Raw genomic sequence first — 56267 nt, 5'->3', positions numbered from 1 at the left:
ACTTCTTCAAGGGTTTCGATAATGCCGACCTGGAACGCCGCCTGGCGTGCGCAGGTGTTGCCCGAACTGGCGCAACGTGACTGGGATCTGATCGTCGTCGGTGGCGGCATCACCGGCGCCGGCATCCTGCGGGAAGCGTCGCGCCGTGGCTGGCGTTGCCTGCTGCTGGAGCAGCGCGACTTCGCCTGGGGCACCTCCAGTCGCTCGTCGAAGATGGTCCACGGCGGCTTGCGCTATATCGCCAAGGGCCAGATCGGCCTGACTCGCGATTCGGTGCACGAGCGCCAGCGTCTGCTCGACGAGGCGCCAGGCCTGGTCGACCCGCTGGGCTTTCTGTTTCCCCATTACCAGGGCGGGTTTCCCGGCCCGCGCGTGTTCGGCGGCCTGCTGGCGGTGTATGACGCCCTGGCCGGCAGGCGTAACCACCTGTATTACCCGCTGCAGCAGCTGCGCTACCTGATGCCGGGCATCCGCGAGGACGGCCTCAGCGGCGCCACGCGTTTCTTCGACGCGGTGACCGATGATGCGCGGCTGGTCATGCGCGTGCTGGGCGAGGCGCGCATCGATGGTGGTGAGGCGCTCAATGGCCTGCGCGTGGTCGAGTTGCTGCGTGAGGACGGCCGCGTAATTGGCTTGCAGGCCGAGGACAGCGAATCCGGCCAGCGTTTCAGCTTCCGTGCCCGTGCGGTGGCTCAAGCCACCGGGGCCTGGGCCGATGGCCTGCGGCGCAAGGACGGCCGCGAGCATATTCGTCCGCTGCGCGGCAGCCACCTGTTGCTGCCGCACTGGCGTCTGCCGGTGGCCCAGGCCCTGAGTTTCATGCACCCGCAGGACCGGCGGCCGGTGTTCGTCTTCCCCTGGGAGGGCGCTACGGTGATCGGCACCACCGATCTGGATCACGCCGACAGCCTGGATCACGACGCGCGTATCACGGCGCCCGAAGTGGATTACCTGCTGGCCGCCTGCGTCAGCCAGTTTCCCGCAGCCGGCGTTACGCGCAGTGATGTGCTGTCGACCTGGGCGGGCGTGCGACCGGTGGTCAGTACCGGCGATGACAGCAAGCAACCGTCCGACGAGAAGCGCGAGCACGCGCTGTGGATCGAGCCCGGCTGCGTGACCCTGGCCGGCGGCAAGCTGACCACCTTCCGCCTGCTGGCCCTGGAGGTGCTACGCGCCTGCGCCGGTTTCGTCGGCAAGGCGGTGGACGATCAGGGTCAGGCCGTGTTTCGCCGCAGTGATGCCGTGTTGCCACTGGACCTGGGGCCGGCCATGCGCCTGCGCCTGGCCGGTCGTCATGGCCAGGCCTTGCCGCGCCTGGCGGCGCTGATCGGCGAACTGGGCGGCACGCGCATCGGCGACAGCGACACGCTGTGGGCCGAGCTGGCCCTGGCCTGTGATGAGGAGCTGGTGCTGCAACTGGACGACCTGCTGCTGCGGCGCACGCGTATCGGCTTGCTGCTGCCCGAAGGCGCGGCGGCCGAGCTGCCGCGCATCCGTGCGCTGTGCCAGCCGCGCCTGGGCTGGAGCGATGCGCGCTGGGGTGAACAGCAACAGCGCTACCTGGCGTTGTGGGCCAACTGCTACAGCCTGCCGGCGCACAGCTAGATGACGGCCGTCTTACCCGGCGCCAGCTTGCTGGTTCTGATAACAACAAGAATTCTGGAGTGCTCGTCTTGAGCGAAGAAAGCTACCTGCTGGCCATCGACAACGGCACACAGAGCGTGCGCGCGCTGCTGTTCGACCTGCGCGGCAACCTGGTCGGCAAGGGCAAGGTCGAGTTGCAGCCGTATTTCTCCACGCAGCCCGGCTGGGCCGAGCAAGACCCCGAGTATTACTGGCGCAGCCTGGGCGAGGCGTGCGCCAAACTGTGGGCCAGCGTGGATATCGACCGCCGGCTGATCAAGGGGGTGTCGCTGACCACCCAGCGCGGCTCGCTGATCACCGTCGACGCCCAGGGCCAGCCGCTGCGTCCGGCGATCCTCTGGCTCGACCAGCGCCGTGCCGAGGTCAAGGGCAAGATCAAGGGGCCGTGGGGCTGGCTGTTCAAACTGATTGGCGAAGAGGCCACGGTGGACTATTTCCGCGCCCAGGCGGAGGTCAACTGGCTGGCCCAGCATGAGCCGGAGAACTGGGCGCGCACCGACAAACTGTTGATGCTCTCGGGTTTCCTCACTCATCGTCTGACCGGGCGCTTCGCCGACTCGGTGGGCTGCTGCGTCGCCTACCTGCCGTTCGACTACAAACGCCTGAAATGGGCGGCGCCCAGTGACTGGAAGTGGCAGGCCATGCCGGTGCGCCCGGAGCAGTTGCCGGAGCTGGTCAAGCCGGGCGAGCTTGTCGCCACCATCACCGCCGAAGCCAGCCGCCACACCGGGATTCCCGAGGGCTTGCCGTTGATCGCGGCAGCATCGGACAAGGCCTGCGAAGTGATCGGCTCCGGCGGTGTCGAGCCGCACACCGCCTGCCTGTCCTATGGCACCACCGCGACCATCAACACCACGCGGCGTACTTACCTGGAAACCATCCCGCTGATTCCGCCATATCCGGCGGCGATCCCCGATCACTACAACACCGAGGTGATGATTTTTCGGGGCTTCTGGATGGTCAGCTGGTTCAAGCAGGAGTTCGGCTATGCCGAGCGCCAGCGCGCCCTGGAGCTGGGAGTGGAGGCGGAAACCCTGTTCGACGAGCTGGTCAGCCAGGTGCCGGCAGGCTCCATGGGGCTGATGTTGCAGCCATTCTGGTCGCCGGGTATCCGCGAGCCGGGGCTGGAGGCCAAGGGCTCGATCATCGGCTTCGGCGACGTGCATACCCGGGCGCACCTGTATCGGGCGATCCTCGAAGGTCTGGCTTATGCCCTGCGCCAGGGTCGCGAGCGTATCGAGAAGCGCTCGGGAACCCCGATCACCCGCCTGCGCGTGTCCGGTGGCGGCTCGCAGAGCGATGCGGCGATGCAGCTGACCGCCGACATCTTCGGCCTGCCAGCCGAGCGCCCGCATGTCTACGAGGCCTCGGGCCTGGGTGCAGCCATCGATTGCGCGGTGGGCCTGGGCTTGCACCCGGACTTTCCCACGGCGATTGCCGCCATGACCCGTGTCGGCAAGGTGTTCCAGCCCGACCCGGCGGCGCAGCAGGTGTACGATCGGCTGTACCGCGAGGTCTACCTGCGCATGTACAAGCAGCTCAAGCCGTTGTACAGCAGCATCCGCGAGATCACCGGATATCCTGCCTAGCAGCGCGTACGGCACTCGATTTGCCCTGGCACTTTTGTCTCGCTTCACCAGTCTGCTGTACTCAGAACCTGTTTCGGATCTTTTGAGCTAGAGCCAGGCAAGGCGAAATTGGGTGAGGACGCGGAGTTTACGAAGTGTAAATGAGCAGTACTCGTTTCACTCGCCCTCCGGGTCGCGCTAAAGCGCGTTAGCCGCAAGCGGCTTGCCGAACCGATTTCAACGCAGCATGGCCGACGATCAAGAGACCCGAGACAGGTTCTCAGGCTGGAGCTAATCAAGGAGCGAATCATGTCCGCACGCAAGGCGCTGTTGATCCTGCATGGCAAGCAGGCCCTGAACGAAGAGGTGCGGGCGGCAGTACAGGCGCTGCGCGAAGAGGGATGGGAGCTGGCCGTGCGCCTGACCTGGGAGGCGGGTGATGCCCAGCGCCTGGTCACGGAAGCGCTGGATGCCGGCTACCCGACGGTGATTGCCGGTGGCGGCGATGGCACGGTGCGCGACATTGCCGAGGCCATGGCGCTGGCCAACAGCGATGCCAGCCTGGCGATCCTGCCGCTGGGCACCGCCAACGACTTTGCCCACGCGGCGGGCCTGTCCCTAGTACCTGGCGAAGCCCTGGCCCTGCTCGAGGTGCCGGCGCGGCCAATCGACCTGGGCGAGGTGGATGGCCAGTTGTTCCTCAATATGGCCACCGGCGGCTTTGGGTCGAAAGTGACTGCCAATACGTCGGAAGAGCTTAAGAAACTCCTCGGTGGCGCCGCCTATTTCCTGACTGGGCTGACACGCTTTCCCGAGGTGCACTCGGCCTTCGGTCGTTTTCACGGGCCGGGTTTCGACTGGGAAGGCGAGTTTCTCGCCCTGGGTATCGGCAATGGCCGACAGGCGGGCGGCGGCCATGTGTTGTGCCCGCAGGCGCTGGTCGACGATGGCTTGCTGGATATCTGCATCGTACCGGCGCCGCAGGACCTGGTCGGCACACTGGGCACGCTGTTGTCCGGCGGCATTCTCGGCCTCGAGTCGGTGGCGTTGAGCGCGCGCCTGCCCTGGGTCGAGATCGAGGCGTGCGAGGGGCTGGATATCAACCTCGATGGCGAACCCATGGAGGGCCAGCGCCTGCGTTTTGCCGCTCGTCCGGGCGTGTTGCGGGTGCATCTGCCGGCCGGTTCGCCATTGCTCGGCTGATTTCGCCCAGGCTGGCGTGGTGGTGGTACCTGCGGCATGATGGCTTCCGGCCATGCTCCTGCAGTTTCCGCGCAGCGGGCCGATACAGCGGCTATCGCTGGGCTAGACTCGACACAGATAACAGGAGCACATGATGGCCGGCATTCTCGATACAGTGGACCAACGCACCCAGCTGGTGGGTGAGAACCGCCTGGAAATCCTCATGTTTCGCCTGGCCGGGCGCCAGTTGTTCGCGATCAACGTGTTCAAGGTGCAGGAAGTCCTGCAGCTGCCCAAGCTGACCCTGATGCCGCACCGCCACCCCTACGTCTGTGGCGTGGTCAACCTGCGCGGCCAGACCCTGCCGGTGATCGACCTCTCCCAGGCCATCGGCATGCGCCCGATTACGCCCAGCCCCAGCAGTACCATCATCGTCACCGAGTACAACCGTTCGGTGCAGGCGTTCCTGGTCGGCGGCGTGGATCGCATCCTCAACCTCAACTGGGAGTCCATCCTGCCGCCACCGGGCGGGGCAGGTCGCCAGCATTACCTGACGGCGATCACCAAGGTGGAAGACCAGATCGTCGAGATCATCGACGTGGAGAAGGTGCTGTCGGAAATCGCCCCGATGAGCACCAAGATTTCCGACGAGAAACTGGCCGACCCGCTGTTGGCCAAGGCCGTGGGCCGCGAAGTGCTGCTGGTGGATGACTCCAAGGTGGCGCTCAACCAGCTGCGCGAGACCATGGCTCAGCTGGGTATTCGCACCCACAGTGTCAGCGACGGTCTCAAGGCGTTGCAGCAACTGAAGCAGTGGGCCGACACCGGCGAGGTGATGACCGACAAGCTGCTGATGATCTTCACCGATGCGGAAATGCCGGAAATGGATGGCTACCGCCTGACCACCGAGATCCGCAACGACCCACGCCTCAAGGACCTGTACGTGGTGCTGCACACTTCGCTGTCCGGCAGTTTCAACGAGGCGATGGTGAAGAAGGTCGGCTGCGACAACTTCCTCTCCAAGTTCCAGCCCGACAAGCTGGTCGACGTGATTCGCGAGCGCCTGCAGCTCGACGAGTAAGCTGATCCCGCCTGCATGTGGTCACCGCCGCGAGCGATGACCACCACCTCCCAGACTCAGGCGCCGACTGCCGCAGGCAGGATCCCGGCGCTCATGGTTCCCCAGCGCCGCCCGTCGACCATGATCGGCACGTACATCACGAAAATCACGGTAGTGGTGCCTGGCAGCACGAAGGTGCCCATGCTCAGGTAGGTGCACTTGCGCATGTTGTCGTGTTCGATCGCGCTGCCGAAGAAGCGCAGGTGGGTGCTCTTGGAGGCGTCCACGGCCGGATCACCGGTCGGCGCTTGTGAGGCGGCGCTGCGTGCCGCGGCCAGGTAGCCACGGTCATTGACCGGCACGATATACAGCACCCCGTCCTTGCCGCCCTGGTCCCACTGGTCCAGAAGGGGCTGGACGCGCTTGCGGTAGGCTTCGGCCCAGCTGACGTTGTGCTTGGGCGGATTGGTGTTGGCAATCGCCTTGTAGTTGTTGTCGAACAGGTCGACGCCGGAGCGCTTGAGCTCTTCCAGCTGGAGTTCGATTTCGTTGCGCCGTTGCATCAGCACGTCGGTGATTGCTTCGAGCTTGCCGTGGCCCAGGCGGAAACTGCTGAGCGTTTGCAGCATCAGGTTGCTGTTGTCACGCAGGCGGTCAGCCTGGGCGAAGGAGGTCTCCATGCGCTGGCTGATGGTCAGGCTGAGGTCGCGGATCTGGCTGCTGTGCTGATGGGTTTCGTTGTTGGTGGCGGTCAGCTCCTCCATCGCACTGCTGACCATCAGCAGGTCGTCGTTGGCTTGCTGGAAGTCTTCGACCATGTGGGTGAACTGGTCGGCCGCGGTGCTGACGGCCATGCCGGCTTTTTCCGTTTTCTCGAGCATGTCCAGGGTCTGCTGGTCGGCGCCGGCCATGGCCTTGGTCATTTGCTCCATCAGTTGGCCGATCTGCCCGGCGGCGCTACCGACCTTCACCGACAGGCTGCGCACTTCGTCGGCAACCACGGCAAAGCCGCGGCCGTGATCGCCGGCGCGGGCGGCCTCGATGGCGGCGTTGAGCGCGAGCATGTTGGTTTGCGCGGAGAAGTCCTGCACGGTGGTGAGGATTTCACGGACCTGGGCGGAGCTGCTGTCCAGGGCGCTGATGTTGTCCTTGAAGCTCTCCATGACCTGGCTGATGTGCTGCATCTGCTCGCGGGCATCGCCCAGCTGGCTTTTCGACTGGCGTGCCAGCTCCAGGTTGCGGCTGTTCATGCCGGTGATGCCGCTGGTGTGCGTGGAAATGTCGTGCAGGGCGCAGGTGGTCTGCTCGCTGGCCTGGAAGATCAGCTCGGACAGGCTCTGCTGCTGCTTGGCATCGCGAGCGGCGTGCTCCGATTGCAGGCGGCTGTTGGCCGAGGTCGCGGCGGTTTGCAGGCTGTTGTGCTGGAAGTCCAGAAGCATGCCGCGCAGGCGCGTGGTCAGGTTGGCAAAGCTTTGGCTGGCGGGGGAGGCCGAGCGCTGTAGTTCGCTGTCCGCCGTCAGGTCGATCAGCTTGCCGTTGGCCAGCTCCAGTTTCTCGACCAATGCGTCGGAGGTGCTGCGGGAGTTGCGCACCAGCCAGGACAGATAAAGCATCGGGGCAGACAGCACCAGTGCGACAATCCAGACTGCACCACTGGCCTGCATCAGCAGGGCGCCGATAAAGAACAGCTGGCAGAGCAGCAGAAGCCAGAAGGTAGCGGTGGGCGTAGGGAGTGGGGTGCTGTTTGTTTGCTGGAGATCAGCGGCAGATGGGCTGTTTTGCATGGTCTTTCTCGTCTTTATTATTATGTGGTGCGAGCTCCCTGGACAAAAAACATCCAGACTCGGCTCGCACTCGTTCCCGTAATCTGCCTCAAGGATGTTGCTCATGCAACTTGCCGCGCTTTATCGCTACCCGCTCAAGTCTGGCCAGGCCGAGCGCCTGGAGCGTGTGAATCTGGAGGCCTTGGGCCTGGCGGGCGATCGTCGCTGGATGCTGGTCGAAGAGGCCACCGGGCGCTTCCTCACCCAGCGTCTGCTGCCGCAAATGGGGCGGATTAGCGCGCTGTACAACGCCGCAGGCGGTCTGACCCTGAACGCACCGGGCTGCACCCGCCTGGACGTGGCGCTGCCCGAACCCGATGCCGAGCTGCGTGGCGTTACGGTGTGGCGCGACAGCCTGCGCGTGCCGGATGCCGGCGATGCGGCGGCCGAGTGGCTGAGCCGCTTTATTGGTCGTGCCTGCCGCCTGGTGCAGGTGCCGGAAAGCCGCGCCCGGCAGGTCGATACCGGCTATGCGCAGGTGGGCGACAAGGTCGCCTTCGCCGACGGTTTTCCGCTGCTGCTAATCGGCCAGGCTTCGCTCGATGACCTTTCGGCGCGTGTCGGACGACCGCTGGAGATGCTGCGCTTTCGGCCCAACCTGGTGGTACAGGGCAGCGCGCCCTATGCCGAGGACAGCTGGAAGCGCATCCGTATCGGTGGCGTGGAGTTCGACGTGGCCAAGGGCTGCAGCCGCTGCATCCTCACCACCCTCGACCCGCAGACCGGCGAGCGTAGCGCTGATCGTGAACCGCTGACGACCCTGAAGACCTACCGCGAGCGCGAGGGTGATGTGTACTTCGGGCAGAACCTGTTGCCGCGTGGCGTCGGCGAGCTGCGCCAGGGCATGGCGGTCGAGGTGCTGGAGTAGGCCGTTTGCCGTGATCGGCAGAGACTAAACGGGCGCCCTAGGGCGCCCGTTTGCGTTTTACTGATCGTCGAAGAAGCGCTCATGCCAGTCCACCAGCGGGGTGGGGGCGTTGAGTTTCTGGCCGTAGATCACTGAGTAAGACAGCACGTTCTGCACGTACTGGCGGGTTTCATCGAACGGGATGTTCTCCACCCACACGTCGAAGGCCAGGTGGTCGGCGCCTTTGAGCCACTGGCGCACGCGACCCGGGCCGGCGTTGTAGGCGGCTGAGGCGAGCACGCGGTTGCCGTTGAACTGGCCGTGCACCTGGCTGAGGTAGGCGGCGCCGAGCTGGATGTTCTTTTCCGGTACCAGCACTTGCTGTGGATTGGCCAGTTGGATGCCGAACTTGCGTGCGGTTTCCTTGGCGGTGGCTGGCATCAGCTGCATCAGGCCCATGGCGCCGACCGGCGAGCGGGCGTCGGCCATGAAGGCGCTTTCCTGGCGGGTAATGGCGAACACCCAGCTGGAGTGCAGGCCGCGGGCCTTGGCCTGGCTGGTCAGGTTATTGCGATAGGCCATCGGGAAGCGGATATCCAGGTCATCCCAATATTTGGCCTGGCTGATGGTGCGGATGGCCGGGAAGTACCACTGCTTATCGTAGGCGAGCTTGGCCTGGGCCACCAGCTCGTCGCGGCTGAACAGGCGGCTGACGTGGTACCACTCGCGGCGCCCATCGACGATCTGGCCGCGATCATGAAACTCCAAGGCGCGACGGATGCCGGCGGTGTTACTGACCTTCTGGATGACTTTCGGGTCGAGCGCCAGCGGCTTGTTGTTCAGGCTGTAGGGCGCTTCGATGCGGTCGGCCGCGAGGAAACCATAGAAATCGCGTTCCTTGGCCAGCGGCTGGTACAGCACCTGCGCTTGCGGATTCTGTGGCTGGGCCAGCTGCAGGCTGCGTGCCTGCCAGTAGCGCCAGCGGGTGGTGCTGGCCAGGTCGGCGGGCAGGCGACTGGTGAGCTGGTAGGCCTCGTCCCAGCGGCCGTGGCGCAGCAGCAGGCGGGCGCGCCATTCGGATACGGTGTTGTCGCGCAGCTCCGGGTCGTACTGGGTCATGATCTGCAGGGCGCGGATGTCGAACTTGCGCGCCAGGGTCAGGCCGATTTCACGGGCGATGGCGACTTTTTCTTCCTTGGAGAAGGCCATCTTGCTGGCATAGGTGTCGAGCAGCTTGATCGCCTTTTCCGGGTCCTGGCGGGCCAGGCGGCGCAGGCCCAGGCTGACGACGTCGGACATGGCCTGGTCGGCCGGCGTGAAGCGGCCAGTCTGGCTCAGCAGTTGCGGGTTCTGCGCCACGTCGAGCAGCAGTTTGCCCTGGGTGGCGAGGCTTGGCAGGGTCTTCACCAAGTGGCTGGCCAGGCCATAGTTGCGGGCCTCGGCGGCCAGCTTGGCGCGTTGCCAGCGGCGCTCTTCGGTCAGTTGACCGTTGGCGTGCCACAGGTCGAACAGCGCGTCGCAGGCATTCGGCTGCGACTTGCCGACCAGCCAGAGCTTCTCGGCGGTGGCGTTGCCTTCGGCCTGCATGCCGTGCTTGAGCTGGTACTGGCCGAACAGGCAGTCCAGCTCGGTGAAATTGAGCTTGGGGTCGTAGTGATTGGCGAAGGTCTGCCATTCGCCGCGCTCGGACAGCCAGCGCAGCCAGCGTAGTTTCATCCAGCCGGCTTGCGGCAGGTCGCCGTGCTCGGTGAGGAAAGCTTCGATTTCCTCGTTGCTCGCCCATTTCAAGCGTGCGGTCAGCTCGTCGTACGCCAGGTACGGCTCCAGCGGGTAGTCGCGAAGGGCCTTGGCATACAACTGGTACGGCCCTTTGTCGCCCTTGGCCAGGGCGCGCTTGGCTTCGTCGTACATCTGTCGCTGCTGGGCCAGGCTGGCGGCCTGGACGCTGGGAAAGGTGGCGGTACAGAGAAGCAGGCAGGAAAACAGGCTGAGCAGAGAACGGCGCATGACACTTCCGGGCAGAAATCGTGATGGGTGGCGGCAGAGCCGGCACCGAGTAGGCCTAGCTTAGCCTTTTGCCGTGCGCAGGCGAAAGCATGGGCATGACCGCGCGCCGTAAGCGTGAGCGGTGATGCATAAATGCCAGCATGATCGCCTGGCAAGTCGGTTAGAATGCCTCCCCGGTTTTTTGTAAGTAGCCTTTTATTATGACTCTGCTCAAGTTCACCGATGTTTCCCTGGCGTACGGCGCCATGCCGCTGCTGGACAAGGTGTCCTGGCAGATTGCCCGCGGTGAGCGGGTCTGCATCATCGGCCGCAACGGCACTGGCAAGTCGAGCATGCTCAAGCTGGTCAAGGATGATCAGAAGCCCGACGACGGCAGCATCTGGCGCGCGCCGGGGCTGAAAATCGGCGAGCTGCCCCAGGAACTGCCGGTGGCCGACGAGCGGACAGTGTTCGACGTGGTTGCCCTGGGCCTCGATGGCGTCGGTGAGCTGCTCGCGCAATACCACCACCTGGCGCAGAACTGCGTCACCGAAGAAGACCTCGACAAGCTCATGCACGTCCAGCAGGCGCTGGAAGCCCGCGATGGCTGGCGCCTGCAGCAATTGGTCGAAAGCACCCTGAGCCGCCTGCAGTTGCCGGCGGACAAGACCCTCGCCGAGCTCTCTGGTGGCTGGCGCCGCCGCGTGCTGCTGGCCCAGGCGCTGGTCAGCGAGCCGGATCTGCTGCTGCTCGACGAGCCGACCAACCACCTGGATATCGGTGCCATCTCCTGGTTGGAAGAGGCGATCAAGGACTTCCAGGGCGCCGTGCTGTTCATCACTCACGACCGCTCCTTTCTGCAGAGCCTGGCCACGCGCATTCTTGAGCTGGACCGTGGTGGGTTGATCGACTGGAATGGCGACTACGCCAGCTTTCTGGTGCATAAGGAGCAGCAGTTGGCTGCGGAAGAAACCGCCAATGCGCTGTTCGACAAGAAGTTGGCCCAGGAAGAAGTGTGGATTCGTCAGGGCATCAAGGCCCGTCGTACCCGCAACGAAGGCCGCGTGCGCGCCCTCAAGGCCCTGCGTGTCGAACGCAGCGAGCGCCGTGAGCGCACGGGCAAGGCGTCGATTCAGCTGGACGTTGCGGACAAGTCCGGCAAGCAGGTCATGCTGCTGGAGGGCGTCAGCTTCGCCCATCCGGGTGGGCCGCTGCTGATCAAGGACTTTTCCATGGTGTTGCAGCGGGGCGATCGTATCGGCCTGCTCGGCGCCAACGGTACCGGCAAGACCACCCTGCTGAAGCTGATGCTCGATGGCCTGCAGCCAACCTCCGGCAAGGTAGAGCAGGGCACCAAGATCGAGGTGGCCTATTTCGACCAGCTGCGCCATCAGCTCGAGCTGGAAAAGACCGTAATCGACAACATCTCCGAAGGTCGCGACTTTATCGAGATCGACGGCCAGAACCGCCATGTGCTGAGCTACCTGGGCGACTTCCTGTTCAGCCCTCAGCGTGCCCGTACCCCGGTCAAGGCGCTGTCCGGTGGTGAGCGCGCGCGTCTGCTGCTGGCCAAGCTGTTCAGCAAACCTGCCAACCTGCTGGTACTCGACGAACCGACCAACGACCTCGACGTGGAAACCCTGGAGTTGCTCGAGGAAGTGCTGGCGAATTTTTCCGGCACCGTGCTGATGGTCAGTCACGACCGGGCCTTCCTCGATAACGTCGTGACCAGCACCCTGGTCTTCGAAGGCGAAGGGCGCGTGCGCGAGTACGTCGGTGGCTATCAGGACTGGCTGCGCCAAGGCGGTTCGCCGCGTCTGCTGGGCGTGGGCGAGAGCAAGTCAGGCAAGGCCGAATTGAGCGCAGTGGCACCCGCTGCGGTCGTTGAACCTGTGGTTGAAGCGGCACCTGCCGCCAAGAAGAAGCTCAGCTACAAGCTGCAGCGTGAACTGGAAGCCATTCCCGGGCAGATCGAAGCTCTGGAAACCCAAATGGCCGAACTGCAGACGCAGATCGCCGATCCGGCGTTCTATCAGCAGCCGGCGGCTACTACCGCCAAGGCGTTGGAACGCCTGCAAAACCTACAAGAAGAACTGGACCACCTCCTTGAGCGTTGGGCCGAACTGGATGCCTGAAAAGCCTGTCGGAGACATGCATGGCAATTGAGTACCGCATCACCCTGGATGACAACCATCAGTTCAGCTACAGGATCGAGCTGGACCGTCAGTATGACCCCCAGGGTGCCGAGGCCGCGCCAAAGTGGACGCGCCTGGAAAACAATCAATGCAGCAACTGCCCGCTGAAGAAGGAAGAGTTCAAGTGCTGCCCTGCGGCCGTGGACTTGCATCGGGTGATCGAAGACTTCCACGGCTTGCCGGCCGTGAAGAAGGCGCATGTCTGGGTGCGCACGCCGGAGCGTGAATACACCAAACATGTCGGCCTGGAAGAAGGTTTGCGCTCGCTGCTCGGGGTGATCATGGCTACCAGCGCCTGTCCGGTGCTGGGCAAGCTCAAGCCGATGGCGCACAACCACCTGCCGTTCGCCAGTAGCCAGGAGTTCATCCTGCGCGCCATCTCGCTGTACCTGGCGCGGCAATACTTCAACTTCCGTGAAGGGCGGCGTGCGGATTGGGAGTTGAAGGGGCTGGTCAAGCAGTTCCAGCAGTTGCAGTTGGTCAATCAGGCGTTCTGGCAGCGCATTCACGATACCTGTGAAGGCGACTCCAACCTCAAGGCCTTCCTGACCTTCTTCTCCATGTCATCGAGCATGACCGTGTCGCTGGAGACGCAACTGCAGAAGATTCGCCCGCTGGTGATGAGCGCGGGCGAACCAGGGGAGTAGGGCGCAAGCCTTGGCCGGCATAGAGCCTGTTTACGGTCTTCTGAATTAGAGCCAGACAAGACAAAAACGGCCGAGGAAGCGCAGTTTACGAGTTGTAAATGAGCATTCCGAGGCCGTTTTTAACGCGGTCTGGCCGCGAGTCAGGAGGCCGTAACAGGCTCTTAGGACTTCTTCAGGCGCACGGCGAGCACATCGCAGGGCGCACCGTGCAGGACGTCGTTGGCGGTGGAGCCAAGCAGCAGGGCGAGGCCATGACGACCGTGGCTGCCGACCACGATCAGGTCGCAGCCTTGCTCTTCGGCTAGGCGATGGATCTCCTGGCGGGGCTGACCGTAGGCCAGGTGGCGCATGTCGCTGCCCAGTTGCGGGTACTGCCCGGCAAAGCTCTGCAGGCGCTCGCGGGCCTGGTCGAACTGCTGCTGTTGCAGGGTCGACAAGTCCATCGGTACATCACCGCCAAAGGCCATGGCCATCGGTTCGATGATATGCACCAGGGAGGCCTTGGCGGCGCTGCTGGTGGCGATGGCCAGGGCGCGTTGCACCACCGGATGGCATTCATCTGTCAGGTCGACGGCGATCAGAATGTGCTGATAGGGCATGTGGGTATCCTCCTTGGTCGGGCAGATCTTTGATTTTTAGTATGGCTACCTTGCCATATAGCACAGGCTTTTCCTGCGGGGTGATACAGGTATGACCGGCTGGATCGTGGTTTTGCTCATTGTTGCGATGCTCAGCCCGCTGGTCTGGCTGCGTCCTTCGCGTCGCCAGAGCGGGCAGATGGCTCAGCGCCTGGCCGCGCGCCGTCTGGGTCTGGCCATGCAGTTGACTCAGCCGGAGTGGCCGCACTGGCTGGCCTGCGACCCGCCAGGCAGCTGCGCTCAATATCACCGTGGCCGCCGTGCCGGGCGTGATGACAGCTGGGCCTACTGGCAGAGCGCGCCGGGAGAATGGCTCAACCAGTGGCGTGAGCCCTGTACCGATGCGGCGCTGCTCGAGCGTTTGGCCACCTTGCCGGCGGATGTGTACAAGGTCGAGGCCAGCCGGCAGATGGTGGCGTTGTACTGGGGCGAGCGCGGCGGCGAGGTCGAGTTGCAACGGGTCGCTGATCTGTTGGCGGCGGTGGCCTGAACCGCCGATTTCTACTGAAATCTCAGCAGAATTCAGCGTCTGAATAATACAAAGCCAGTCGGCCGATGCCGGGTGGGCGTATGCGGCTACCGGTGATTCCTGGCTTTGCGGGTTGTTGCAAGGAGAATCGGTCAATACCTCTTGGCTGGGTGTTACGGACGGGCAATTGACAATTGGGTGCTTTTCACAGAATGTGTGCGCACCCAAATCAAACGGGCGTATGAATTGAGCGTTTGCCACCAGCGGCAACGCCTATACAGCCCGATTATCGCGTCGGTGGGTGTGCCAGGCCGATTGCGGCTATGCTCGACGGCTGCGCCGCGGGCGAGCCTGCAGGTTGGCTCCGATGTGTACTGTTCAGCTTCCATACCGTGGAGATCAGTTGATGATTTACGAAGGTAAAGCCATCACGGTTAAGGCTCTTGAGGGCGGCATCGTCGAATTGAATTTCGACCTCAAGGGTGAGTCCGTTAACAAGTTCAACCGTCTCACTCTGAGCGAACTGCGCCAGTCCGTGGACGCCATTAAGGCCGACGGTTCGATCAAGGGCGTAATCGTTACCAGCGGCAAAGACGTATTCATCGTCGGCGCTGACATCACCGAGTTCGTCGAAAACTTCAAGTTGCCCGACGAAGAGCTGGTAGCCGGCAACCTCGAAGCCAACAAGATCTTCAGCGACTTCGAAGACCTCTCCGTACCGACCGTGGTCGCCATCAACGGCATCGCCCTGGGTGGCGGTTTCGAGATGTGCCTGGCGGGTGACTACCGCGTCATGAGCGAGACCGCCAAGGTCGGCCTGCCGGAAGTCAAGCTGGGCATCTACCCAGGTTTCGGCGGCACCGTGCGCCTGCCGCGCGTGATCGGCACCGACAACGCCATCGAGTGGATCGCTTCCAGCAAGGAAGCCAAAGCTTCCGACGCGCTGAAAGTGGGCGCCGTCGATGCCGTGGTCAAGGCTGACAAGCTCAAGGAAGCCGCTCTGGACCTGATCAAGCGCGCCATCTCCGGCGAGCTGGACTACAAGGCCAAGCGTCAGCCGAAGCTGGAAAAGATCAAGCTCAACGCCATTGAACAAATGATGGCCTTCGAAACCGCCAAAGGTTTCGTCGCTGGTCAAGCCGGCCCGAACTACCCGGCTCCGGTCGAAGCCATCAAGACCATCCAGAAAGCCGCCAACTTCGGTCGCGACAAAGCGCTGGAAGTGGAAGCTGCTGGTTTCGTCAAGCTGGCCAAGACCTCCGTTGCGGAAAGCCTGATCGGCCTGTTCCTCAACGACCAGGAACTGAAAAAGAAAGCCAAACACCACGACGAAATCGCTCGTGACGTGAAACTGGCTGCCGTGCTGGGTGCTGGCATCATGGGTGGCGGTATCGCCTACCAGTCCGCTTCCAAAGGCACGCCGATCCTGATGAAGGATATCCGTGAAGACGGTATCCAGATGGGTCTGAACGAAGCTTCCAAGCTGCTCGGCAAGCGCGTCGAGAAAGGCCGCATGACTCCGGCCAAGATGGCTGAAGCCCTCAACGCCATTCGCCCGACCATGTCCTACGGCGACTTCGGTAACGTCGACATCGTCGTCGAAGCCGTTGTCGAGAACCCGAAGGTTAAAGCCATCGTTCTGGCTGAAGTGGAAGGCGTGGTTCGTGAAGACGCCATCCTGGCTTCCAACACCTCGACCATCTCCATCAACTTGCTGGCCAAGGCCCTCAAGCGTCCGGAGAACTTCGTCGGCATGCACTTCTTCAACCCGGTGCACATGATGCCGCTGGTCGAAGTCATCCGTGGCGAGAAGTCCAGCGAAGTAGCCGTGGCGACCACCGTTGCCTACGCCAAGAAGATGGGCAAGAGCCCGATCGTGGTCAACGATTGCCCGGGCTTCCTGGTCAACCGCGTACTGTTCCCGTACTTCGGTGGCTTCTCCAAGCTGCTGGGCTTCGGTGTTGACTTCGTGCGCATCGACAAGGTCATGGAGAAGTTTGGCTGGCCCATGGGCCCGGCTTACCTGTCCGACGTCGTTGGTATCGACACTGGCCACCACGGCCGTGACGTGATGGCTGAAGGCTTCCCGGACCGTATGGCCGTGGAAGGCAAGACTGCCGTCGACGTGATGTACGACGCCAATCGTCTGGGTCAGAAGAACGGCAAGGGCTTCTACTCCTACGAAATGGACAAGCGCGGCAAGCCGAAAAAGGTTTCCGACCCAGTTGCCTACGAGCTGCTGAAGGAAGTCGTTGTCGAGCAGCGCGAGCTGACTGACGAAGACATCATCAATTTCATGATGATCCCGCTGTGCCTGGAAACCGTTCGTTGCCTGGAAGACGGCATTGTTGAGACCGCTGCCGAGGCCGATATGGGCCTGATCTACGGCATCGGCTTCCCGCCCTTCCGCGGTGGTGCGCTGCGTTACATCGACTCCGTCGGTGTAGCCGAATTCGTAGCCCTGGCTGACAAATATGCCGACCTGGGCGCGCTGTACCACCCGACCGCCAAACTTCGCGAAATGGCCAAAAACGGCCAGAAGTTTTTCGGTTAATCGCGCAACGATCAGAGCGAGAGTAGAGATATGAGCCTGAATCCGAGAGACGCAGTCATTGTCGACTTCGGCCGTACCCCGATGGGTCGTTCCAAAGGTGGCATGCACCGCAACACCCGTGCCGAGACCATGTCGGCACACCTGATCAGCGGCGTCCTGGCGCGTAACAGCAAGCTGGACCCGGCTGAAGTAGAAGACGTGATCTGGGGCTGCGTAAACCAGACCCTGGAGCAGGGCTGGAACATCGCGCGCATGGCGTCGCTGATGACCCAGATCCCGCACACCAGCGCTGCACAAACCGTCAGCCGCCTGTGTGGTTCTTCCATGAGCGCCCTGCACACTGCTGTGCAGGCGATCCAGACTGGCAACGGCGACGTGTTCGTGGTTGGCGGCGTGGAGCACATGGGCCACGTCAGCATGATGCACGGCGTTGATCCGAACCCGCACCTGTCCCTGTACGCCGCCAAGGCATCGGGCATGATGGGTCTGACTGCTGAAATGCTCGGCAAGATGCATGGCATCAGCCGTGAACAGCAGGACGCATTCGGTGAGCGTTCGCACCGTCTGGCCCACAAGGCCACCGTCGAAGGCAAGTTCAAGGATGAAATCATCCCGATGCAAGGCTACGACGAGAACGGCTTCCTGAAGGTGTTCGACTTCGACGAAACCATTCGTCCGGAAACCACCCTGGAAAGCCTGGCTGCCCTGAAGCCGGCGTTCAACCCGAAAGGCGGCACCGTGACTGCAGGTACTTCCTCGCAGATCACCGATGGCGCTTCCTGCATGATCGTGATGTCCGCCCAGCGTGCCCAAGACCTCGGCATCCAGCCGCTGGCCGTGGTTCGTGCCATGGCTGTACACGGTGTCGATCCGGCGATCATGGGCTATGGCCCGGTGCCGTCCACTCAGAAAGCACTGAAACGTGCCGGTCTGACCATGGACGACATCGACTTCGTTGAGCTCAACGAAGCCTTCGCTGCCCAGGCCCTGCCAGTGCTGAAAGACCTGAAACTCCTCGACAAGATGGAGCAGAAGGTTAACCTGCACGGTGGCGCCATTGCTCTGGGTCACCCGTTCGGCTGCTCCGGTGCGCGTATCTCCGGCACCCTGTTGAACGTGATGAAGCAGAATGGCGGCACCCTCGGTGTGTCGACCATGTGCATTGGCCTCGGCCAGGGCATCACCACCGTCTTCGAACGCATCTAAGCGTTCAGAGAGGGAAGAACCGGGGCCTAGTGCCCCGGTTTTTGTTTTTCTGCTCCCCAAGGATTCAGGAGTCGAACCATGCAATTGCAGCCCGGTCTTTATCGGCACTACAAAGGCCCGCACTACCGCGTGTTTGGCACGGCCAGGCACTCGGAAACCGAGGAGTGGCTGGTGGTCTATCAGGCGCTGTATGGTGAGTTCGGTCTGTGGGTGCGCCCGTTGGAGATGTTCTGTGGAACCGTCGAGGTGGACGGCGAGACACTCCCGCGCTTTGCTTTGATTGAGGCGCAACCGGCACTGTTTACGCAGGGCGAGCAAGACGGTCACGCTTGACCGCGCCTCGACGCCCACTATATATAGCGGTGCCTTTATAGGCTCCTGCCGCTTATTCATTCTTTTTCGTATTCAGGAATTTTCCAGTCCATGGGCAAATCGCTGGTCATCGTGGAATCCCCGGCCAAGGCCAAGACCATCAACAAGTACCTGGGTAACCAGTACGTGGTGAAGTCGAGCATCGGCCATATTCGTGACCTGCCCACCAGCGGTTCCGCCAGTGCCTCCAAGGAGCCGGTCAAGCGCGGTAAGGCCGCTGCGGCCGAAGCGCCGGCCCTGTCGCCGAAGGAAAAAGCCAAGCGCCAGCTGTTCAGCCGCATGGGCGTCGACCCGGAGCATGGCTGGAAAGCCAAGTACGAGATCCTTCCAGGCAAGGAGAAGGTGATCGAGGAGCTGCGCCGCCTGGCCAAGGATGCCGACACCATCTATCTCGCAACCGACTTGGATCGCGAGGGGGAAGCCATTGCCTGGCACCTGCGCGAAGCCATCGGTGGGGATGACAGCCGCTACAAGCGCGTGGTGTTCAACGAAATCACCAAGAAGGCCATCCAGGAGGCTTTCTCCAAGCCTGGCGACCTCGACATCAACCGGGTCAATGCCCAGCAGGCGCGTCGTTTCCTCGATCGCGTGGTGGGCTACATGGTCTCGCCTCTGCTGTGGGCGAAGATTGCCCGTGGCCTGTCCGCCGGCCGCGTACAGTCGGTGGCGGTGAAGCTGGTGGTGGAACGCGAGAAGGAAATCCGCGCCTTCGTCCCGGAAGAGTACTGGGAAGTGCACGCGGATCTCGGCACCGCCAAAAATGCCAATGTGCGTTTCGAAGTGGTTCGCGAGAAGGGCGAGGCCTTCAAGCCGGTCAACGAGTCCCAGGCCATGGCTGCGCTGGAGAAGCTCAAGGCTTCCAGCTACAGCATCGCCAAGCGTGAAGATCGTCCGACCAGCAGCAAGCCATCGGCGCCCTATATCACCTCGACCTTGCAGCAGGCGGCGAGCAATCGTCTCGGCTTCGGCGTGAAGAAGACCATGATGATGGCCCAGCGTCTCTACGAGGCGGGCTACATCACCTACATGCGTACCGACTCGACCAACCTCTCGGCTGATGCCGTGGAGATGGTGCGTGGCTTCATCGAAAGCGAATACGGCAAGAAGTACCTGCCGGCCAAGGCCAACGTCTATTCGAGCAAGGAAGGCGCCCAGGAGGCGCACGAAGCGATCCGTCCGTCCGACGTCAACCTTCGCCCGACGCAGATCTCCGGTATGGAGCGTGACGCTGAGCGCCTCTATGAGCTGATCTGGCGCCAGTTCGTTGCCTGCCAGATGCCGCCCGCCGAATACCTGTCGACCAGCGTCACAGTGGCTGCCGGGGCCTTCGAGCTGCGTGCCAAGGGCCGTATCCTCAAGTTCGACGGTTACACCAAGGCGCAACCGCAACAGAGCAAGCCCGGCGAAGACGACGTGCTGCCGGACATGAGCGAAGGCGAAGCACTCAAGCTGATCAAGCTCGACCCGAGCCAGCATTTCACCAAGCCGCCGGCGCGCTTCTCCGAAGCCAGCCTGGTCAAGGAGCTGGAAAAACGCGGTATCGGTCGACCGTCCACTTACGCGGCGATCATCTCGACCATCCAGGAACGTGGCTATGTGGCGGTGCAGAATCGCCGCTTCTATGCCGAGAAGATGGGCGACATTGTCACCGAGCGCCTCAACGAGAGCTTCGCCAACCTGATGGACTACGGCTTTACCGCCGGCATGGAAGAGCATCTGGATGACGTGGCCCAGGGCGAGCGCGACTGGAAGCACGTTCTCGACGAGTTCTACGGCGACTTCAAGAAGAAGCTTGAAGTGGCGGGTGAAGCCGACAGTGGCATGCGTGCCAACCAGCCGACACCTACCGATATCGCCTGCCGTGACTGCGGCCGGCCGATGATGATCCGTACCGCATCCACCGGTGTGTTCCTCGGTTGCTCGGGTTACGCCCTGCCACCGAAAGAGCGCTGCAAAGCCACCATCAACCTGATTCCGGGCGACGAGATTGCCGCGGACGACGAAGGTGAGTCGGAGTCCCGCGTGCTGCTGAACAAGCATCGCTGCCCGATCTGCGCCACGGCGATGGATGCCTACCTGCTGGACGAAACCCGCAAGCTGCATATCTGCGGCAACAATCCGGATTGCGCCGGTTACGAGATCGAGCAGGGCCAGTACCGCATCAAGGGCTACGAAGGTCCGAGCTTGGAATGCGACAAGTGCGGCAGCGAGATGCAGCTGAAGACTGGTCGTTTCGGCAAGTTCTTCGGTTGCACCAACAGCACCTGCAAGAACACCCGCAAGCTGCTGCGCAGCGGCGAGGCGGCGCCACCGAAGATGGATGCGGTGCCGATGCCGGAACTTAAGTGCGAGAAGGTCAACGACACCTACGTGCTGCGTGACGGCGCGTCGGGGCTGTTCCTGGCTGCGAGTCAGTTCCCGAAGAACCGCGAGACCCGTGCTCCGTTGGTGTTGGAGCTGATTCCGCACAAGGACGAAATCGATCCGAAGTACCACTTCCTGCTGGATGCTCCGAAAAAGGATCCGGAAGGCCGCCCGGCGGTTATTCGCTACAGTCGCAAGACCAAGGAGCAGTATGTGCAGAGCGAGGTGGACGGTAAGCCCACCGGCTGGCGCGCCTTCTTCTCCGGCGGCAAGTGGAAAGTGGAAAGCAAAGGCTGATCGGCCAATGCGACCGGTTTCCTGAGCAGAGAAACCGGTCGTTGTTACTGGCTTGAAGTCTGGAGGGCATGGCCATGGCGCATGAGTTGTACACCCGCACCAATCAGAAGATATTTTTCACCGGCCTGGCGCTGGAAAGCCTGCGCAAGGCTGAGTCCGGCCAGGCGATGAACGCCCAGGCGCTGGTACAGGCCGAGCGTGAGGCGGCGTTGTTCCATCTGTACGGTGCCTTGCTCGGGGCGTGCCACGAGATTGCCGGTTACTACCATCTGGCTGAGGCCAGTGCGCCGCGAGTTGAGTTGCTGCTCAATCAGGCCGTTTTGCAGGCGGCGCCGAGTCCCGAGTTGGCTGAGCTGGTAGAGCTGGCGCAGCAACCGGAAACCTGGCTGGCCCAGTTGCTGCAGGCGCATGCGGATTTGTTCCGCCCGCCGCAGGCACCGAAGGTGGCCAAGGTCGATCCGACTTTGCCGCTGATCCAGGCGGTTCGCGTCGATGAAGAAGTGTCAGCGCTGACTGCTGATGAACTGGAAAGCTGGCGGCAGTTGCTCAAGCAACTGGTGCTGCGTTTTCGCGAGTCCCTTAGCGAATGCTGACAGGATGGATGGGCTAGGGCTGAACTATTGCGGGCTGGTACACTAGCCGGCCTGATTGGAGAACCTGTTATGCCTACATCCTTCCTGGAAATCATCGAGCTGCCGGACGGTCGTATCGCTCTGCGCCGCGGCGAAGACGAGGAAGTGCTGGTCACCCTGGACTTCTCCGAAGATGCCAAGGCATTCATGCAGGGTTATCACGTTGAAGTGGCGAAGGCCATGCTCAATGTCGGTGTGCAGATGGCCGGACGCTTGGCCGAGGGCGAGCTGGAGCCAGATGACCAGCCCCGCGTGTTGCACTAACTCGTAGGCTTATCCCGTCGAGCCTGTTTCCTGCAGGCTCTTGTGGACCGATCCGGTTAACGCCAGCGCGTTCTGCGCCCATCAATCCAGACGAATATTCAGGCTTTGTGCGGACCCCAGGCGGGCGGCTGCGCTGAGGCTGTGGCGTTGCATTGCTTGCAGATTGATCCAGCTAACCACGGTGTGGCTACGACCCAGGCGCAGGGCTTCGCTGGCCAGGTCGAGAGCGCTCTGGCCGCTGCGGGGCTGCAGTACCAGCAGGCGATCCAGATTCAGGCCGGCGTTACGCAGCCAGGCGGTGGTCAGGCTGGCTGGCGGTGCAATCAAGGTCAGCCAGCGCGCGTCCTGGTTCTGGCTGAGTTCACGCAGCACCGGGCCCAGCAGGTTACGGCAATGCCCCAGCGAGCCGGTCAGACTCAGTTCGCTGAAAGGCTCCGTCTCTTCTACCCAGGGTAGTTCGACGACGTCGTTCAACAGTGGGGCCATGTTCTGGCCCAGGAAAGCTTCAAACAGCGGAAGTTGCGAGCGATTCAGCGACTGCGGGAACTGCATGAAGCTCTCCTTGTTTAGCGGCGGATCACGCCGACACTCAAACCTTCGATAATCAGGTCCTGTTCTTCCAGATTGATTTCGATCGGGGCGAACTCGGGGTTTTCTGCGATCAGTTGCACGGTGTTGCCTGTGCGCTGGAAGCGTTTCACGGTGACTTCATCGTCGATGCGGGCGACCACGATCTGGCCGTTACGCGCTTCGCGAGTGGTGTGCACGGCGAGCAGGTCGCCGTCGAAGATGCCGATGTCCTTCATGCTCATGCCGCGTACACGCAGCAGGTAATCAGCCCGCGGGTGGAAGAACTCCGGGTTGATCTTGCAGGACTCTTCCACGTGCTGCTGGGCCAGGATCGGTGCGCCAGCCGCGACGCGGCCGATGATTGGCAGGCCTTCTTCCTCGGTGGCCGGTTCGAAGCCAGGAATGCGGATGCCGCGAGAGGCACCGGGGGTCATCTCGATGGCGCCTTTGCGCGCCAGTGCCTTGAGGTGTTCCTCGGCGGCGTTGGGCGACTTGAAACCCAGCTCCTGGGCAATCTCGGCCCGGGTGGGCGGGTAGCCGTTGTCTTCCAAGCACCGTTTGATGAAGGAAAGGATTTCAGCTTGGCGTGGCGTCAGTTTGAGCATGGTCGCTGTCTGTCTGTTTATACAGTTGCTGTGATTATATACAGTGATTGGATGCTGGCAACTGTTGTTTTCAGGCAAAGGCGAAACGGCCATTTGCGCTGCTGGCGGGTTTCTGCGGAACTCTGTTTATCTGCTCTATGGTTAAATGCGTGACCAGTCAGCCATGAATCGGCTTGCCAGGGTTGACAGGGCATCAGCCTGAAACGTATGTTTCAAACAAGTGTTTGTCAGGTGGAGATGTCATGGCTCAGTCGGAAACTGTTGAGCGCATTCTTGATGCGGCAGAGCAGTTATTTGCGGAGAAGGGTTTCGCGGAAACCTCTTTGCGCCTGATTACCAGCAAGGCTGGGGTCAATCTGGCTGCAGTCAACTATCACTTCGGCTCGAAGAAGGCGTTGATCCAGGCGGTCTTCTCGCGCTTCCTCGGGCCGTTCTGCCAGAGCCTGGAGCGCGAACTCGATCGCCGCCAGGCCAAGCCGGAAGGCAAGACCAGCCTTGAAGAGCTGCTGATCATGCTGGTCGAGCAAGCCCTGGCGGTGAAGCCGCGCAGTGGCAATGATCTGTCGATCTTCATGCGCCTGCTCGGGCTGGCTTTCAGTCAGAGCCAGGGTCACCTGCGTCGTTATCTGGAAGACATGTACGGCAAGGTGTTCCGTCGCTACCTGGTGCTGCTGCACGAGGCCGCGCCGCGCATTCCTCCGCTGGAACTGTTCTGGCGCGTGCACTTCATGCTCGGTGCCGCCTCGTTCAGCATGTCCGGGATCAAGGCGTTGCGTGCTATTGCCGAGAACGACTTCGGCGTCGATACCTCGATCGAGCAGGTGATGCGCCTGATGGTGCCGTTCCTGGCTGCCGGCATGCGTTCTGAAACCGCCGTGATCGATGAGGCACTGGCAAGCGCCCAGTTGAAGCCTCGTGCAAAGGTCGCGGCAGCGGCGAAAGCCTGAGCCGCTGTGCCCGAGCGGGCTGATCGGCTAAGCTAGCCGCCCATGTGCCCGCTCGATTTCCTGCATATCTCCATCGCTGATCAGTGCCTGTACGGTTTTGCCGACGGGCAGCTGTGTGTGCGCCTGCCGGTTTCCACGGCCCTCAATGGCGCGGGCGAACGCAGTGGCTCGAATTGCACGCCGCGTGGACGGCATCTGGTGCGTGCGCGGATCGGTGATGGCCTGCCGCAAGGTGCGGTACTGCGAGGGCGGCGCTGGACCGGTGAGGTCTGGTCGGCGGAGCTGCACAGCCAGTTCCCGGGTCGGGACTGGATCCTGACCCGCATCCTCTGGCTCAGTGGCTGCGAGCCAGGTATCAATCGACTGGGTGCCGTCGATACCTTCCGCCGCTACATCTACCTGCACGGCACGCCTGATACTGAACCTCTCGGCGTGCCGCTGTCCCATGGCTGCGTGCGCCTGCGCAATTGCGACCTGCTGGATCTCTTCCCTCGTGTGCCACTGCACTGCGCAGTGCTGATCGATGAGGCGCCGTGCCCCGAGTGGGCGGCTGCCACTCTCGCTTAAGGAATGTTTGTGACGACTCCCCTGTATGGCTCCCTGATGCTGGACGTGCATGGCACCTGGCTGACCGCCGAAGACCGGCAGATCCTGCGCCAGCCGCAAGTGGGCGGGCTGATTCTGTTTGCCCGCAATATCGAAGACCCGCGCCAGGTACGCGAGCTCTGCGCCTCCATTCGTGCGGTGCGTCCGGACCTGCTGCTGGCGGTCGACCAGGAAGGCGGGCGGGTGCAGCGCCTGCGCCAGGGTTTCCTGCGCCTGCCGGCGATGCATGCCCTGGCTGACAACGACAACGCCGAGTACCTGGCCGAGCAGTGCGGCTGGTTGATGGCCACTGAAGTACTGGCGGTCGGTCTGGACCTCAGTTTCGCCCCGGTGCTGGATCTCGACTACCAGCGCAGTGCGGTGGTCGGCAGCCGCAGTTTTGCTGGCAACCCGGAGCTGGCGACAACCCTGGCCGGTGCCTTTATCCGTGGCATGGCTGCTGCGGGCATGGCCGCCACCGGTAAGCACTTCCCCGGTCATGGCTGGGCCGAGGCGGACTCCCACGTGGCGATCCCGGTGGACGAGCGCAGCCTGGAGCAGATTCGCGGCAATGACCTGATTCCGTTCCAGCGCCTGAGCACGCAACTGGCGGCGGTGATGCCGGCCCACGTTATCTACCCGCAAGTCGACAACCAGCCGGCTGGCTTCTCGCGGCGCTGGTTGCAGGACATCCTGCGCGGCGAGCTGGGCTTCGAGGGCGTGATCTTCAGTGACGACCTGTCCATGGCCGGCGCCCACGTGGTTGGCGATGCTGCCAGTCGCATCGAGGCGGCGCTGTCGGCTGGTTGTGACATGGGCCTGGTGTGCAACGACCGTGGCGCGGCCGAGCTGGCCCTGAGCGCCGCGCAGCGCCTCAAGGTGCAGCCGCCCAAGGGCCTGGCGCGCATGCGCGGGCAGGGTTTCGCCAGTACCGATTACCGCCAGCAGCCGCGCTGGCTGACCGCGGTGGCCGCCTTGCGCACCGCGCAACTGATCGATTGATGGCCTGAGGGATAAGCGCATGACTGTCTACGCGATCATTGGTGGCACCGGGCTGACCCAGCTGGATGGCCTGACCCTGAAACAGATGCAGCACCTGGATACGCCCTACGGCGCGCCCTCCGCGCCGGTGCTGCGTGGCGAATATGCCGGCCATGAGGTGCTCTTCCTTGCGCGTCACGGCCACCCGCACCGGATTGCGCCGCATCAGGTGAACTACCGCGCCAACCTCTGGGCGCTCAAGCAGGCAGGTGCCGAGGCGATCATCGCGGTCAACGCGGTCGGTGGCATCCATGCGGCAATGGGTAGCGGCCACCTCTGTGTAGCGCACCAGATCATTGACTACACGTGGGGGCGCGAACACACCTTCTTCGAGGGTGAGCTCGACCATGTCACCCACATCGATTTCAGCTACCCCTATGACGAGGCGCTGCGCGGCAAGCTGATCGAGGCGCTGCAGGCGCTGGGGCACCCGCACAGCAGTCATGGCGTGTATGGCGCCACCCAGGGCCCGCGCCTGGAAACGGTGGCGGAAATCGCCAGAATGGAGCGCGACGGTTGCGACATCGTCGGCATGACCGGCATGCCGGAAGCGGCCCTGGCGCGCGAGCTGGATCTGCCGTATGCCTGCCTGGCGCTCGTGGTCAATCCGGCGGCGGGCAAGTCCAGCGGCATCATCACCATGGCAGAGATCGAGCAGGCTCTGGCCGATGGAATCGGCAAGGTGCGTGATGTGCTGAGTCGGGTGTTGGCCGTCTGATTGGCCCGGTAACGAAAAAGCCCCGCAGTGCGGGGCTTTTTGTTGGCGGCAATTATTGCGGGGTGATTTTCACCAGCATGCCCAGGCTGCCGTGGTCGAGGTAGGTCAGTTCGCCGGCTTTCAGGCGAGTGCCCTGTTTCAAGCGCTCGCTGCCGGTAACCAGGCCGTCGTTGTCGAACTGGTTGATCCAGACATCGGCATCCAGATCGATGACCCGCTCTTCACGCAGGCTGAGGGTGCCTTCCACCGGGTAGTGGCCGAACTTCTGCTCGCCGAGGGTGATGGTCACCTTGCTTGGCGCGGCACTCAGGTTCTGCGCCCAGGCCTGGTGCAGCAGCACCTGGTAGCCATTGCCCGGGTTGAGCTTGGCGGCTTCGTTGTCCAGTGCCGTACCGCGTTCACTGCCGGCGGGCAGAGCCTGGCTACCGGCGGCCCAGTCATCCGGGGCAGGTTGGCTGGCGGCAATCTGCTCGCCGGCCTGGCGGAAGACGATTACTTCGACCTGAAACAGGCCATCGGCGAAGGCCGACGGTGCCAGCAGGGTCAGCAGCAGGGCGAGAGGGAGCGCACGCATGGGTCAGTCCTTTAAGCAGATTGCGGTGTGAGTCGCTCGAGCAGGGCTTCGAGCGTATTGAAACGTTCTTCCGGGCGCTCCATTGGCACCTGGAATTTGAACAGGGTGGCGCCTTCGAACTTGTAGCGCGTGGGCTGGCTCTGGATCAACTTGATCAGCACCATCGGGTCGACGCAGGTGTCGGCGGCAAACTCGATGCGCCCCCCTTGCGGGCCGGCGTCGATCTTCTTGATCCCGAGCTTTTCCGCCTGCAGCTTGAGCAGGGTCAGGCGCACCAGGTGCTTGCTCGGCTCCGGCAGCAGGCCAAAGCGGTCGATCATCTCCACCTGCAGCTCCTTCAGGCCATCCTCGTCGGCGGCGTTGGCGATGCGCTTATAGAGAATCAGCCGCGCATGCACGTCGGGCAGGTAGTCCTCGGGGATCAGCGCCGGTACACGCAGGTTGATCTCCGGGCCGCCGCCCAGCGGTTGGTCGAGGTTGGGTTGCTCGCCCTTGCGGATGGCCTTCACCGCGCGTTCGAGCATTTCCATATAGAGGGTGAAGCCGACCGCCTGGATCTGCCCGCTCTGGCCGTCGCCGAGCAGCTCGCCGGCGCCGCGGATTTCCAGGTCGTGGGTGGCCAGGACGAAGCCGGCGCCGAGGTCCTGGGCGTTGGAAATGGCTTCCAGGCGCTTCTGTGCGTCGTCGGTCATCTGCTTGCGCGGTGGCGTCAGCAGGTAGGCGTAGGCCTGGTGGTGGCTACGGCCGACGCGCCCGCGCAGCTGGTGTAATTGCGCCAGGCCGAACTTGTCGGCGCGCTCGATGATGATGGTGTTGGCGCTCGGCACGTCGATGCCGGTCTCGATGATGGTCGAGGCGATCAGTACGTTGAAGCGCTTGTGGTAGAAGTCGCTCATCACCTGTTCCAGCTCGCGCTCGCGCATCTGCCCGTGGCCGATGCCGATGCGCGCTTCCGGGACCAGTTCGGCCAGGTCGGTGGCGCACTTCTCGATGGTCTTCACGTCGTTGTGCAGGTAGTACACCTGGCCGCCGCGCAGCAGCTCGCGCAGCAGGGCTTCCTTGATCGTTGGGTTGTTCTGCTCCATGACGAAGGTGCGCACCGACAGGCGGCGCGCCGGCGGCGTGGCGATGATCGACAGGTCGCGCATGCCGGCCACGGCCATGTTCAGGGTGCGCGGGATCGGCGTGGCGGTCAGGGTGAGGATGTCGACCTCGCTGCGCAGGGCCTTGAGCTGCTCCTTCTGGCGCACACCGAAACGGTGTTCCTCGTCGATGATGCACAGGCCCAGGTCCTTGAAACGCACATCGTCCTGCAGCAGCTTGTGGGTGCCGATGACGATGTCGATCTTGCCCTCGGCCAGCTTGGCCACGGCTTCGTCCACTTCCTTGTTCGACTTGAAGCGGCTCATCACCTCGACCGTTACCGGCCAGTCGGCGAAGCGGTCACGGAAGCTGTTGTAGTGCTGCTGGGCGAGCAGGGTGGTCGGCACCAGTACCGCGACCTGGCGGCCGCTGTGCACGGCAATGAAGGCCGCGCGCATGGCCACTTCGGTCTTGCCGAAGCCAACGTCGCCGCACACCAGGCGATCCATCGGCTTGGGCGCGAGCATGTCGGCCAGCACCGCGTCGATGGCTGTCTGCTGGTCCGGGGTTTCCTCGAAGGGGAAGCCGGCGCTGAAGGTGGCGTAGTCGGCCAGTGGGTCCTTGAACGCATAGCCTTCGCGGGCAGCGCGGCGGGCGTAGATGTCGAGCAGCTCGGCGGCGACATCGCGCACCTGCTCGGCTGCCTTGCGCTTGGCTTTCTGCCAGGTTTCCGAACCGAGGCGGTGCAGCGGGGCGAGGGCGTCGTCGCTGCCGGTGTAGCGGGCAATCAGGTGCAGGCTGGCGACCGGCACGTAGAGCTTGGCTTCCTCGGCGTACATCAGGGTGAGGAACTCGGCGGCCTGGCCGTCGAACTCCATGGTCACCAGGCCCAGGTAGCGGCCGACACCGTGGTCGATGTGCACCACCGGCGAGCCTTCGCGCAGTTCGGTGAGGTTCTTGATCACATTGTCGCCGCCGTCGCGCGATTTCTCGCGGCGCCGGCGTTGCATCACGCGTTGGCCGAACAGCGGGCTTTCGGCGACCAGGGCGATCTCGTCGAGCAGCAGGCCTTCATCCAGCGGCGCGATGCAGATGCCCAGGCGCGACTTGCTGCTGGTGAACTCCGACCAACCGCTGACTTCCAGCGGTTTCAGCTTGAGGCGGGCGAGCAGTTCCAGCAGCACTTCGCGGCGCCCGGCCGACTCGGCGCAGAACAGCACGCGGCCCGGGTATTCCTCGATAAAGCGGCGCAGCGCCGCCAGCGGCTCGCTGGCCTTGGCCTGGATAGCCAGGTCGGGCAGGGCGCGGGCGTCGAAGCGTTCGCGGCCGACGCCGGTTTCAATATCAGCCTGGTCGGCGACCACGCGGGGCCAGTTCTTCAGGCGGGCGAAGCAATCCTCCACCGGCAGGAACAGGTCGGCCGGCGGCAGCAGTGGGCGTTCCGGGTCGACCTTGCGTTCTTCGTAGCGGCCCCGGGCATCCGTCCAGAACTGCTCGGCGGCTTTTTCGATGCCCGGCAGGGAAAACACCTGGGTGTCGGCCGGCAGGTAATCGAACAGGGTGGCGGTTTCTTCGAAGAACAGCGGCAGGTAGTACTCGATACCGGCTGGGGTAATGCCGGTGGAGAGGTCCTGGTAGATCGGGCAGCGGCGGAAATCCACGTCGAAACGCTCGCGGAAGCGGCCGCGGAAGTCGGTGACGGATTTCTTGTCCAGCGGGAACTCGCGCGCCGGCAGCAGGCGGATCGATTCGACCTTATCCACCGAACGCTGGGTTTCCGGGTCGAAGGTGCGCAGCGTCTCGATCTCGTCATCGAACAGGTCGATACGGAACGGCGTCTCGCTGCCCATCGGGAACAGGTCGATCAGTGCGCCACGCACGGCGAACTCACCGTGTTCATACACCGTGTCCACGCAGCGGTAGCCGGCGGCTTCCAGGCGTGCGCGCATCTCCTCGACATTCAGCTTCTGGCCGATATCCAGCACCAGGCCGCTGCCGAGCAGGAAGCGCGTTGGTGCGATACGGTGCAAGGCCGTGCTGATCGGCACCACCAGCACGCCGTGCTTGAGCTGCGGCAGGCGATAGAGGGCGGCGATGCGCTGGGAAATGATGTCCTGATGTGGCGAAAACAGGTCGTAGGGCAGGGTTTCCCAGTCCGGGAAGTGCAAAACGGGCAGGTCCGGAGCAAAAAACGCCAGCTCTTCCTGCAGGCGCTCGGCGTTCTGGCTGTCGGCGGTCAGCAGCAGGGTAAAGCGCTTGGCGGCGCTGGCGGCTTCGGCAATCGCCAGGCTCAGCGCGGCGCCGGGCAGGTTGCCCCAGTGCTGCTTGCCGGCGGCAGCGGGTAGTTTCGGTAGGTGCAGTACGGACACAGGCAACGCAACCCCAGATTGGCGAGCGGGCGATTGTAGCCAGCGGAGATAGCGGCTGTCAGTTGCGACAGGCGCGCATTGCTCAGGCGCTCGCACGCCGTCATAATGTAGCCCCTTTTTTCAGCCCCTACATGTGGAAGGTATTGCCCGTGACTCAGAAGCCCGACCAGTGTCTCGGTGAGTGGATCGATCGTGAAGCCCTCGCAGAAGCGATGATTCCGATGATCGGCCAGCTCTACCGCAACAACAGCGTGGTGACCTCGATCTACGGCCGTGGTCTGATCAACCGCTCGGTGATCGATATTCTGAAAGCCCACCGTTTCGCCCGTCACCGTCTGGCTGACGATGGCGAGTTGTCGGTGCACGACACCTTCCCGATCCTTAAAGCGATGAGCGAGCTCAAACTGGGCGCCGCCTCCGTGGATCTGGGCAAGATGGCCAGCAAGTTCAAGGCCGAAGGTGCTGGCCGCTCTGTCGAGCAGTTCGTCAAGGAAGAGCTGGCTGAGGTAGTCGGCAAGCAGAACGGTGCTGCCCGTGAAGGCACCGACGTGGTGCTGTACGGCTTCGGTCGTATCGGCCGCCTGCTGGCACGCATCCTGATCGAGAAAACCGGTGGTGGCGATGGCCTGCGTCTGCGCGCCATCGTTGTGCGCAAGGGCGCCAGCAATGACCTGGTCAAGCGCGCCAGCCTGCTGCGCCGCGACTCGGTACACGGCAAGTTCGATGGCACCATCACCATCGACGAAGAAAACAACACCCTGACGGCCAACGGCAACCTGATCCAGGTGATCTACGCCAAGGACCCGAAAGAAGTCGACTACACCCAATACGGCATCAAGAACGCCCTGCTGGTGGACAACACCGGCGTATGGCGTGACGCCGAGGGCCTGGGCCAGCACCTGGCCTGCCCGGGTGTCGCTCGCGTGGTGCTGACCGCACCGGGCAAAGGCGCACTGAAGAACATCGTGCATGGCATCAACCATGGCGAAATCACTGCCGACGACAAGATCATCTCCGCTGCTTCCTGCACCACCAACGCCATCGTGCCGGTGCTGAAAGCGGTGAATGATCAGTACGGCATCGTCAATGGCCACGTCGAAACCGTTCACTCGTACACCAACGACCAGAACCTGATCGACAACTTCCACAAGGGCAGCCGTCGTGGCCGCAGCGCCGCGCTGAACATGGTCATCACCGAAACCGGTGCTGCCACTGCCGCCGCCAAGGCCCTGCCGATCCTGAAAGGCAAGCTGACCGGCAATGCCATTCGCGTGCCGACGCCGAACGTGTCGATGGCCATCCTCAACCTCAACCTTGAGAAGGCCACCACCCGCGAAGAGATCAACGAGTACCTGCGCCAGATGGCCATGCACTCGGACCTGCAGAAGCAGATCGACTTCGTCCAGTCGCAGGAAGTGGTTTCGACTGACTTCGTCGGTTCGCGCCACGCCGGTGTGGTCGACGCCGAAGCCACCATCGCCAACGACAACCGTGTCGTGCTCTACGTCTGGTACGACAACGAGTTCGGCTACAGCTGCCAGGTGGTGCGTGTGATGGAAGACATGGCCGGGGTCAACCCGCCAGCCTTCCCGCAGTAAGCGCAAGGCGGTATGCAAAGAAACGGGAGCTTCGGCTCCCGTTTTGCATTTCAACGCTTAGCGTCTCAGTGATCGGCCAATAACTGTTTGCGCAGTTTGTCCGACAGGCCTTCGGGGGCCAGCCAGATGCCCAGGTAGGCGCGGGCCAGTTCGGTGTCGCCGCTGCGGAACACTTCGCTGCCGTTGCGTTCCAGGGTCAGTCCTTGCTGTAGCGAATAGTTCAAGGCGTAGCGGTCGCCGGGGCGGATGTCGCGGAACGTGGCGTGCAGGGCATCCAGCTCGGGTTTCAGCTTTGCCAGTTGGGCGGCATCGTGCTGTCGCTCAAGGGTTACCCAGGCGGCTTTGACCACATCTTTTTTGGCGATATCGCGGTAGTAATACAGCTCCAGTCGCTGCGTGGCGGGTCGGCCGACGGCCTGGCTGGGATTGATGTCGGCTGCGGTGTAGAAGGCGGCTGCGTACACGTCGGCCCACAGGTAGGTCAGCAGAGCCTGATTCTTGCGTTCCAGGGTGGTATCTGCCAGCTCGTAGGTGCGGCTGAAGGCCGCCTGGTCGAGGAGGGGGTCGTTGGTATTGGCCATCAGGTTGCTGGTGCTGGCGAGCAACAGGATAAGCGCATGCAGGTAGCGCATGAGGCATGCTCCGCAGTGTTTAGGTGCTTGTCGCCGTGCTTGAGTTGGGCGTCAAGTCCAGTGCTGTTGCCTGGTGTTACGACTTGTCGGTCGGAAACAGCACTGATGGGTGGGACTTACTGGCTTATCTCCTTATAATTTCAACGCTTTTCACTTCGGGATGGCCGCGCGAGTATCGCCGGCCTGGGCGCAAGCGCTCTGTTCATACTCATCCCGGTTGTGTTCCAACTCTGCCGAAGCACTGTTTTCAGTGTTTGGATCACTTAATGATCAAAATAAAGTCTGGGCTGGATCTGCCGATCAGCGGCGCTCCCGAACAACGTATCGAGGCGACGCGGGCGGTGCGTAGCGTGGCCGTATTGGGCTGCGATTATCACGGCATGAAGCCGACCATGGCCGTACAGGTCGGTGACCAGGTCAAGCTTGGTCAGGTGCTGTTTTCCGACAAGAAGAACCCGGGCGTGCATTTCACCGCGCCGGGCGCTGGCGTGGTCAGCGCGATCCACCGTGGCGAGCAGCGCGTGCTGCAATCGGTGGTGATCGACCTGGATGGCGACGAGGCTGTCGAGTTCGCCCGCTACGAAGCCGGCCAGCTGGCCAGCCTGGAGCCGCAGGCGGTGCGTGACAACCTGCAGCAGTCCGGCCTGTGGGCTGCGCTGCGCAGTCGCCCGTTCAGCAAGGTGCCGGCCATCGATGCGGTGCCCAGCTCGATTTTCGTGACGGCTATCGATACCCAGCCTCTGGCTGCCGACCCTGCGCTGATCATTGCCGAACAGGCTGGCGCTTTCGAAAATGGCCTGAGCGTGCTGGCGCGCCTGGCCAAGGTGTTTCTGTGCAAAGCCGAAGGCGTGCAGTTGCCGGGTGAAAACCTGCCGGGTGTGCAGGCCGAAGCTTTCGCTGGCCCGCATCCGGCCGGCTTGCCGGGCACCCATATACATTTCCTCGATCCGGTCAGCGTCAGCAAGAGCGTGTGGCAGATCGGCTATCAGGACGTGATCGCCATCGGCCAGCTGTTCACCAGCGGCCGCTTGCATGTCGAGCGCGTGGTGGCCTTGGCCGGCCCGGTGGTGGATAAACCGCGTCTGCTGCGCACCCGTCTCGGCGTCAGTCTGGATGAGCTGAGCGCGGGCGAGCTGCAGCCAGGTAACAACCGGGTGATTTCCGGTTCGGTGCTGGGTGGCCGCACCTCGCGTGGCGCCTTCGCCTTTCTCGGTCGCTACCACGTGCAGGTGTCCTGCCTGCACGAAGGCAACGAGCGCGAACTGCTGCACTACCTGCGCGCCGGGGTGAACAAGCACTCGGTGCTGAATATCTTCGTGTCCAAACTGTTGGCGGCCAAGCGTTTCGCCTTCGACACCAGCACCAACGGCAGCCCGCGCGCCATGGTACCGGTGGGCAACTACGAGGCGGTGATGCCGCTGGATATCCTGCCGACCCAGCTGCTGCGTTACCTGATTGTTGGCGACACCGAGATGGCGCAGAAGCTCGGCTGTCTGGAGCTGGATGAGGAAGACCTGGCGCTGTGCAGCTACGTCTGCGCCGGTAAATACGAATACGGTCCGATCCTGCGGGACAACCTGACCCGCATTGAGCAGGAGGGCTGATCAATGTCCTTGCGTAAATTCCTCGACAAGATCGAGCACAACTTCGAACAGGGTGGCCGCTTCGAGAAGTGGTATGCACTGTATGAAGCCGTCGACACCTTCTTCTACCGCCCGGGCAGCGTGACCAAGACCACCGCCCACGTGCGTGACGGCATCGACCTCAAGCGCATGATGATGACGGTGTGGTTTTGCACCCTGCCGGCGATGTTCTTCGGCATGTGGAACATCGGTTTTCAGGCCAACAGCCTCATGGCCGCCAACCCCGAACTGCTGGCCGCCCAGGATGGCTGGCGTTTCGGCCTGATCGGCCTGCTCGCCGGCTTTGATCCAAACAGCCTGTGGGATTGCTTTATCCAAGGCGCGGCGTATTTCCTGCCGGTGTACTTGGTCACCTTTATCGTCGGCGGTTTCTGGGAGGTGCTGTTCGCCTCTATCCGCCGGCATGAGGTTAACGAAGGTTTCTTCGTCACTTCCGTACTGTTCGCCCTGACCCTGCCGCCGGATATCCCGCTGTGGCAGGTGGCGCTTGGTATCAGCTTCGGCGTGGTGATCGGCAAGGAAGTGTTCGGCGGCACCGGCAAGAACTTCCTTAACCCGGCCCTGGTTGGCCGCGCCTTCCTGTTCTTCGCCTACCCGGCGGACATCTCCGGTGATGCGGTGTGGACTGCTGTGGACGGCTATGCCGGTGCCACTGCGCTTTCCGTAGCTGCGTCTGGCGGCATCGAGCAGGTGACGGCCAATGGCCTGAGCTGGTGGGGCGCATTCGTCGGCCTGGAGCATGGCTCCATGGGCGAGACCAGCGTGCTGGCGATCTTTATCGGCGGTGCCTTCCTGCTGCTGAGCAAGATTGCCTCCTGGCGCATCGTCAGTGGCGTGATGCTGGGCATGATCGCCATGAGCTACTTGTTCAACCTCATCGGCTCAGACAGCAATCCGATGTTCTCGATGCCCTGGCACTGGCACCTGGTGGTCGGCGGTTTCGCCTTTGGCATGATCTTTATGGCCACCGACCCGGTGTCGGCGTCCATGACCAACACTGGCAAGTGGCTGTTCGGCGCGCTGATCGGGGTGATGGTGGTGCTGATCCGTGTGGTCAACCCGGCCTTCCCGGAAGGCATGATGCTGGCGATTCTGTTCGCCAACCTCTGCGCACCGCTGATCGACCACTTCGTCGTGCAGGCCAATATCAAGCGGAGGCTCGCCCGTGGCTAAGCAAGAATCGACCGTCCGCACCCTGACTGTGGCGGTACTGGTGTGCCTGGTCTGCTCGGTTTTCGTCGCCGGCGCAGCGGTGGCGCTGAAACCGACCCAGGTGGAAAACCGCCAGCTGGACAAGCAACGCAGCATCCTGGCGATTGCTGGTTTGGGCGAGGAGGGCATGTCGGCCGCCGCGATCAAGGCGCTGTATGCCGAGCGCATCAAGGCCCGCGTGGTTGACCTGCAGACCGGCGCATTCAGCGATGCCGAGGACGCCGCCAGCTTCGACCCACTCAAGGCAGCCAAGGATCCAGCGCTGTCCGATGCCCTCGCCGGGCCGCAGGACATCGCCTCGATCAAGCGCCGCGAGCGGCTTTCCACCGTGTATATGGTGGAAACCGACGGCCAGCTCGACACCCTGATTTTGCCGGTGCGCGGTTACGGCCTGTGGTCGACCCTGCACGGCTTTATCGCCATCAAGGGCGACCTCAATACCGTGGTTGGCTTCGGTTTCTACCAGCACGGTGAGACCCCGGGTCTGGGCGGCGAGGTGGACAATCCGAAGTGGAAGGCGCTGTGGGCCGGCAAGACCCTTTTCGATGAGCAGGGGCTACTGGCCGTGGAAATCATCAAGGGCAGTGTCGATCCGCAGTCGGCCAAGGCCACGCACCAGGTCGATGGCCTGGCCGGTGCCACGCTGACCAGCAAGGGCGTGAACAACCTGCTGCATTTCTGGCTGGGTGAGAGCGGCTTCGGCCCGTTGCTGGCCAACCTTAAGAAAGGGGAGGCATAAGCATGTCGCAACCCACCATCAAGAGCGTGTTGCTCGACCCGATCGTGCACAACAACCCCATCGGCCTGCAGATCCTCGGTATCTGTTCGGCCCTGGCGGTGACCTCCAACCTCAAGACCGCGCTGGTAATGTCGATCGCCCTGACCCTGGTGACCGGCTTCTCCAACCTGTTTATCTCGATGATTCGCAGCCAGATCCCCAGCTCGATCCGCATGATCGTGCAGATGGTGATCATTGCGTCCTTGGTGATCGTGGTCGATCAGGTGCTCAAGGCGTTCGCCTTCAGCCTGGCCAAGCAGCTGTCGGTGTTTGTCGGCCTGATCATCACCAACTGCATCGTCATGGGCCGCGCCGAAGCCTTCGCCATGGCCAATCCGCCGGTGCTGTCGTTCTTTGATGGCATCGGTAACGGCCTGGGCTACAGCGCCATGTTGATCGTCCTCGGCGTGTTCCGCGAGCTGTTCGGGGCCGGCAAGCTGCTTGGCTACAGCATCCTGCCGACAGTCAGCGATGGTGGCTGGTACCAGCCAAACGGCCTGCTGCTGTTGCCACCTTCGGCGTTCTTCCTGATTGGTTTGATCATCTGGGCGCTGCGCAGCTGGAAACCGGCGCAGAAGGAAGCCCCGGCTTTCCGCATGGCCCCGCAAGTCTCGGATAAGGAGGCCTACTGATGGAGCACTACCTCAGCCTGTTCGTGAAGGCGGTGTTTATCGAGAACATGGCCTTGGCCTTCTTCCTCGGCATGTGCACCTTTATCGCCATTTCCAAGAAGGTGGAAACCGCCATTGGCCTCGGCATCGCCGTGGTCGTGGTGCAAGCCATCACCGTGCCGGCCAACAACCTGCTGTACACCTACCTGCTCAAGGAAGGCGCGCTGGCCTGGGCTGGCCTGCCGGACGTTGACCTGTCGTTTCTCGGCTTGCTCAGCTACATCGGGGTGATTGCCGCCATCGTGCAGATCCTCGAGATGCTCCTGGATAAGTACGTGCCGTCGCTCTACAACGCCCTCGGCGTGTTCCTGCCGTTGATCACGGTGAACTGCGCGATCATGGCTGGCTCGCTGTTTATGGTGGAGCGCGACTACAACCTGGCCGAGAGCGTGACCTACGGTATCGGCTCCGGTTTCTCCTGGGCCCTGGCCATCGCGCTGCTGGCTGGCATCCGCGAAAAGCTCAAGTACAGCGATGTGCCAGAGGGCCTGCAGGGCCTGGGCATCACCTTTATCACCATCGGTCTGATGTCGTTGGGCTTTATGTCCTTCGGCGGCATTCAACTCTAAGGAGCGCCTGATGGGTTTCGAGATTTCCCTAGCCATCGGCATGTTCACCGCCATCGTCCTGGCGTTGGTGGTGATCATCCTGGCTGCGCGCGCCAAGCTGGTTTCCAGCGGCGACGTGAATATCGTCATCAACGGTGAGCGCACCCTCACCGTGCCGGCCGGCGGCAAGCTGCTGCAGACTCTGGCGGCGAACAACGTGTTCCTCTCTTCGGCTTGCGGCGGCGGCGGTACTTGCGCCCAGTGCAAGTGCGTGGTCGAGTCCGGCGGTGGCGAGATGCTGCCCACCGAGGAATCGCATTTCACCAAGCGCGAGGCCAAGGCTGGCTGGCGCCTGTCGTGCCAGACCCCGGTCAAGCAGGACATGCACATCGAAGTGTCGGAAGAAGTGTTCGGCGTGAAGAAGTGGGAATGCACGGTGGAGTCCAACCCCAACGTCGCCACCTTTATCAAGGAGCTGACGCTGAGATTGCCGGAAGGCGAGAGCGTCGACTTTCGCGCCGGTGGCTACGTGCAGCTGGAATGTCCGCCGCACGAGGTGGCCTACAAGGACTTCGACATCCAGCCCGAGTACCGGGGCGACTGGGACAAGTTCAACCAGTGGAAGTACCTGTCCAAGGTCGACGAGCCGGTGATCCGAGCCTACTCCATGGCCAACTACCCGGACGAGAAGGGCATCGTCAAATTCAACATCCGCATCGCCTCGCCGCCACCGGGCAAGGATCACCTGCCGCCAGGCCAGATGTCCTCCTGGGTATTCGGCCTCAAGCCGGGCGACAAGGTCACGGTATACGGCCCGTTCGGCGAGTTCTTCGCCAAGGACAGCGATGCCGAGATGATCTTTATCGGCGGCGGTGCCGGTATGGCGCCGATGCGCTCGCACATCTTCGACCAGCTCAAGCGCCTCGGCTCCAAGCGCAAGATCAGCTTCTGGTACGGGGCGCGCTCGCTGCGCGAGGCCTTCTATGTCGAGGAATACGACCAGCTGGCGGCAGAGAACCCGAACTTCGAGTGGCACCTGGCGCTGTCCGATCCGCAGCCGGAAGACAACTGGACCGGCCTCAAGGGCTTTATCCACAACGTGCTGTTCGAGCAGTACCTCAAGGACCATCCGGCACCGGAAGACTGCGAGTTCTACATGTGCGGCCCGCCCATGATGAACGCCGCGGTGATCAAGATGCTGCTGGACCTGGGTGTGGAGCGCGAGAACATCCTGCTGGACGATTTCGGTGGTTAAAACTGCGTTGTTTGCTCTGCTTGCTGGCGTGTTGCTGGCCGGCTGTGGCGAGCAGATCGAGGAATTCGGCGGTCCGACCATGGGCAGCCACTACTCGCTGAAATATGTAGCGGGCGAGGAGACGCCGCAGCCGCAGGCACTCAAGGCCGAGGTAGAGGCACTGCTGGCCGAGGTGGATCGGCAGATGTCCACCTGGCGTGCGGATTCCGACCTGTCCGTGTTCAACCGTCTTCCAGCAGGCAGTTGCCGTGATATGCCGCCGGCAGTACTGGAACTGGTGCGTTTTGGTGAGCAGTTGTCGCGCGATAGCGATGGCGCCTTCGACCTGACCATCCAGCCGCTGCTGGATCTCTGGGGCTTCGGTTCGCAGTCACGCGGGACGCAGGTGCCGAGTGCCGCGCAGATTGCTGCGGCGCGGGCCAATGTCGGTCATCGCTACCTGCACATCGACGGCACTCAACTGTGCAAGCGAGCCGCTATCGAGCTCGATCTGGACAGTATCGCCGCTGGTTATACGGTGGATCGTATCGCTGCCCGCTTGCGCGAATTGGGTGTGCATAGTTACTTGCTGGACGTCACCGGTGAGCTCAAGGCGGCTGGGCGTAAGCCCGATGGCTTGCCCTGGCGTATCGCCATCGAGGCTCCGCGCGATGACCAGCAGGTGGCGCAGAAGACCCTGGCGCTGGATGGCCAGGGGGTTTCCACATCCGGTGACTACCGCAACTATTTCGAGCAGGACGGCAAACGCTATTCGCATACCCTCGACCCACAGATCGGTGCGCCGATCAGTCATCGTCTGGCGTCGGTGACCGTTGTCGACGCTTCAACCCTGCGCGCCGATGGTCTGTCGACTTTACTCATGGTGCTAGGGCCGCAGCGGGGTTTCGCCTACGCTGAGCAAGCCGGTTTGGCGGCGTTCTTCGTCAGTCGTACCGACAGTGGTTTCACCACCCGCGCCACCGCGGCATTCGAGCGTCAGTTCGGCGCAGGAGCAAAGCAATGACCTGGCTACTGGTATTCATCGTCATGTTGCTGGTGGTGCTGGGCATGGCGGTCGGTGTGATCATGGGGCGCAAACCCATCGCCGGTTCCTGCGGTGGCATCGCCAACCTCGGTATCGAGAAAGAATGCTCAATTTGCGGCGGTAGCCGCGAGAAGTGCGAAGAAGTGAATCGTGAGCAGGCGGGCGATGTAGTGAATTCAAAGCTCGCCTACGACGCGACCAAGCGCTAATGTGCGCCGCGAAATGGCCTGATTAAGCTGGGCCGATGATTTGAGTGCTGTGGCCATGGGGTGCCGCAGCCTTGTCCAGCGTCCCGTAGAGGGCGTCTGGTGCGTGATGAGGAGTAAGCATGGCGGTCTACAACTACGACGTGGTGGTGCTGGGTTCCGGCCCTGCGGGTGAAGGCGCGGCGATGAACGCCGCCAAGGCGGGGCGCAAGGTGGCGGTGGTCGACAACCGCCCACAGGTTGGCGGCAACTGCACCCACCTCGGCACCATTCCTTCCAAAGCCCTGCGCCACTCGGTGCGGCAGATCATGCAGTACAACACCAATCCGCTGTTCCGCCAGATCGGCGAGCCGCGCTGGTTCTCCTTCCCCGACGTGCTGAAAAGCGCCGAGCGGGTGATCGACAAGCAGGTTGCCTCGCGCACCAGCTACTACGCCCGCAACCGCATCGATGTGTTCTTCGGCACCGCCAGTTTCGCCGACGAGCAGACCGTGGAAGTGGTGTGCCCGAGTGGTGTGGTGGAAAAGCTGGTGGCCAAGCAGGTCATCATCGCCACTGGTTCGCGCCCGTATCGTCCGGCCGATATCGACTTCCATCACCCGCGTGTCTACGACAGCGACACCATCCTCAGCCTGACTCACACACCGCGCCGCCTGATCATTTACGGCGCCGGGGTGATCGGTTCCGAGTACGCCTCGATCTTCAGTGGCCTGGGTGTGCTGGTCGACCTGATCGACAACCGCGATCAACTGCTCAGTTTCCTCGACGACGAAATCTCCGATGCGCTGAGCTACCACCTGCGCAACAACAATGTGCTGATCCGTCACAACGAGGACTACGAGCGCATCGAGGGCGTGGAGAGCGGGGTGATCCTGCACCTCAAGTCCGGCAAGAAGATCAAGGCCGACGCCTTGCTCTGGTGCAATGGCCGGACCGGCAACACCGACAAGCTGGGCCTGGAAAACATTGGCATCAAGGTCAACAGCCGTGGGCAGATCGAGGTCGACCAGCACTACCGCACCTCGGTGTCGAACATCTACGCCGCCGGTGACGTTATCGGCTGGCCGAGCCTGGCCAGCGCTGCCTATGACCAGGGCCGCTCGGCCGCTGGCAGCGTGGTGGAGAACGACAGCTGGCGCTTCGTCAATGACGTGCCGACCGGCATCTACACCATTCCGGAGATCAGCTCGATCGGCAAGAACGAGAAGGAGCTGACCCAGGCCAAGATCCCTTATGAGGTGGGCAAGGCCTTCTTCAAGAGCATGGCGCGGGCGCAGATTTCCTTCGAGCCGGTGGGCATGCTGAAGATCCTGTTCCACCGCGATACCCTGGAAATCCTCGGCGTGCACTGCTTCGGCTACCAGGCCTCGGAGATCGTCCACATCGGCCAGGCGATCATGAACCAGAAGGGCGAGGCGAACAGCATCAAGTACTTCGTCAACACCACCTTCAACTACCCGACCATGGCCGAAGCCTATCGGGTGGCGGCGTTCGACGGTCTCAACCGGCTTTTTTGACCGGCTCCGACCGGTGGCCTGAGCCGGTCGGGGTAGATCCCTTCAGCGATTCCCGCGAGTGGCGCTGGCCTAACCGGGAGAGCTTCTGACCAGGCGATACAACAAAAAAACCGGCCCATGAGGCCGGTTTTTGCTTTCTCCCCTCTCCCTCCGGGAGAGGGGCCGGGGGTGAGGGATGCTGCCGGCCGCTCGAAGTACGTCGCCTGCCCCTCACCCTAGCCCTCTCCCGGAGGGAGAGGGGATTGGAGGCTAGCGCTTGAGCGTATCCACGGCCAGGCCGGGGAAGTCGGTGATGATGCTGTCCACGCCGAAGTCGGCGAGGCGGCGCATCAGGGCGGGCTCGTTGACCGTCCACACCGTCACATGCAGGCCAGCCTTCTGTGCCTTGGCCAGGCGCTCTGGGGTGCACAGCGTCCAGTTCAGCGCGAGCATGCTGCAGCCGTAATGCGCGGCCACTTTCAGCGGGTCGAGCCAGTTGTACTCGGCGACCAGGCCGCGCGACATCTCTGGCGCCAGGCGCTTGAGGGCGCGCAGGACTTCGCGCGAACTGCTGGTGACGGTGATGCGGTCCTTGTTGCCGAAGCGTTCGGCGAGCGCCTGGATGGCCAGTACGGTGCGTGCGGCGCGCACCCGCGAGGCGCTTTTGACTTCCAGTTGCCAGTGTTCGAAATCGCACTGCTCGAACAGTTGCTCGAGGGTTGGGATCGGGCAGGACGTTTTCCAGCCCGGGCCGCCGTGGCGTGCGTCGTAGCCAACCAGCTCCGCCGCGCTGTGCTCGACCACCTTGCCGCGGCGGCCGGTGGTGCGTTTCAGGGAGGGGTCGTGGATCACCATCAACTGGCCGTCACGGGATAGGTGCAAGTCCAGCTCGCAATGCCGGACGCCGTGTTCGAGACATTGCTTGAAGCTGGTGAGGGTATTTTCCGGTGCTTCGCCCTTGGCGCCGCGGTGGCCGTAGATAAGGGTCACTGTTGTTCCTTCAGGTAGCGGGGCTGATGGTGCAGAACGCTGTCGACCACGTGGTCGTATTCGAAGTACACGCTGAAATCGCGATAGTCCCAGCGGGTGATGGGTGGCTGGCCGACGGCGGCGTGCTCTTCGTCAGCCAGGCCGTAGCGCTCCAGCACGGCATGTTTCGATTCGCCGCGCGTGGGCAGCACGATGTCGCTCGGGCCTTGCGCGCCAATCGGGATTTCGATGGTTTCGGCGTGGACTACCAACGGCAGGCTCAGGGCCAGAAGCAGCAGGACGTGTTTCATCGCTGCTGCTCCCGGGCCAGGCGGCGCTCCAGGGCCTGCTTCTGCAGGATATGGCGGGCGAGCAACTGGCGCTGGGCGTCAGTGAGGGCTTCGAACTCGGTGCCGATCTCGAACTGGCCATCGTCACGCGCCTGGCAATGCATCACCTGTGCGCGCAGCAGCAAGCCAAGTGCCTGCGGCATCAGCACCATTTTCAACGCCAGGTGGCTGCCGGGTGCGACGGCTTTGGAGTGGTTGAAGCTCAGGCCGCCTTCGGACAGGGAGACCTGACGCGGCGCGCCGATATCCTGCAGCAGGCTCTGGGCGACGGCCTGGCCGAGCAGGTCGATGCGCTTGTTCATCACCTTCAGGTAGTTGGCCAGGGTGCGATCGCGCTCGCTGATGTGGCGCAGCAGATGCTGCGACTCGAAGTCCATCAGATGCAGGTCACTGAGCAGGTTGAACAGCGGCGACGAGCCGTCGTGCAAAGGCTCCGTAGCCTGGGCTTCAGGCCCGGACAGCAGGCTGAAATCCAGTGCGATCGTATCCTCGATACGGTAGTATTCGCGGCGATCATCGGCGTCTAGATACGACATGGCGAACCCGTGGCAGCAGTGGTGGTCTGAGTGTAAAGCTGCTCGCCAAGCCCCGCCACAAGGACGTCCCCCTTTCGCCAGCGAACCTCTCTCATGTTCAGACCTCTGCCGTTCTTTATCGGCTTGCGTTACACGCGGGCCAAGCGCCGCAACCTGTTTGTTTCCTTCATCTCCCTTACCTCGATCATCGGCCTCGCCCTGGGCGTGCTGGTAATGATTGTCGTGCTGTCGGTGATGAATGGTTTTGACCGTGAAATGCGCACTCGCGTTCTGGGCATGGTGCCGCACGCCACGCTCGAAGGCAGCCAGCCGCTCAAGGACTGGAAGCAGATTGCCGCGCGCGTTGCCGAGCATCCACAGGTGCTGGCCGTGGCGCCATTCACCCAGATGCAGGGCCTGCTGACCAACAACGGCCAGGTGCAGAAGGTGCTGATCAACGCCATCGACCCGCTGGAAGAGCGCAAGGTGTCGATCATCGGTGACTTCTTCCTCAAGGATCAGGGTTCTCTCGAGGCCCTTGAGCCCGGCACCTTCGGCATCATCGTCGGCGATATGGCGGCGAAGAAGCTCGGCCTGGCGCTGGGCGACAAGGTCACCTTCGTCGCCCCGGAAGTGGCGGTGACGCCCGCCGGGATGTTCCCGCGCATGAAGCGTTTCTCGGTAGTCGGTATCTTCCATGTCGGCGCCGGCGAGATCGACGGCCATGTGGCCATGGTCCATGTGCAGGACGCCGGTCGCCTGCTGCGCCTTAAGCAGGGCGAAGTGCAGGGCGTGCGCCTCAAGCTGCGCGACCTGTTCCAGGCGCCGCAAGTAACCTGGCAACTGGTCAACGAGCTGCGCGCCGACGAGCTGTTTGCCGGTGACTGGACCCGTTCCCACGGCAACCTGTACCAGGCGATTCGCATGGAGAAGGCGATGATCGGCCTGCTGCTGCTGCTGATCGTTGCGGTGGCGGCGTTCAACATCATTTCCACCCTGGTGATGGTGGTTACCGACAAGCAGTCGGATATCGCCATCCTGCGCACCCTGGGTGCCACGCCACGGCAGATCATGCTGACGTTCATGGTGCAGGGCACCGTGATCGGCGTGGTCGGCACCCTGATCGGTGGCGCGCTGGGCGTGCTGGCGGCGCTGAATGTCAGTGCCGCGATCAAATGGCTGGAGGGTGCGCTGGGCATCCAGTTCCTCAATGCCGAGGTGTATTTCATCGATTACCTGCCCTCGCAGGTGCAGTTGAATGACGTGCTGCTGGTCTGCGGCGCCGCGTTGATCCTGAGTTTTCTTGCCACCCTTTATCCGGCCTGGCGCGCGGCGCGCATCCAGCCTGCGGAGGCTTTGCGTTATGAGTGATAAGGCTGTTCTGAGTTGCCGCAACCTCGGCAAGAGCTACGAAGAAGGCCCGCAGACGGTCGAGGTGCTGACCAGCGTGGAACTGGAGTTGTTGCCGGGTGAGCGGGTTGCCATCGTTGGCAGCTCCGGCTCTGGCAAGAGCACCCTGCTGAACATGCTCGGCGGCCTGGATACCCCAAGCCAGGGCAGCGTGTGGCTGGCCGGCGAGGAGCTGTCCGCCTTGAACGAGAAGGCCCGTGGCCTGCTGCGCAACCGCGCGCTGGGCTTCGTCTACCAGTTCCATCACCTGTTGCCGGAGTTCACCGCGCTGGAAAACGTCTGCATGCCGCTGCTGATCGGCAAGACGCCGATTGCCGAGGCTCGCCAGCGCGCCGTTGCCTTGCTGGATCGGGTTGGCCTGGGCCATCGCCTGAGTCACAAGCCGGCTGAGCTGTCTGGTGGTGAGCGTCAGCGCGTGGCCATCGCCCGTGCCCTGGTCAACCAGCCGGCGCTGGTGCTGCTCGACGAGCCGACCGGCAACCTCGACCACCACACCGCCCAGGGAATCCAGGAGCTGATGCGCGAGCTGAGCCTGTCGTCGCGCACCGCCTTTCTGGTGGTAACCCACGACCTGCAGCTGGCCCAGCAGATGGATCGGGTGTTGCGTCTGGAAGACGGCAAGCTGGTGGCTGCCTAACCATGTTCCGGCCACTCGCGATCTTCATCGGTACCCGCTATACCCGCGCCAAGCGGCGTAATCACTACATCTCGTTCATTTCGCTGACCTCGATGATCGGCCTCGGTCTTGGCGTGCTGGCCATGATCGTGGTGCTCTCGGTGATGAACGGTTTCCAGAAGGAAATGAGCTCGCGCATCCTCGGCATGGTGCCGCACGCCACCCTGAGCGCCGGCAAGTCGCTGGATGACTGGCAGGCGGTCGCGGCAGCGGCGATGAAGCAGCCTCAGGTGACGGGCGCGGCGCCGTTTGCCGAGCTGGATGGCATGTTTTCCTACAAGGGCATCATGCAGCCGATCCAGATCAACGGCATTGATCCCGAGCAGGAGCGAAAGGTCTCGATCATCGGTGAGCACATGGTTCAGGGCCGTCTGGAAGACCTGCGTCCTGGCGAGTTTGGCGTGGTGATCGGTGTAATCACCGCACGGCGCTTTCGCCTCAATGTCGGCGACAAGCTGACCCTGGTGGTGCCCGAGCTCAGCGGCGCTGCCGGTGGCATCACCCCGCGCATGCACCGGCTGACTGTGAGCGGTGTGTTCAAGGTCGGTGCGGAGCTGGATGGCAGCCTCGCGCTGATCAGCATCGCCGATGCTTCGAGCATCCTGCGCATCGCCCCGGATCAGGTGCAGAGCGTGCGCATCGCGCTCAAGGATCTGTACCAGGCGCCGCAGGTTTCGGCGCGTATCGCCGCCAGCCTGGGCGCCGGCTACAAGGCCAACGACTGGACCCACACCCAGGGCAGCCTGTTCAGCGCGATGAAGATGGAGAAGACCATGATCGGTCTGCTGCTGATGCTGATCATCGCGGTGGCGGCCTTCAACATCATCGCCACGCTGATCATGGTGGTGGCCGACAAACGCTCGGACATCGCCATCCTGCGCACCCTGGGGGCGACGCCGTGGCAGATCATGTGCACCTTCATGGTTCAAGGCACGGTGATTGGCGGCATCGGTACCCTGACTGGCGGCGTGCTGGGCGTGATCGTGGCGCTGAATGTCAGCGGCTGGGTGGCCTGGCTGGAGCGGGTCAGCGGTGCGCACATCCTCAGCTCGGACGTGTACTTCATCAATAACCTGCCCTCCGACCTGCAGGCTCCGGATGTGCTGCTGATCTGCGGTGCGGCGCTGCTGATGAGCTTCCTCGCGACCCTGTACCCAGCCTGGCGCGCTTCCCGTACCCAGCCGGCCGAGGCGCTGCGCTACGACTGATCGCACATGGTTGTGCCAGAAATGAAAACGCCGCTCATGAGCGGCGTTTTTTATTGGACGGGGTTCTGTCGGCGTCGCTCGACGCGCTTGCGCCAGTTGTGCGCGACCCACCAGCGCCAGTAGAGCATGGTCACACCGTAGGCCAGGGCGCCGGCGGCGATGCCGGCGATCAGCGAACCGAGCAGGAAGGGCTTCCACACCAGCGCCAGCTCACCGCTGATCCATTCCCAGGTGAGGTTGTCCGGCAACTCGATGGGCGGCAGCTGCATGACCCAGCTGCCGAGCTTGTAGGTGCAGTAGAACACCGGTGGCATGGTGAACGGGTTGGTCAACCAGACCAGGCCGACGGAAATCGGCAGGTTGGCGCGCACGCTGACGGCGAGCACGGCGGCGATCAGCATCTGCATGGGGAGCGGCACGAAAGCGGCGAACAGGCCCATGGCCATGGCTCGGGCCACCGAGTGGCGATTGAGGTGCCAGAGGTTGGGGTCGTGCAGCAGTTTGCCGAGAAAACGCAGCGACTTGTTGCTCCGGATGCTCTCCGGATCGGGCATGTAGCGTTTGAACAGGTGGCGCGGCATGTAGGCTCTCGGCAGACCAAAGCGCCGCTATTATGCACGGATAGCCTGACGCGACTAGCGTCGGGCCGGCGCACCGAAACGGCGGCTCAGGATGAGCGCCATTGCAGGAGAGGGCATGCGTACAGGGATGTTGGCACTGGCGGCCGGTTTGGCCAGCCTGTCTGTTCTACCGGCGTTACCGCCAACCTGGCTGGTGCTGCTCGCACTGCCGCTGGGCCTGATGTTGCTGCCCTATCGCAGCTATCCCCTGGCATTTTTCCTGTTCGCTTGCTGCTGGGCCGTGACGTCGGCGCAGTGGGCGCTGGACGACCGTCTGCCCGCGGAACTGGATGGCCAGACACTGTGGCTGGAAGGGCGCGTGAGCGGCTTGCCGGAGCAGCGCGAGGGAGTGGTGCGCTTCCAGCTGGAGCAGGCCGTCGCGCGCCGTCAGGCCTTGCCGGATCGGTTGCGCCTGGCCTGGTATGACGGCCCGCCTTTGCAGGCCGGGGAGCGCTGGCGTCTGGCGGTGCGGCTCAAGCGTCCGCAGGGGCTGGTCAATCCGCAGGGCTTCGATTACGAGGCCTGGTTGCTGGCGCAGCGTATTGGCGCCACCGGTACGGTCAAGCAGGGCGAACGGCTGAGCCCGGCGGGTGGTTTGTCGGCCTGGCGCGATGCGCTGCGTCAGCGCCTGCTGGCGGTTGATGCCCATGGCCGGCAAGGCGCCCTGGCAGCACTGGTGCTGGGCGATGACTCGGGTCTGAGCGTGGCGGACTGGCGGGTGCTACAGGCCACCGGCACCGTGCATCTGTTGGTGATCTCTGGCCAGCATGTGGCCCTGCTGGCGGCCGTGTTGTACGGGCTGATCGCCGGATTGGCGCGGCTCGGGTTGTGGCCACGGCGATTACCCTGGCTGCCCTGGGCATGCGGTCTGGCCTTTGCCGGTGCGCTGGGCTACGGCTTGCTGGCGGGGTTCGAGGTGCCGGTGCGGCGGGCCTGCGTGATGATCGCCGTGGTGTTGCTCTGGCGCCTGCGCTTTCGTCATCTCGGTGTCTGGCAGCCGCTGCTGCTGGCCTGGGTTGCGGTATTGCTGGTCGAGCCACTGGCGGTGCTGCAGGCGGGATTCTGGTTGTCCTTCGGCGCGGTGGCGGTGCTCGCCCTGGTGTTTGCCGGGCGACTGGGCGCATGGCCCTGGTGGCTGGTGTGGTGGCGCGCGCAGTGGACCCTGGCGCTGGGTTTGCTGCCGCTATTCCTCGCCCTCGGTCTGCCGATCAGCGCCAGCGGCCCGTTGGCCAACTTGCTGGCGGTGCCCTGGGTGAGCTTCCTGGTGGTGCCGCTGGCGCTGCTGGGCACGGCGCTATTGCCGGTGCCGGGCGTGGGTGAAGGGTTGTTGTGGCTGGCGGGTGGTTTGCTGGAATGGCTGTTCCAGCTATTGGGCTGGCTGGCAACTTTGCTGCCGGCCTGGTTGCCGATGGCGCTGCCGTGGTGGGCCTGGCTGCTGGTCACGCTGGGCTGTGCCTTGTTGCTTCTGCCTGCTGGGGTGGCGCTGCGCGCCTTGGGGCTGATCCTGCTGTTACCGCTGTGGTTCACGCCACCGACGCTACCGCCCGCCGGGCAGGCCGAGGTATGGCAGCTGGATGTCGGCCAGGGCCTGGCCGTGCTGGTGCGTACCCGCAGCCATGTGCTGCTGTACGACAGCGGGCCGCGCTACGGCGATTTCGACCTGGGTGAGCGGGTGGTGGTGCCGTCGTTGCGCTATCTCGGTATCGGGCATGTGGACACCATGCTGCTCAGTCATGCCGACAATGACCACGCCGGCGGGGCACTGGCGGTGCAGCGCGGACTGCCGGTGGCGCAGGTGCTCAGCGGCGAGGCGACTGAACTGCCAGCGGCCTTGCACGCGCAGGCCTGCATCGATGGCGCCACCTGGAACTGGGATGGCGTGCGCTTCACTACCTGGCGCTGGGCAGGGGCAGAGGAGGGTAACGCCTCGTCCTGCGTGCTCAAGGTCGAGGCGGCTGGCGAGAGTCTGCTACTGACCGGCGATATCGACCAGGCTGCCGAGCGAGGCTTGCTGGCGGCGGGGCATGACCTGCGTGCCGACTGGTTGCAGATCCCGCATCACGGCAGTCGCAGTTCCTCCTCGGCGGCCTTTCTCGACGCCGTGGCGCCACGCGCCGCGCTGTTGTCGCGAGGGCAGAACAACCCGTTCGGCCATCCCCATCCGCTGGTGATGCAGCGCTATGCAGCGCGCTCGATCCCGGTCCATGACAGCGTCACCAGCGGTGCGCTGCAGATCCGCCTGGGCGCGCGGCAGGCGGTTCGTGGCTGGCGTGAGCAGGCACGCTTCTGGCGGGAAAAATGAGAACCGGGGTGGTCTGCTGGGCGCCGACCCTATGCTAGAGTGGCGCCACTTTTCCGAGGGGGATGCACAACCGTGTGGGAACTGGTCAAAGCTGGCGGCTGGATGATGCTGCCGATCATTCTGTGTTCCATCACTGCTGCCGGCATCGTCGCCGAACGCCTATGGACGCTGCGCATCAGCCGGATTTCGCCACCGCACCTGCTGGGCCAGGTCTGGCGCATGATCAAGGACAAACAGCTCAACAGTCAGAAGCTCAAGGAACTGCGCGCGTCCTCGCCGCTGGGTGAGGTGCTGGCTGCCGGCCTGGCCAACTCCAAGCATGGTCGCGAGATCATGAAAGAGTGCATCGAAGAGGCCGCCAGCCGGGTTATCCATGAGCTGGAACGCTACCTCAACGCCCTCGGCACCATCGCCGCGATGGCGCCGCTGCTGGGGCTGCTGGGCACGGTGTTCGGCATGATCGAGATCTTCAGCGGCTTCATGGACAACGGCATGGCCAACGCGCCGATCCTCGCCAGCGGTATCGCCAAGGCGCTGGTGACTACGGCGGCCGGCCTGATCGTGGCGATCCCTGCGGTGTTCTTCCACCGTTACCTGCTGCGCCGGGTCGATGAGCTGGTGGTGGCCATGGAGCAGGAGGCGATCAAGCTGGTGGAAGTGGTGCAGGGCGATCGCGAGGTGGACTTCACAGCGGACGCCAAAGCGTGAAGTTCCGACGCAGAGCCGGTGGTGTCGCCCGGGAAGAGGTATTCCTCAACCTGACCTCGCTGATCGACGTGATCTTCGTGTTGCTGCTGTTCTTCGTGGTGACCACCACCTTCAGCCGCCCTACGCAGTTGAAGATCGAATTGCCTGAGGCGGTCAGCGGTACACCGCCACAGGAAACCGAGCTGAAGACCCTGGAGCTGAGTATCGCCGCCGACGGCCAGTATTCGCTCAACGGCCAGGCGCTGGCGACCAGTGACCTGGCCACTCTGGTCAGTGCGCTGGGGCAGGAGTCGGGCGGCGACAACAGCTTGCCGCTGACCATCAGTGCGGATGCCAAGACCACCCACCAGTCGGTGATCACTGCGATGGATGCGGCTGGCAAGCTGGGCTTCAGCCATCTGCGCATGACCACGGTCGAGGCCGCAGCGGCGCAACCCTGATGGCGCTCTCCGATCGCCTGCTCGACGCCTGGTACCGTGGCCATCCAGCCCTGATGCTGTTGCGCCCGCTGGAGTGGTTGTACCGACGGGTGGTGCAGGGCAAGCGCCGTGCCTTTCTCGCCGGGCAGGGTGATATCTACCGAGCGCCGGTGCCGATCCTGGTGGTGGGCAACATCACCGTCGGTGGTACCGGCAAGACCCCGCTTATTCTCTGGTTGATCGAACATTGCCGCGCGCGCGGCCTGCGCGTCGGCGTGGTCAGTCGCGGTTATGGCGCGCAACCGCCACAACTGCCCTGGCGGGTGCGTGCCGAGCATACTGCAGCCGAGGCGGGCGACGAACCGCTGCTGATCGTGCAGCGCACGGGTGTGCCACTGATGATCGACCCGCAGCGCGCTCGCGCTGTAGAGGCCCTGCTGGCGCAGGAGCCGCTGGACCTGATCCTGTGTGACGACGGCCTGCAGCATTACCGCCTGGCTCGCGACCTCGAACTGGTATTGATCGATGCCGCTCGTGGCCTGGGCAATCGCCGTTGTCTGCCGGCCGGGCCGTTGCGCGAGCCGGTCGAGCGTCTCGCCGACGTAGATGCCGTGCTGTTCAATGGCGCCGTGGCCGATAGCGCCGAAGGATTTGCCTTTCGCCTGCAGCCAACGGCCCTGGTCAACCTGCGCAGCGGCGCGCGCATGCCGCTGGATCACTTCGCACCGGGGCAGCAGGTGCATGCGGTCGCCGGCATTGGAAACCCGCAGCGTTTCTTCAATACCCTCGAGGCGCTAAACTGGCGCCCAATCGCCCATCCATTCGCCGACCACGCCAGTTACAGCGCCGAGTTGCTGCGGTTCAGCCCCGAGTTGCCGTTGCTGATGACCGAGAAAGATGCGGTGAAGTGCCGAGCCTTTGCCGCCGATACCTGGTGGTACCTGGCGGTGGATGCGGCGCCTTCGCCGGCTTTCGTCGCCTGGCTGGATGCGCAGCTGACCCGGCTGGTTGCGTCGCAGGCCTGAGTTTTCTGCTGTTTTCTCCTCTCTCCAAGGACTATTCCCATGGATCCCAAACTGCTCGATATCCTGGCCTGCCCTGTCTGCAAGGGCCCGCTGCAACTCAGTGAAGACAAATCCGAGCTGATCAGCAAAGGCGCTGGCCTGGCCTACCCGATTCGCGACGGCATCCCGGTGATGCTGGAGAGCGAGGCGCGCACTCTCAACGTCGACGAGCGCCTGGACAAGTAAATGACTGCCACCTTCACCGTCGTCATTCCGGCCCGTTTTGCCTCCAGCCGCTTGCCCGGCAAGCCGCTGCAGGACATCGCCGGCAAGCCCATGGTCCAGCACGTCTGGGAGCAGGCGAGAAAAAGCAGCGCCACTCGCGTGGTGGTGGCCACTGACGATGCGCGCATCCTTGAAGCCTGCCAGGGCTTCGGCGCCGAAGTGCTGCTGACCCGTGTCGATCACAACTCCGGCACCGACCGCCTGGCCGAAGTGGCCGCGCAGCTCGGCCTGGCTGCCGATGCCATCGTGGTCAACGTGCAGGGTGACGAGCCTTTGATTCCGCCGAGCATCATCGATCAGGTGGCGGCCAACCTGGCGGCCAACCCGCAGGCTGGTATCGCCACCCTGGCCGAGCCGATCGACGACGTGCAGGCTTTGTTCAATCCGAACGTGGTCAAGGTGGTCAGCGACAAGACTGGCCTGGCCCTGACCTTCAGTCGCGCGCCGCTGGCCTGGGCCCGCGATGCCTTCGCCAAGAACCGCGACGCGCTGCCGGCCGGCGTGCCGTATCGTCGCCATATCGGCATCTATGCCTACCGTGCAGGCTTTCTGCATGACTTCGTTGCCTGGGGCCCGTGCTGGCTGGAAGACACCGAGTGCCTGGAGCAGCTACGCGCGCTCTGGCACGGGGTGCGCATCCATGTGGCGGATGCCCTGGAGGCCCCGGCCGCAGGTGTGGACACCCCGGAAGACCTGGAGCGGGTTCGTCGCCTGCTGGGTGCCTGATGCGCGTCCTGTTCGTCTGCATGGGTAATATCTGCCGCTCGCCGACCGCCGAGGCGGTGTTCCGCCAGCGCTTGCGCGAAGCGGGGCTGGAGGAGCTGGTGCAGGTGGATTCGGCCGGGACCGGCGACTGGCACGTGGGCAAGGCGCCGGATGGTCGCTCGCAACAGGCAGCGGCCCAGCGCGGCTATGACCTGTCTGCTCTGCGTGGGCGCCAGGTGACGGCTGAGGATTTCAGTCGCTTCGATCTGGTTCTGGCCATGGATCATGACAACCTGGCCCGCCTGCAGGCGCTGCGCCCGGCCGGTGGTGCCGAGCTGGATCTGTTCCTGCGTCGCTACCAGCTGGAACTGGATGAAGTACCGGACCCTTATTACGGCGGTGCAGACGGTTTTGCCCAGGTTCTCGACCTGATCGAGCAGGCCAGCGCTGCGTTGCTGGTCGAGATCAAGGGGCGCCTGTGAGCCTGCATCTGCACGAGAACCTTTCGCTCAAACCATTCAACACCTTTGGTGTGGATGTGCGTGCTCGGCTGTATGCCGAGGCGGCTGACGACGATCAGGTGCGTGAAGCCCTGGCGCTGGCCGAACAGCGCAACCTGCCGCTGCTGGTGATCGGCGGCGGCAGCAACTTGTTGCTGACCGGTGACGTCGAGGCGCTGGTCGTGCGCATGGCCAGTCGCGGTCTGCGCATTCTCGGTGAAGAAGGCGAGCGGGTGCTGGTTGAGGCTGAAGCTGGCGAGTCCTGGCATCCGTTTGTCCAGTGGAGCCTGCAGCAGGGGTTGGCCGGGTTGGAAAACCTCAGCCTGATCCCGGGCACCGTCGGTGCGGCGCCGATGCAGAACATCGGCGCCTATGGGGTGGAGATCAAGGATGTGTTCGCCGGCCTGACCGCGCTGGATCGCCAGAGTGGCGAACTGCGTGAATTCGGCCTGGAAGAGTGCGCCTTCGCCTACCGTGACAGCCTGTTCAAGCAGCAGCCGGGGCGCTGGCTGATCCTGCGGGTGCGGTTTGCCCTCAGTCGCCAGGCCGGCCTGCACCTGGATTACGGTCCGGTACGCCAGCGTCTGCAGGCCGAAGGTATCGACACGCCGACGCCGAGCGATGTCAGTCGGGCCATCTGTGCTATCCGCAGCGAGAAACTGCCCGATCCGGCCGTGCTGGGCAATGCCGGTAGCTTCTTCAAGAACCCGCTGGTGTCGGTCGAGCTGGCGGAGCGCATTCGTGCCGAGCATGCCGACCTGGTCAGCTATCCGGTAGGCGAGGGCATGGTCAAGCTGGCGGCAGGCTGGCTGATCGAGCGGGCAGGCTGGAAGGGCTTTCGCGATGGGGATGCCGGCGTGCACCGCTTGCAGGCCCTGGTGCTGGTCAACTATGGCACCGCCACGGGTGGCCAGTTGTTGGCGCTGGCGTTGCGTATCCAGGCCGATATCGTCGCGCGCTTTGGCGTGCAGTTGGAGATCGAGCCGAACGTGCTCTGAAACCGGCCATTGGCGAGTCCTGATAGCCGTCGCTTGCTGTTCGAGGCGCAATAAAAAAGGGGATGCCAGTGGCATCCCCTTTTTATTACCGCCTCAACTTCAGGCTTGCGGTTTGACCTCTTCCGCATCCTGTTGCTGAGCAGCGTCTTCAGCCGGTGCGGCATCTTGCTCGACCGCAGGTTCGGCTTCGGCGGCTACCGGGGCAGCTTCGCTTTGCTCGGCTTCGGCGGCTGGTGCAGCGGCTTCGACAACCGCGGCTTCGACCACTACAGGCTCGTCGACTACGACCGGGGCCACTTCAGCTTCTACCGCGGCGGCGACAGGTGCTTGCGGGGCGGCAGCAGATTCGGCGGCCAGGCGCTCGGCTTCGCGCTGACGGCGACGCACTTCACGCGGATCGTTCGGAGCACGGCCACCGCTGACTACCGGGGTGGCTGCTTCGGCAGGCACTTCGGCGACGACGGGTGCAGCTTCTTCGACTGCGACGCTGACCGCTGCGGCTTCAGCAACCACGGGGGCGGCTTCCACTGTGGCGACTTCTACCACGGCTACTTCAGCCGGGGCTTCAGTTTGCACGGGAGCTTCGACAACCACGGCTGGCGCTTCGACTGCTACGGCAGTTTCCACGACGGCTTCAGCAACTTCGCTGTGGCTTTCGACGGCCGGGGCAATTGCCTCGACTTCGCGCGGCTGCTCGCTGGACGGTGCAGTTTCTTCGCTGACCAGCGCAGTTGCAATGGCAGCAGTCACGGCGACAGCGGCTTCAGTACCTTCTTCGGCACCTTCTTCGCTTTCGCTGCCTTCGATCAGGTTGCCATCAGCATCACGCTGACGCTCGCGACGGTTGCTGCGGCGACGCTGACCACGGGAGCGACGACGCGGACGATCGCCGCCTTCACCTTCCTGGCCATCATCGAGCTGCTCGCCGTTTTCCAGCACTTCTTCTTCGACTACGGCAGCGGCCTGTTCGGCACGCGGCTGGCGCTCTTCACGCGGCGGGCGCGGTTGGCGCTCTTCACGTGGCTTGCGCTCGGCACGTTCTTCGCTGCGCGGCTGTTCGCTGCGGGCTTCGTCAGTGACAGCGGCGTTGGCATTGGCGTCCAGCGGCTCGCGCAGTTCGCGTGGGCGGCGCTCTTCACGCGGCTCACGGGCTTCACGTGGCTGACGCTCGCGGCGTGGCTCCTGGCCTTCGCGGGCTTCACGAGGCTCGCGGGCTTCGCGTGGTTGACGCTCTTCACGCGGCTCGCGGGGCTCACGCACTTCGCGCGGTTGGCGTTCTTCACGAGGCTCGCGCGGTTCACGGGCTTCGCGCGGCTGGCGCTCTTCACGTGGTTTGCGCTCTTCGTCACGGCTGCCGCGGTTGCCACGGTTGCCATCACGACGGTTCTGCGGACGGCCGCCACGACGCTGCTCGTCGCTGCGTGGTTTGCGCTCGGCCGGCTTCTCTTCGATAACCGGTGCCACTTCTTCCTTGCTGGCGAACAGGCTGACCAGCGACTTGACCAGGCCTTTGAACAGACTTGGCTCGGCAGTCGTCACGCTCGGGGTGAGCGGGGCGGCCGGAGTCGGGGCGGCAGTGCGTTGCGGCGTGGTTTTCAGCGCAGCTTCCTGACGCACCAAGGTGCGGGTAGCAGCTGCCGGCTGGGCGTCTTCGACTTCGGCCGGGGTCATCTCGTAGCTGGGTTGGCCGGTCATCACTTCCGGGCTGTCATCGCGCAGACGCTGCACTTCGAAGTGCGGGGTCTCCAGATGATCGGTCGGCAGGATGATGATGCGAGCGCGGGTGCGCAGCTCGATCTTGGTGATGCTGTTGCGCTTCTCGTTGAGCAGGAACGCAGCAACCGGGATCGGCACCTGGGCGCGGACTTCGGCAGTGCGGTCCTTCAGGGCTTCTTCTTCGATCAGGCGCAGGATCGCCAGCGACAGCGATTCGACGTCGCGGATGATGCCTTGGCCGTTGCAGCGCGGGCAGACGATGCCGCTGGTTTCACCCAGGGACGGACGCAGGCGCTGGCGGGACATTTCCAGCAGGCCGAAGCGCGAGATGCGGCCGACCTGAACGCGGGCGCGGTCGGCTTCCAGGGCTTCGCGGACTTTCTCTTCCACGGCGCGCTGGTTCTTGGCTGGGGTCATGTCGATGAAGTCAATCACGATCAGGCCGCCGATGTCGCGCAGGCGCAGCTGACGGGCGATTTCTTCGGCCGCTTCCAGGTTGGTCTGCAGGGCGGTTTCTTCGATGTCGCCGCCTTTGGTCGCACGCGCCGAGTTGATGTCGATGGACACCAGGGCTTCGGT

Annotated in this window: 52 protein-coding genes (1 of these 52 only partly in view); 39 read left to right on the top strand and 13 right to left on the bottom strand. The window is 63.4% G+C overall.

Going from position 1 to position 56267, the window contains the following annotated elements; translation table 11 throughout:
• Nucleotides 1-21 precede the first annotated feature (21 nt).
• From H3H51_RS15615 to H3H51_RS15600, 4 genes are all read left to right on the top strand, one after another.
• Nucleotides 22-1605 carry a glycerol-3-phosphate dehydrogenase/oxidase gene (locus tag H3H51_RS15615; RefSeq protein WP_183089994.1) on the top strand — a complete coding sequence of 528 codons (1584 nt, stop codon included), beginning with the start codon at nt 22-24 and terminating at the stop codon, nt 1603-1605.
• A 68-nt stretch (nt 1606-1673) separates the two neighbouring features.
• A complete protein-coding gene (locus H3H51_RS15610) occupies nt 1674-3233 on the top strand; it encodes an FGGY-family carbohydrate kinase (RefSeq protein WP_183089993.1) in 1560 nt (519 codons plus the stop codon).
• A 288-nt stretch (nt 3234-3521) separates the two neighbouring features.
• Complete coding sequence (gene yegS / locus H3H51_RS15605) at nt 3522-4415, top strand: lipid kinase YegS (protein ID WP_183089992.1); 894 nt, start codon at nt 3522-3524, stop codon at nt 4413-4415.
• Between the two features lie 133 nt (nt 4416-4548).
• Complete coding sequence (locus tag H3H51_RS15600) at nt 4549-5475, top strand: chemotaxis protein CheV (protein ID WP_183089991.1); 927 nt, start codon at nt 4549-4551, stop codon at nt 5473-5475.
• Nucleotides 5476-5531: 56 nt separating this feature from the next.
• Here H3H51_RS15600 and H3H51_RS15595 read toward each other — a convergent pair whose 3' ends face one another.
• Nucleotides 5532-7238, bottom strand: a complete 1707-nt coding sequence (locus H3H51_RS15595; protein ID WP_183089990.1) for a methyl-accepting chemotaxis protein — start codon at nt 7236-7238, stop codon at nt 5532-5534.
• A 94-nt stretch (nt 7239-7332) separates the two neighbouring features.
• Here H3H51_RS15595 and H3H51_RS15590 point away from each other — a divergent pair, with 94 nt between their 5' ends.
• Nucleotides 7333-8145, top strand: a complete 813-nt coding sequence (locus H3H51_RS15590; protein WP_183089989.1) for an MOSC domain-containing protein — start codon at nt 7333-7335, stop codon at nt 8143-8145.
• Between the two features lie 57 nt (nt 8146-8202).
• Here H3H51_RS15590 and H3H51_RS15585 read toward each other — a convergent pair whose 3' ends face one another.
• A complete protein-coding gene (locus tag H3H51_RS15585; RefSeq protein ID WP_183089988.1) occupies nt 8203-10131 on the bottom strand; it encodes a transglycosylase SLT domain-containing protein in 1929 nt (642 codons plus the stop codon).
• A gap of 200 nt (nt 10132-10331) precedes the next feature.
• Between H3H51_RS15585 and H3H51_RS15580 the strand changes: the two genes are divergently transcribed.
• On the top strand, nt 10332-12245 hold the full coding sequence (locus H3H51_RS15580) for an ATP-binding cassette domain-containing protein (protein WP_183089987.1): 1914 nt from the start codon (nt 10332-10334) through the stop codon (nt 12243-12245).
• Nucleotides 12246-12265: 20 nt separating this feature from the next.
• Nucleotides 12266-12952 carry a DUF6901 family protein gene (locus tag H3H51_RS15575; RefSeq protein ID WP_183089986.1) on the top strand — a complete coding sequence of 229 codons (687 nt, stop codon included), beginning with the start codon at nt 12266-12268 and terminating at the stop codon, nt 12950-12952.
• A gap of 161 nt (nt 12953-13113) precedes the next feature.
• On the opposite strand, the gene H3H51_RS15570 is transcribed toward H3H51_RS15575, so the two are convergent.
• Entirely contained in the window at nt 13114-13551 is a 438-nt protein-coding gene (locus H3H51_RS15570) for a universal stress protein (protein ID WP_183089985.1), read from the bottom strand.
• A 91-nt stretch (nt 13552-13642) separates the two neighbouring features.
• On the opposite strand from H3H51_RS15570, the gene H3H51_RS15565 reads away from it, so the two are divergent.
• The 7 genes from H3H51_RS15565 (at nt 13643) to H3H51_RS15535 (ending at nt 21748) form a co-directional block, all read left to right on the top strand.
• Complete coding sequence (locus H3H51_RS15565) at nt 13643-14080, top strand: hypothetical protein (protein ID WP_183089984.1); 438 nt, start codon at nt 13643-13645, stop codon at nt 14078-14080.
• Between the two features lie 385 nt (nt 14081-14465).
• Nucleotides 14466-16613, top strand: coding sequence for a fatty acid oxidation complex subunit alpha FadB (gene fadB, locus H3H51_RS15560; RefSeq protein ID WP_183089983.1), 2148 nt, complete (start codon nt 14466-14468; stop codon nt 16611-16613).
• A 30-nt stretch (nt 16614-16643) separates the two neighbouring features.
• Nucleotides 16644-17819, top strand: a complete 1176-nt coding sequence (gene fadA, locus H3H51_RS15555; protein ID WP_183089982.1) for an acetyl-CoA C-acyltransferase FadA — start codon at nt 16644-16646, stop codon at nt 17817-17819.
• Nucleotides 17820-17897: 78 nt separating this feature from the next.
• On the top strand, nt 17898-18152 hold the full coding sequence (locus H3H51_RS15550) for a DUF1653 domain-containing protein (protein ID WP_183089981.1): 255 nt from the start codon (nt 17898-17900) through the stop codon (nt 18150-18152).
• Nucleotides 18153-18242: 90 nt separating this feature from the next.
• Complete coding sequence (gene topA, locus H3H51_RS15545) at nt 18243-20852, top strand: type I DNA topoisomerase (RefSeq protein WP_183089980.1); 2610 nt, start codon at nt 18243-18245, stop codon at nt 20850-20852.
• A gap of 74 nt (nt 20853-20926) precedes the next feature.
• Nucleotides 20927-21445 carry a DUF6586 family protein gene (locus H3H51_RS15540; protein WP_183089979.1) on the top strand — a complete coding sequence of 173 codons (519 nt, stop codon included), beginning with the start codon at nt 20927-20929 and terminating at the stop codon, nt 21443-21445.
• Nucleotides 21446-21514: 69 nt separating this feature from the next.
• Entirely contained in the window at nt 21515-21748 is a 234-nt protein-coding gene (locus H3H51_RS15535; protein WP_183089978.1) for a hypothetical protein, read from the top strand.
• An 81-nt stretch (nt 21749-21829) separates the two neighbouring features.
• On the opposite strand, the gene sulA is transcribed toward H3H51_RS15535, so the two are convergent.
• Both sulA and lexA read right to left on the bottom strand, forming a co-directional pair.
• Nucleotides 21830-22300 (bottom strand): SOS-induced cell division inhibitor SulA, encoded by a 471-nt coding sequence (gene sulA, locus H3H51_RS15530; protein ID WP_183089977.1) that lies wholly within the window; start codon nt 22298-22300, stop codon nt 21830-21832.
• Nucleotides 22301-22314: 14 nt separating this feature from the next.
• On the bottom strand, nt 22315-22923 hold the full coding sequence (lexA, locus tag H3H51_RS15525) for a transcriptional repressor LexA (RefSeq protein ID WP_183089976.1): 609 nt from the start codon (nt 22921-22923) through the stop codon (nt 22315-22317).
• Between the two features lie 242 nt (nt 22924-23165).
• Between lexA and H3H51_RS15520 the strand changes: the two genes are divergently transcribed.
• The 4 genes from H3H51_RS15520 to H3H51_RS15505 are packed head-to-tail and all read left to right on the top strand — an operon-like array spanning nt 23166 to nt 26214.
• Nucleotides 23166-23870, top strand: coding sequence for a TetR/AcrR family transcriptional regulator (locus tag H3H51_RS15520; protein WP_183089975.1), 705 nt, complete (start codon nt 23166-23168; stop codon nt 23868-23870).
• 42 nt (nt 23871-23912) lie between these two features.
• Nucleotides 23913-24437: a L,D-transpeptidase gene (locus tag H3H51_RS15515; RefSeq protein WP_183089974.1), complete on the top strand. Its 525-nt coding sequence runs from the start codon at nt 23913-23915 to the stop codon at nt 24435-24437.
• A gap of 9 nt (nt 24438-24446) precedes the next feature.
• On the top strand, nt 24447-25457 hold the full coding sequence (gene nagZ / locus H3H51_RS15510; protein WP_407926510.1) for a beta-N-acetylhexosaminidase: 1011 nt from the start codon (nt 24447-24449) through the stop codon (nt 25455-25457).
• Nucleotides 25458-25476: 19 nt separating this feature from the next.
• On the top strand, nt 25477-26214 hold the full coding sequence (locus tag H3H51_RS15505) for an S-methyl-5'-thioinosine phosphorylase (RefSeq protein ID WP_183089973.1): 738 nt from the start codon (nt 25477-25479) through the stop codon (nt 26212-26214).
• 52 nt (nt 26215-26266) lie between these two features.
• On the opposite strand, the gene H3H51_RS15500 is transcribed toward H3H51_RS15505, so the two are convergent.
• The gene (locus H3H51_RS15500) at nt 26267-26788 is read right to left on the bottom strand and encodes a CsiV family protein (RefSeq protein ID WP_183089972.1); all 522 of its coding nucleotides are present in this window, start codon (nt 26786-26788) and stop codon (nt 26267-26269) included.
• A gap of 11 nt (nt 26789-26799) precedes the next feature.
• On the bottom strand, nt 26800-30240 hold the full coding sequence (gene mfd / locus H3H51_RS15495; RefSeq protein WP_183089971.1) for a transcription-repair coupling factor: 3441 nt from the start codon (nt 30238-30240) through the stop codon (nt 26800-26802).
• Nucleotides 30241-30371: 131 nt separating this feature from the next.
• Here mfd and H3H51_RS15490 point away from each other — a divergent pair, with 131 nt between their 5' ends.
• Nucleotides 30372-31838, top strand: coding sequence for a glyceraldehyde-3-phosphate dehydrogenase (locus H3H51_RS15490; protein WP_183089970.1), 1467 nt, complete (start codon nt 30372-30374; stop codon nt 31836-31838).
• Between the two features lie 65 nt (nt 31839-31903).
• Here the strand turns inward: H3H51_RS15490 and H3H51_RS15485 are convergent, their stop codons facing one another.
• Nucleotides 31904-32470 (bottom strand): chalcone isomerase family protein, encoded by a 567-nt coding sequence (locus tag H3H51_RS15485; protein WP_183089969.1) that lies wholly within the window; start codon nt 32468-32470, stop codon nt 31904-31906.
• 266 nt (nt 32471-32736) lie between these two features.
• Between H3H51_RS15485 and H3H51_RS15480 the strand changes: the two genes are divergently transcribed.
• The 9 genes from H3H51_RS15480 (at nt 32737) to sthA (ending at nt 41324) form a co-directional block, all read left to right on the top strand.
• Nucleotides 32737-34074, top strand: a complete 1338-nt coding sequence (locus tag H3H51_RS15480; protein ID WP_183089968.1) for a Na(+)-translocating NADH-quinone reductase subunit A — start codon at nt 32737-32739, stop codon at nt 34072-34074.
• A gap of 3 nt (nt 34075-34077) precedes the next feature.
• Nucleotides 34078-35286 (top strand): NADH:ubiquinone reductase (Na(+)-transporting) subunit B, encoded by a 1209-nt coding sequence (locus tag H3H51_RS15475; RefSeq protein ID WP_183089967.1) that lies wholly within the window; start codon nt 34078-34080, stop codon nt 35284-35286.
• Nucleotides 35279-36064, top strand: a complete 786-nt coding sequence (locus H3H51_RS15470) for a Na(+)-translocating NADH-quinone reductase subunit C (RefSeq protein ID WP_183089966.1) — start codon at nt 35279-35281, stop codon at nt 36062-36064. Before H3H51_RS15475 ends, H3H51_RS15470 begins: the two co-directional genes overlap by 8 nt.
• Nucleotides 36061-36735 (top strand): NADH:ubiquinone reductase (Na(+)-transporting) subunit D, encoded by a 675-nt coding sequence (locus tag H3H51_RS15465; RefSeq protein WP_183090226.1) that lies wholly within the window; start codon nt 36061-36063, stop codon nt 36733-36735. Before H3H51_RS15470 ends, H3H51_RS15465 begins: the two co-directional genes overlap by 4 nt.
• Nucleotides 36735-37343 carry an NADH:ubiquinone reductase (Na(+)-transporting) subunit E gene (nqrE, locus tag H3H51_RS15460; protein ID WP_183089965.1) on the top strand — a complete coding sequence of 203 codons (609 nt, stop codon included), beginning with the start codon at nt 36735-36737 and terminating at the stop codon, nt 37341-37343. The genes H3H51_RS15465 and nqrE overlap by 1 nt, the downstream gene beginning before the upstream one ends.
• Before the next feature lie 7 nt (nt 37344-37350).
• Nucleotides 37351-38577, top strand: coding sequence for an NADH:ubiquinone reductase (Na(+)-transporting) subunit F (gene nqrF, locus H3H51_RS15455; RefSeq protein WP_183090224.1), 1227 nt, complete (start codon nt 37351-37353; stop codon nt 38575-38577).
• Nucleotides 38570-39580 carry an FAD:protein FMN transferase gene (locus H3H51_RS15450; protein ID WP_328803672.1) on the top strand — a complete coding sequence of 337 codons (1011 nt, stop codon included), beginning with the start codon at nt 38570-38572 and terminating at the stop codon, nt 39578-39580. The genes nqrF and H3H51_RS15450 overlap by 8 nt, the downstream gene beginning before the upstream one ends.
• A complete protein-coding gene (gene nqrM, locus H3H51_RS15445) occupies nt 39577-39810 on the top strand; it encodes a (Na+)-NQR maturation NqrM (RefSeq protein ID WP_183089964.1) in 234 nt (77 codons plus the stop codon). Before H3H51_RS15450 ends, nqrM begins: the two co-directional genes overlap by 4 nt.
• Nucleotides 39811-39929: 119 nt before the next feature.
• Nucleotides 39930-41324, top strand: coding sequence for a Si-specific NAD(P)(+) transhydrogenase (sthA, locus tag H3H51_RS15440; RefSeq protein WP_183089963.1), 1395 nt, complete (start codon nt 39930-39932; stop codon nt 41322-41324).
• Nucleotides 41325-41573: 249 nt separating this feature from the next.
• Here the strand turns inward: sthA and H3H51_RS15435 are convergent, their stop codons facing one another.
• From H3H51_RS15435 to H3H51_RS15425, 3 genes are read right to left on the bottom strand one after another with little or no spacing between them, the layout of a single operon-like run.
• Nucleotides 41574-42293 (bottom strand): glycerophosphodiester phosphodiesterase, encoded by a 720-nt coding sequence (locus tag H3H51_RS15435; RefSeq protein ID WP_183089962.1) that lies wholly within the window; start codon nt 42291-42293, stop codon nt 41574-41576.
• Nucleotides 42290-42583 (bottom strand): phosphodiesterase, encoded by a 294-nt coding sequence (locus H3H51_RS15430; RefSeq protein ID WP_183089961.1) that lies wholly within the window; start codon nt 42581-42583, stop codon nt 42290-42292. The genes H3H51_RS15435 and H3H51_RS15430 overlap by 4 nt, the downstream gene beginning before the upstream one ends.
• Entirely contained in the window at nt 42580-43158 is a 579-nt protein-coding gene (locus H3H51_RS15425) for a PilZ domain-containing protein (protein ID WP_183089960.1), read from the bottom strand. Before H3H51_RS15425 ends, H3H51_RS15430 begins: the two co-directional genes overlap by 4 nt.
• A 93-nt stretch (nt 43159-43251) precedes the next feature.
• Here H3H51_RS15425 and H3H51_RS15420 point away from each other — a divergent pair, with 93 nt between their 5' ends.
• From H3H51_RS15420 to H3H51_RS15410, 3 genes are read left to right on the top strand one after another with little or no spacing between them, the layout of a single operon-like run.
• The gene (locus H3H51_RS15420; RefSeq protein WP_183089959.1) at nt 43252-44508 is read left to right on the top strand and encodes a lipoprotein-releasing ABC transporter permease subunit; all 1257 of its coding nucleotides are present in this window, start codon (nt 43252-43254) and stop codon (nt 44506-44508) included.
• Nucleotides 44501-45184, top strand: coding sequence for a lipoprotein-releasing ABC transporter ATP-binding protein LolD (gene lolD / locus H3H51_RS15415; protein ID WP_183089958.1), 684 nt, complete (start codon nt 44501-44503; stop codon nt 45182-45184). Before H3H51_RS15420 ends, lolD begins: the two co-directional genes overlap by 8 nt.
• A gap of 2 nt (nt 45185-45186) precedes the next feature.
• The gene (locus H3H51_RS15410; RefSeq protein ID WP_183089957.1) at nt 45187-46431 is read left to right on the top strand and encodes a lipoprotein-releasing ABC transporter permease subunit; all 1245 of its coding nucleotides are present in this window, start codon (nt 45187-45189) and stop codon (nt 46429-46431) included.
• 50 nt (nt 46432-46481) lie between these two features.
• Here the strand turns inward: H3H51_RS15410 and H3H51_RS15405 are convergent, their stop codons facing one another.
• On the bottom strand, nt 46482-47012 hold the full coding sequence (locus H3H51_RS15405; protein WP_183089956.1) for a DUF2062 domain-containing protein: 531 nt from the start codon (nt 47010-47012) through the stop codon (nt 46482-46484).
• A gap of 115 nt (nt 47013-47127) precedes the next feature.
• Here H3H51_RS15405 and H3H51_RS15400 point away from each other — a divergent pair, with 115 nt between their 5' ends.
• The 8 genes from H3H51_RS15400 to murB all read left to right on the top strand — a co-directional run bounded on the left by H3H51_RS15400 (nt 47128) and on the right by murB (nt 53972).
• Nucleotides 47128-49353 carry a DNA internalization-related competence protein ComEC/Rec2 gene (locus H3H51_RS15400; RefSeq protein WP_183089955.1) on the top strand — a complete coding sequence of 742 codons (2226 nt, stop codon included), beginning with the start codon at nt 47128-47130 and terminating at the stop codon, nt 49351-49353.
• A gap of 72 nt (nt 49354-49425) precedes the next feature.
• On the top strand, nt 49426-50061 hold the full coding sequence (locus H3H51_RS15395) for a MotA/TolQ/ExbB proton channel family protein (protein WP_183089954.1): 636 nt from the start codon (nt 49426-49428) through the stop codon (nt 50059-50061).
• The gene (locus H3H51_RS15390) at nt 50058-50501 is read left to right on the top strand and encodes an ExbD/TolR family protein (protein WP_183089953.1); all 444 of its coding nucleotides are present in this window, start codon (nt 50058-50060) and stop codon (nt 50499-50501) included. Before H3H51_RS15395 ends, H3H51_RS15390 begins: the two co-directional genes overlap by 4 nt.
• Nucleotides 50501-51505, top strand: coding sequence for a tetraacyldisaccharide 4'-kinase (gene lpxK, locus H3H51_RS15385; protein ID WP_183089952.1), 1005 nt, complete (start codon nt 50501-50503; stop codon nt 51503-51505). The genes H3H51_RS15390 and lpxK overlap by 1 nt, the downstream gene beginning before the upstream one ends.
• A gap of 39 nt (nt 51506-51544) precedes the next feature.
• On the top strand, nt 51545-51730 hold the full coding sequence (locus H3H51_RS15380) for a Trm112 family protein (RefSeq protein WP_183089951.1): 186 nt from the start codon (nt 51545-51547) through the stop codon (nt 51728-51730).
• A complete protein-coding gene (kdsB, locus tag H3H51_RS15375; protein ID WP_183089950.1) occupies nt 51731-52495 on the top strand; it encodes a 3-deoxy-manno-octulosonate cytidylyltransferase in 765 nt (254 codons plus the stop codon). It begins immediately after the preceding gene.
• Nucleotides 52495-52956: a low molecular weight protein-tyrosine-phosphatase gene (locus tag H3H51_RS15370; RefSeq protein WP_183089949.1), complete on the top strand. Its 462-nt coding sequence runs from the start codon at nt 52495-52497 to the stop codon at nt 52954-52956. Before kdsB ends, H3H51_RS15370 begins: the two co-directional genes overlap by 1 nt.
• The gene (gene murB, locus H3H51_RS15365) at nt 52953-53972 is read left to right on the top strand and encodes a UDP-N-acetylmuramate dehydrogenase (RefSeq protein WP_183089948.1); all 1020 of its coding nucleotides are present in this window, start codon (nt 52953-52955) and stop codon (nt 53970-53972) included. The genes H3H51_RS15370 and murB overlap by 4 nt, the downstream gene beginning before the upstream one ends.
• A gap of 99 nt (nt 53973-54071) precedes the next feature.
• Here murB and rne read toward each other — a convergent pair whose 3' ends face one another.
• Nucleotides 54072-56267, bottom strand: the 3' portion of a protein-coding gene (rne, locus tag H3H51_RS15360; protein ID WP_183089947.1) for a ribonuclease E. Its footprint extends 879 nt past the window's final position; the window shows 2196 of its 3075 coding nt (coding positions 880-3075); the start codon falls outside the window, past its right edge; the stop codon is at nt 54072-54074.

The organism is Aquipseudomonas ullengensis (assembly GCF_014174475.1).
GTDB lineage: Bacteria > Pseudomonadota > Gammaproteobacteria > Pseudomonadales > Pseudomonadaceae > Aquipseudomonas > Aquipseudomonas ullengensis.
This window is presented reverse-complemented; position numbering and strand designations above follow the sequence as displayed.

Excerpts from the sequence above, each read along its gene's own strand:
- H3H51_RS15615 (WP_183089994.1), top strand. The coding sequence starts at position 22 with ATGCCGACCTGGAACGCCGCCTGGCGTGCGCAGGTGTTGCCCGAACTG.
- yegS (WP_183089992.1), top strand. The coding sequence starts at position 3,522 with ATGTCCGCACGCAAGGCGCTGTTGATCCTGCATGGCAAGCAGGCCCTG.
- H3H51_RS15600 (WP_183089991.1), top strand. The coding sequence starts at position 4,549 with ATGGCCGGCATTCTCGATACAGTGGACCAACGCACCCAGCTGGTGGGT.
- H3H51_RS15595 (WP_183089990.1), bottom strand. The coding sequence starts at position 7,238 with ATGCAAAACAGCCCATCTGCCGCTGATCTCCAGCAAACAAACAGCACC.
- H3H51_RS15590 (WP_183089989.1), top strand. The coding sequence starts at position 7,333 with ATGTTGCTCATGCAACTTGCCGCGCTTTATCGCTACCCGCTCAAGTCT.
- H3H51_RS15585 (WP_183089988.1), bottom strand. The coding sequence starts at position 10,131 with ATGCGCCGTTCTCTGCTCAGCCTGTTTTCCTGCCTGCTTCTCTGTACC.
- H3H51_RS15580 (WP_183089987.1), top strand. The coding sequence starts at position 10,332 with ATGACTCTGCTCAAGTTCACCGATGTTTCCCTGGCGTACGGCGCCATG.
- H3H51_RS15575 (WP_183089986.1), top strand. The coding sequence starts at position 12,266 with ATGGCAATTGAGTACCGCATCACCCTGGATGACAACCATCAGTTCAGC.
- H3H51_RS15570 (WP_183089985.1), bottom strand. The coding sequence starts at position 13,551 with ATGCCCTATCAGCACATTCTGATCGCCGTCGACCTGACAGATGAATGC.
- H3H51_RS15565 (WP_183089984.1), top strand. The coding sequence starts at position 13,643 with ATGACCGGCTGGATCGTGGTTTTGCTCATTGTTGCGATGCTCAGCCCG.
- fadB (WP_183089983.1), top strand. The coding sequence starts at position 14,466 with ATGATTTACGAAGGTAAAGCCATCACGGTTAAGGCTCTTGAGGGCGGC.
- fadA (WP_183089982.1), top strand. The coding sequence starts at position 16,644 with ATGAGCCTGAATCCGAGAGACGCAGTCATTGTCGACTTCGGCCGTACC.
- H3H51_RS15550 (WP_183089981.1), top strand. The coding sequence starts at position 17,898 with ATGCAATTGCAGCCCGGTCTTTATCGGCACTACAAAGGCCCGCACTAC.
- topA (WP_183089980.1), top strand. The coding sequence starts at position 18,243 with ATGGGCAAATCGCTGGTCATCGTGGAATCCCCGGCCAAGGCCAAGACC.
- H3H51_RS15540 (WP_183089979.1), top strand. The coding sequence starts at position 20,927 with ATGGCGCATGAGTTGTACACCCGCACCAATCAGAAGATATTTTTCACC.
- H3H51_RS15535 (WP_183089978.1), top strand. The coding sequence starts at position 21,515 with ATGCCTACATCCTTCCTGGAAATCATCGAGCTGCCGGACGGTCGTATC.
- sulA (WP_183089977.1), bottom strand. The coding sequence starts at position 22,300 with ATGCAGTTCCCGCAGTCGCTGAATCGCTCGCAACTTCCGCTGTTTGAA.
- lexA (WP_183089976.1), bottom strand. The coding sequence starts at position 22,923 with ATGCTCAAACTGACGCCACGCCAAGCTGAAATCCTTTCCTTCATCAAA.
- H3H51_RS15520 (WP_183089975.1), top strand. The coding sequence starts at position 23,166 with ATGGCTCAGTCGGAAACTGTTGAGCGCATTCTTGATGCGGCAGAGCAG.
- H3H51_RS15515 (WP_183089974.1), top strand. The coding sequence starts at position 23,913 with ATGTGCCCGCTCGATTTCCTGCATATCTCCATCGCTGATCAGTGCCTG.
- H3H51_RS15505 (WP_183089973.1), top strand. The coding sequence starts at position 25,477 with ATGACTGTCTACGCGATCATTGGTGGCACCGGGCTGACCCAGCTGGAT.
- H3H51_RS15500 (WP_183089972.1), bottom strand. The coding sequence starts at position 26,788 with ATGCGTGCGCTCCCTCTCGCCCTGCTGCTGACCCTGCTGGCACCGTCG.
- H3H51_RS15490 (WP_183089970.1), top strand. The coding sequence starts at position 30,372 with ATGTGGAAGGTATTGCCCGTGACTCAGAAGCCCGACCAGTGTCTCGGT.
- H3H51_RS15485 (WP_183089969.1), bottom strand. The coding sequence starts at position 32,470 with ATGCGCTACCTGCATGCGCTTATCCTGTTGCTCGCCAGCACCAGCAAC.
- H3H51_RS15480 (WP_183089968.1), top strand. The coding sequence starts at position 32,737 with ATGATCAAAATAAAGTCTGGGCTGGATCTGCCGATCAGCGGCGCTCCC.
- H3H51_RS15475 (WP_183089967.1), top strand. The coding sequence starts at position 34,078 with ATGTCCTTGCGTAAATTCCTCGACAAGATCGAGCACAACTTCGAACAG.
- nqrE (WP_183089965.1), top strand. The coding sequence starts at position 36,735 with ATGGAGCACTACCTCAGCCTGTTCGTGAAGGCGGTGTTTATCGAGAAC.
- nqrM (WP_183089964.1), top strand. The coding sequence starts at position 39,577 with ATGACCTGGCTACTGGTATTCATCGTCATGTTGCTGGTGGTGCTGGGC.
- sthA (WP_183089963.1), top strand. The coding sequence starts at position 39,930 with ATGGCGGTCTACAACTACGACGTGGTGGTGCTGGGTTCCGGCCCTGCG.
- H3H51_RS15430 (WP_183089961.1), bottom strand. The coding sequence starts at position 42,583 with ATGAAACACGTCCTGCTGCTTCTGGCCCTGAGCCTGCCGTTGGTAGTC.
- H3H51_RS15425 (WP_183089960.1), bottom strand. The coding sequence starts at position 43,158 with ATGTCGTATCTAGACGCCGATGATCGCCGCGAATACTACCGTATCGAG.
- H3H51_RS15420 (WP_183089959.1), top strand. The coding sequence starts at position 43,252 with ATGTTCAGACCTCTGCCGTTCTTTATCGGCTTGCGTTACACGCGGGCC.
- lolD (WP_183089958.1), top strand. The coding sequence starts at position 44,501 with ATGAGTGATAAGGCTGTTCTGAGTTGCCGCAACCTCGGCAAGAGCTAC.
- H3H51_RS15410 (WP_183089957.1), top strand. The coding sequence starts at position 45,187 with ATGTTCCGGCCACTCGCGATCTTCATCGGTACCCGCTATACCCGCGCC.
- H3H51_RS15405 (WP_183089956.1), bottom strand. The coding sequence starts at position 47,012 with ATGCCGCGCCACCTGTTCAAACGCTACATGCCCGATCCGGAGAGCATC.
- H3H51_RS15400 (WP_183089955.1), top strand. The coding sequence starts at position 47,128 with ATGCGTACAGGGATGTTGGCACTGGCGGCCGGTTTGGCCAGCCTGTCT.
- lpxK (WP_183089952.1), top strand. The coding sequence starts at position 50,501 with ATGGCGCTCTCCGATCGCCTGCTCGACGCCTGGTACCGTGGCCATCCA.
- H3H51_RS15380 (WP_183089951.1), top strand. The coding sequence starts at position 51,545 with ATGGATCCCAAACTGCTCGATATCCTGGCCTGCCCTGTCTGCAAGGGC.
- kdsB (WP_183089950.1), top strand. The coding sequence starts at position 51,731 with ATGACTGCCACCTTCACCGTCGTCATTCCGGCCCGTTTTGCCTCCAGC.
- H3H51_RS15370 (WP_183089949.1), top strand. The coding sequence starts at position 52,495 with ATGCGCGTCCTGTTCGTCTGCATGGGTAATATCTGCCGCTCGCCGACC.